We start from the raw sequence: 57,671 nt of genomic DNA on the forward strand, positions 1-57,671 counted from the left end.
GTCTGTTCCCCAACTGACCGCCGCCATCAAAGAACTGCAGGCTAAAGGCTTCGCCGTACCTGATTTCCCGGCCGATCCGCAAACCGACGAAGAAAAATCCGTACTCGAGCGTTACAACCGCATCAAGGGCAGTGCGGTCAATCCGGTATTGCGCGAGGGCAACTCCGACCGCCGCGCACCGAAAGCGGTGAAAAACTTCGCCAAGAAAAATCCGCACAGCATGGGCGCATGGGCAAAAGATTCCAAAACCCACGTCGCTACCATGACTTCCGGCGACTTTTTCCATAACGAACAATCCGTTACCGTACCGGCCGCTACTTCCGTATCCATCGTTTTCACCGACAATGCGGGCAATAAAAAAGAATTGCGCAAGCCGGTAAGCCTGAAAGACGGCGAAATCATCGATGCAACCGTGATGAGCAAAAAAGCCCTGCTCGCCTTCCTGACCGAGCAAGTGCAAGATGCCAAAGCACGCGGCGTATTGTTCTCGCTGCACATGAAAGCAACCATGATGAAGGTGTCCGACCCGATTATCTTCGGTCATGCCGTGAAAGCCTTCTTCGCTCCCGTATTTGAAAAATTCGGTGCCGAACTGGCCGCTGCAGGTGTCAATGTCAACAACGGTTTCGGCAACCTGCTGGCCAATCTGGACAAGCTGCCGTCTGAAACCCGCGCAGCTGTAGAAGCCGAAATCGCCGCCGTTTATGCCGCCAACCCCGACTTGGCTATGGTGGATTCCGACAAAGGCATTACCAACCTGCACGTTCCGAGCGATGTGATTGTTGATGCCTCCATGCCCGCCATGATCCGCAACTCCGGCCAAATGTGGGATAAAAACGGCAAAGCGCAAGACACCAAAGCGGTGATTCCCGACAGCAGCTATGCCGGCGTATATCAAGCCACCATCGATTTCTGCCGCGAAAACGGCGCATTCGACCCGACAACCATGGGCACCGTGCCGAATGTCGGTCTGATGGCACAGGCAGCCGAAGAATACGGTTCGCACGACAAAACTTTTGAAATCGAAGCCGACGGCAAAGTCGAAGTAGTGGATGCAGACGGCAACGTATTGATGGCGCATAATGTTGAAACCGGCGACATCTGGCGTATGTGCCAAACCAAAGACGCTCCGGTTAGAGACTGGGTGCAGTTGGCCGTTAACCGCGCACGCCTGAGCAACACGCCTGCCGTGTTCTGGCTGGATGAAAACCGTCCGCACGATGCCAGCCTGATTGCCAAAGTAGAGCAATACTTGGGCGACCACGATACCGACGGTTTGGACATCCGCATCCTTGCCCCTGTCGAAGCCACCCGCTTCAGCCTGCAACGTCTGAAAAACGGCGAAGACACCATTTCCGTAACCGGCAACGTATTGCGCGACTACCTGACCGACCTGTTCCCGATTTTGGAGCTGGGCACCAGCGCGAAAATGCTGTCCATCGTACCGCTGATGAACGGCGGCGGTATGTTTGAAACCGGTGCGGGCGGTTCTGCACCGAAACACGTCCAACAATTCCTTGAAGAAAACCACCTGCGTTGGGATTCTTTGGGCGAGTTTTTGGCATTGGCGGTATCTTTGGAGCATTTGGCGCAAAAAACCGGCAACACCAAAGCGCAAGTGCTGGCCGATACGCTGGATGCCGCAACCGAACAGCTCCTGCTCAACGGCAAATCGCCGAAACGTAAAGCCGGCGAGTTGGACAACCGCGGCAGCCACTTCTACATCGCGCTCTACTGGGCGCAAGCTCTGGCCGCGCAAGACAAAGATGCCGAATTGAAAGCCAAGTTTGCACCGCTGGCCGAAACGCTGACTGCAAATGAAGCCAAAATCGTTGCGGAACTGGCTGCGGGTCAAAACCAAGCAGTCAATATCGGCGGCTACTACAGCCCTGATGAAGAGCTGGCTTCCAAAGCCATGCGCCCGAGCGCGACTTTAAACGAAGCGTTGGCTGCCTTGGCTGGATAATCGCAAAATACGGTCAGCTTGAGTTTCAGATAACCGGCTTTTCCGTATGCTGAGGCCGTCTGCAAATGAGAAGTTTCATTTGCAGACGGCCTTTTCTGTTGCTCAAACAGGCAGGGCGGGCAGAAAAATGGTACACTCTTTGCCGGTAAAAACGAAAAGTTTGGTTTGGTTATACCGGTTTTGCCGGAGCAGTTTTGCAGACGGCCTGCCGGCGTTTAAACAATAAGGAACAGCATGAATATCCGTATCGGACAAGGTTATGATGTCCATCAGTTGGTTGAAGGGCGTGATTTGATTTTAGGCGGCGTACAGATTCCGTTTGAAAAAGGTTTGCTCGGGCATTCCGATGCCGATGCGCTGCTGCATGCAGTTACCGATGCGCTGCTGGGTGCTGCGGCATTGGGCGATATCGGCAAATTGTTTCCCGATACGGCTGCAGAAAACAAAGATGCCGACAGCCGCGTATTGCTTCGGGAAGCCTATAAAGCAGTACAGGCGGCGGGTTGGAAAGTCATTAATGTGGACAGTACCGTAATCGCGCAGCAGCCGAAACTGCGTCCGTACATTGATGCCATGCGTGCCAATATTGCTGCCGATTTGGGGCTACCGGTTGATTGCGTCAACATCAAAGGCAAAACCAATGAAAAACTGGGCTACTTGGGGCGTATGGAAGCGATTGAAGCGCAGGCTGCCGTGCTGTTGGCCGCAGAATAATACGGTAGTTCCGTCGCCCAGCAGGCATGAGAAGTGCACACAACTTTATCAAGAAATGTTAAGATAATAGTGTTTTTCCTACTTGAAAAGGCAGCAATATGGCAACGCAAGACGAACTCAAACGCATGGCGGCGGAAAAAGCCGTTGAATTAGTGCCGGAAAACGAATACATCGGTATCGGTACGGGTTCTACGGTTAATTTCTTCATTGAGGCTTTGGGCAAAAGCGGCAAAAAGATTAAAGGTGCGGTTTCCACTTCCAAAGAATCCAGCGCGCTGATGGCAAAATACGAAATTCCCGAAGTAGCATTGGGCGATGTAATCAGCTTGGCGGTGTATGTGGACGGCGCAGACGAAGTCAACCATATGCTTCAGATGATTAAAGGCGGAGGCGGCGCATTGCTGAATGAAAAAATCGTTGCGAGCGCCTCTGAAAAATTTATCTGTATTGCTGATGAAAGCAAATATGTTTCGCGTTTGGGGAAATTTCCGTTGCCGGTAGAAGTCGTTCCGCACGCCCGCTCGCTGGTGTCGCGCAAGTTGCTGGCCATGGGCGCACAGCCCGAACTGCGTGTAGGATTTACCACCTTCAATGGTAATCAAATCCTTGATTTGCATAATTTTTATATTGACCGCCCCGTTTCCATGGAAGATGAAATCAACCGGATTACCGGTGTAGTGGAAAATGGTATTTTCGGCCATAAAGCGGCAGATGTATTGATTTTGGCGACTGCCGGCGGCGTAAAAGTATTGAAACCGGGGCAGGAAGCCGTTTAACGCCGCTTATGCCGTCTGCAAAATATCGGTTTTACCGGATTGAGTATTTGCAGACGGCATATGCATGATAAAACACCATCAAAATCTCGGAAATAAGAAGCAATATGTACAAATGGCTTGCCGTTGTGGCGGCGTTGGCGGCTGCACTCGGATACAGCAACGATAAAATACAATGGTTGAAGTTGGGCGGCGAAGTTGTCGAGCGCGTCAGCAGCGGCAAAGGCAACTGGCGCGACATACTGCCTGATTTGGCGGAGCTTGCCGGCATGGGCAATGCGACTTCTTCCGCGCAAAATTCTGCTGTCGAAAGCCGGCGTGCCAAACTGCCCAAAACATACAGCGGGCGCATTACCAGAGTTTCCGACGGCGATACCATACAGGTTACCGATGCCGACGGGCGCAAACATAAAATCCGCATGGCTTATATTGATGCCCCCGAATTGCAGCAGTCTTACGGTACCCGTTCGCGCGATAATCTGAAAACTTTTGCAGAAGGCGCGAAAGTCAAAGTACGCGTGTTCGACATCGACCGTTACCAGCGGGAAGTCGCGCAGGTATCCAAAGGCAGCGTGGATTTGAACCTGATGCAGATTCGGGACGGAGCGGCTTGGCATTATGAAAGCTATGCCAAAAAGCAGCAAAGCAAAACAGCCTATACGGATTACGCAGCTGCACAAAAAACCGCACAAAAGCAGCGTTTAGGTTTGTGGCGCAGCAAAAATCCGCAAGCGCCGTGGGAATACCGCCGAGCGCAAAACGGCGGCGCAAACAAGCAGGAGGGCGGCAAACAATGGTTCGGATTGTGGTAAAGGCCGTCTGCAAAAAGGCGGTGTATCCGGTTTGCTTGTGATGCCACCATCAAAACAAAGGCGGGCAGAATGCCGAAACAGAAAATACTGATTATCCGCCCTGAAGCGCGTGCGGCTGCCGATGTGGCCGTCTGCAAACAGCATGGCTGGGAAGCGGTGCCGCTTGCGCCGATGGAAATCGTGCCGGACGAAGCAGCATTGCAGCAGTTGCCGCAACAGTTTGCACAAGCCGATGTGGTATTTTGGGTCAGCCCGACAGCAGTCGAAACCGCTGCGCCGTATGTGGATTTTGCAGACGGCCTTTCCGTACAGATTACCGTCGGCAAAGCCAGCAAGAAAGCCCTGAAGCAGTATGCAGGCCGGAACGTCCACGCACCTGCAGACGGCAACGACAGCGAGGCGGTTTTGCGCTTGCCGTTATGGGATACGCTGCCGGAAAAAGCGCGGATATTGATAATACGCGGACACGGCGGTCGGAAGTTTCTCGCAGACGAGCTTGCGGCCAAAGGTTTTGCCGTTGATTTTGCCGAAGTATATTGCAGACGGCCTAAAGGATTGAATTGGCAGGACTTTCAAACAGAAAACATCAAGGCGGCATATATTACTTCAAGTGAGCTGGTGCGGATGTTGTTTGCACAAATTCCGGCCGAACACTCCCGATTCTTCAAAACCTTGTTATACTTTACCCATCACCACCGTGTTGCCGAAGCCTTGCGGCAGGCAGGCGCGGAACAGATTTATGTGGCGGCATCGTTGCACGAAGCCTTGTCGGCACCCTTTCCGAACGGAGCAGATATGAGTCAAACCGAACACAATACGCCTGAAAACGAAACGCAAGCTGCCAAAGCCGAATATGCAGGCCAAGCAGCGGAGCAGGAAACAGAGGTCTCTCGCAAAGAGCAGGATAAAGCTGCGGTTGCAAACACAGGCGGAGCAGCAGAGGAAAATACAGGAAAGAGTATGTCGGAATCGAAAAATATACCGCAAACAGCCGCTCCGGTGGTTATCAAAGAATCTTCAGGAAAAGGCTTAGCCGCCGGTGCGCTGGTGCTGGCGCTGCTGGGCTTGGGAGCAAGCGGATTTCTGTTTGTGCAGGGGCAGAATGTTTTGAAAACCCAAGAACTGGCGTTTGCACAAAAAATCGATAAAGCCGCGCTGGGCGAGTCTGAAAATGCTGCGCTGCTGAAAGACAATATCAACCGCCAAACCCTTATCCAAACAGAATTGGAACGTCTGGGCAGCGGTCAGAAAGCCAATGCGGAACAAATCGCCATGAGCCGCAAAGCCTATCAGGAATTGCTTAAAGGACGTGCCGACTGGCTGGTGGACGAGGCTGAAACCATGTTGAATCTGGCTTCGCAGCAATTATTGCTGTCGGGCAACGTGCCGGGGGCAATCAGCGTATTGGAACACATCAACAACCGCTTGAGCCGCTTCGACCAAGCCGGGCTGCTGCCGATCAAGCAGGCGGTCAGCCATGATTTGTCTGCATTGAAAAGCCGCCCGTATGTCGATATTTCCGGTACGGCGCTGCGGATTGACCGCTTGGAGACCGCAGTATCCGGTTTGCCGTTGATTGTGGACGGTACGCTGAAACCGGGTGCGGAAGAAAAAGTGGCAACCGATGCATCGCTGTCTTGGTGGGAGAATGCATGGGAGAAATCGCTGGGCGCGTTGAAAGGCTTGGTTGAAGTCCGCAAGCTGGACAGCAACGATGCCATGTTGCTGGCGCCGGAGCAAATATATTTTGTGCGCGAAAATCTGCGCCTCCGCCTTTTAGATGCGCGTACCGCCTTAATGCAGCGTAACGGGGAAGTGTATCAAAGTGATTTGAACAATGTTGAAGCAGCAGTCAGACAGTATTTCGATAACAAATCTCCGGCAACGCAATCTTGGCTGAAAGAGCTGGCAGAATTGAAAACATTAGATGTGCGTATGGTTTCCGATGATGTGCTGAAGTCCAGTTTGGCGGCAGTACGCGCTTATCAGGACGATGTGCGTACCCAAGTTGCCGGTGTTGCCGTGGAAGAACCTGAGGCTCAAGCGGCCAGCGCGGCTGTCGAACCGGCGCAAGCAGCCGCCAGCGCGCCTGCTGTGATGCCGGAAGCCCCTGCATTGCCGTCCGAACAATCGGCTACTCCTCCGGAAGCATCTGCTTCGGCTCCGGAACAAGAGGGTAAGCAGAAGCCGCAGACTGCTCCGGCAACCAATAAAGCAAAAGGGGAAGCTGCATGAAAACCGTTGTTTGGATTGTGATTCTGTTTGCCGCCGCGGTAGGTCTGGCGTTGGTTTCGGGTATTTATACCGGTAATGTCTATGTGGTGCTCGGGCAAACCATGCTGCGCGTTAATCTGCATGCGTTTATCTTGGGGCTGATTATTGCGGTCGTGGTGCTGTACCTTCTGGTGGGATTGCTGGCCGGCGTGTTGAACGTACCCGGCCGTATGCGCCGTTTCAATACGGCGCGCAAAGGCCGTCAGGCGGCGGTGGCATTGAACAGTGCAGGCTTGTCTTATTTTGAAGGCCGTTTCGAGAAGGCGGAAACAGAAGCTGCCAAAGTGTTGGCAAACAAAGAGGCCGGCGACAACCGTACCTTGGCTTTGATGTTGGGGGCGCACGCTGCCGATCAAATGGATAATTTGGCTTTGCGCGACCGCTATTTGGAAGACATCGAATTGCTGCCGAAAAAGCAGCAGCTTTCACGCTTTTTATTGTTGGCAGAATCTGCTTTGGGCCGCCGTGATTATCCGGTTGCCGAAAACAACTTGCTGGCCGCCGCACAAATTAATCCCAACCTTACCCGCTTGGTGCGTTTGCAACTGCGTTACGCATTTGATAAGGGAAATGCTTTGGAGGTTTTGGATAAATCGGCGAAGCTGGTCAAGGCCGGCGCAATCAATGATTTTGAAGCCGAACAATATCAAGTTTGGGCATACCGCCGTCTGTTGGCAACAGTATCGGATGCTGCCGGTTTGAAAGCCTGTTTGAAGCGCATTCCCGACAGCTTGAAATCGGGAGAGCTGTGTGTAGAGATTGCCGAGAAATACGCACGTTTAGGCTTGTACGGACAAGCGGTAAAATGGGTCAATCAGTATTATCCGCAAACACAACAGCTTGAGCTGCTCGAGCCGTTTATTGCAAGCGTTCGCTATTTGAGCGACAGGGAGCAGCAAAAAGCCATCGATACCGCGGAAGGCTGGCTGAAAACCACGCCTGATAATGCCCAGCTGCTGATGTATCTCGGCCGGCTTGCTTATGATGAAAAATTGTGGGGTAAGGCACAAGGTTATTTGGAAGCCAGCCTTGCCGTCCAACCGAGCTTGACCGCCCACTTATCGCTGGCGCGTGTGTTTGACGAGGCCGGACAGCCGCAGAAAGCCGAGGCGCAGCGTAAGTTGGCGCTGGAAGCGGTAGACGAAGAAGATATGCCTGCCGAGCATAAAGCAGTTTGATTTGTTTGACTTGAAATACATCACGATAAGGCCGTCTGTAAAATGATGATTTGCAGACGGCCTCAACCCTGAAACAGAAAGCCTGAAATGACTTCTTTAAAAAACGATACTTTTTTGCGAGCATTGTTGAAAGAGCCGGTAGATTACACGCCGGTATGGATGATGCGCCAAGCAGGGCGTTATCTGCCTGAATATAAAGCTACCCGCGCACGGGCAGGCAGCTTTTTGGATTTATGTAAAAATACCGAGTTGGCCACCGAAGTAACCATCCAGCCGCTGGAGCGTTTCGATTTGGATGCGGCGATTTTGTTTTCCGATATTTTGACCGTTCCCGATGCAATGGGGCTGGGCTTGTATTTTGCAGAAGGTGAAGGTCCGAAGTTTGAACGTCCGTTGCAACACGAGGCCGACATTGCCAAATTGGCTGTGCCCGATATGGAAAAACTGGAATATGTATTCGATGCGGTAAGATCTATCCGCAAAGCTCTGGATGGGCGCGTACCGCTTATCGGCTTTTCCGGCAGCCCGTTTACGCTTGCCTGCTATATGGTAGAAGGCGGCGGCAGCAAAGAGTTTCGTACCATCAAAACCATGATGTACTCACGTCCGGATTTGTTGCATAAAATTTTAGACGTGAATGCCCGCGCGGTAACGGAATACTTGAATACCCAAATTGATGCCGGTGCACAAGCAGTGCAGATTTTCGATACATGGGGCGGAGTATTGAGCGATGCCGCATTCCAAGAGTTTAGTTTGAAATACATACAGCAGATTATTGCCGGATTGAAACGCGAAAACGAAGGCCGCCGCGTTCCGGTGATTGTGTTTGCCAAAGGCGGCGGTTTATGGCTGGAACATATGGCGGAAATCGGCGCAGATGCCTTGGGCTTGGATTGGACGTGCAATATCGGTGAAGCCCGACGCCGAGTAGGCAGTAAAGTCGCACTGCAAGGCAACTTCGACCCATTTGCCTTATTTGGCACGCCCGAGTCCATTCGTCATGAAGTCGAACGCATTTTGAGCGGTTACGGGTCAGGCAGCGGTCATGTGTTCAATTTGGGACACGGCATCAATCAACACACCAATCCCGAACATGCCAAAATCTTGGTAGACAGCGTACACGAATTGTCGCGCCAATATCACAAATAAAGATAAGGCCGTCTGCAAATGAATGGAAGGAATAACCGGCAAATTTCCCTACATTTATACAGACGGCTTTTTAATGCTTATCCGTTGTAGAGGAGCAAACCATCATGGATTTGAAAGAAACCAGACTTTCCGGCGAACCGATTTATCAGGGTTCGTTTATCACCATCAGCCGTGACCAAGTGCGGCTGCCAAACGGCAATGAAAGCAGCCGTATCGTTATCCGCCATCCGGGTGCAGCGTGCATATTGGCCGTTACCGATAATGACGAGGTCGTCTTGGTACGGCAATGGCGTTATGCCGCCGATCAAGCCATATTGGAATTGCCGGCCGGCAAGCTGGATAAGGGCGAAGACCCTGCCGAGTGTGCATTGCGCGAATTGGCAGAAGAAACCCCTTATACCGCAGACAAAGTAAAACTATTGCATACATTCTATACGGCAGTCGGTTTTTGTGATGAAAAAATGTACCTCTACCAAGCCGAGGGCGTGCGATTGGGCAGTACTTTGAGTAATGATGAAGACGAAATTACCGAAACCGTTTTAATGAGTCGCGAAGCCGTGAAACAAGCATTGCAAAACAACGAAATCCAAGACGGAAAAACCTTGGCAGGTTTGCAATATTGGTTATTGAACAGTTAAAAGTGTTGTATGCTTGATAAAAATACATGATTAAACAGCAAGGTAAAGTTACCGGCTGACGGCAGGACAGCTTTGGGCGGAATGGTTTGAGAGATTTACCGAGCAGCAGGAATGTAGTTTTTATAGTCGAATAAAATAAGAATGAGACAAGGCAGCGAAGCCGCAGACAGTACACATAGTACGGCAAGGCAAAGCAACGCTGTATCATTCTTATTTTAAATGACTATAACACAAAACCATGTTGTTGCTTCAGGTAAAAGCATGACTTCAATCAAATCATCAGACGCATTGCACGATTCGTCCGCCAGATATAAAAAACGCCGCTTGGAAAACAAGTGGCGTTTTGTATAACGTCCGAAACACATCAAGCCAAGTTTGAAACCAATCTGAAAAAGTATCCCGAACCATCTGTTTTCCGGTCGGTTTTATTCAACAAACATCAAAGGCTGTTTTGCCCGAATCAGCCTGTTGATTAAATGAAAAGTATAGTCATTTAAAATAAGAATGATACAGCGTTGCTTTGCCTTGCCGTACTATGTGTACTGTCTGCGGCTTCGCTGCCTTGTCTCATTCTTATTTTATTCGACTATAATGCGGATTTACTGGCATTGGAGCAGGAATATACTGCCCGCCGCCGTGGAGAAACCCGCGAGGATTACGACAAGCGTGTAGCGGAGACGGCGGATAAGTTCGGGCAAGCGGTGGCAAAAACCAACCGCAAATACGATGATTTTACCGGCCGGCTGATGGCTGATGTCCGTTCGGGCAAGGGGGTATGGAGCTGCGATTCGGAATACGAGCAGTTTGCACGCATGGTAACGGCGGGGCAGTTTATGCCGTCTGATACGGCGGCGCAGGGTGTGCCGCAGCGCAACCGTGATGCTTCGGCAGTAGCTCCCGTAGAAACACAGGCTGCCATATTGCAAGGCGCGCCGGTATCAGTGCTTTCCGATACGGATTTGGCGGTTCCTGTTCCAAAGAGCGGCGGTATCAAGGCGGTGGTGGATTGGGCAGCGGACTTGTTCCGGCAATGGGGTAATGCGGCAGTCAATCCGATAATCGGCAGAGTGGAATTGAAACGGCGTTCGGCAAAAGACAGTTTGGCGCACGGCAAGTTTAATCCGGCTAAAAATTTGGCTTTTGCCGGGGTAAAAGATGTGCTTGAAAAAGGTGTGGTGGTTGCGGAAGACAGCAACGAACAGGGCGAAAAGAGTTTTTATATTTCCGCACCGGTTATGATGAACGACAAGCAGAATGTGGTAACGGCATTGGTTCACCGCGACCCCAATACGCAGAGACTCTATTTGCACAGCGTTTCATTAAAAGAAAATCTGCTGAAACCCGAGTATCCGGCACCCTTGGGAAATCTTCCCGCACGCACTCCGGCTCACTGACTTCAGCAGATATTCACAATGTACTACAAACCGCATTGACCTACAAGCGGGGCAACACCACCCCTACCGACCTGCCGACCGACCGTATCGCACCGACCGCCCGCGAGCGGGCAGCGGCGGCAAGCACGCAGACGGGGCGTGTGGTGGCAGGCAAAGCCGACAGCGTGGACGTATCGGGCAGATATGAGCCGGTAGTGTGGGAATTGCGCGAAGCTTCCGATATGGGGGCAACGGTAAGCAAAGCAGAGAACCAATACCGTGACCGTAACCGTGCAGCCAGCGAGCAGCAAATCAACCATATTGCGGCAAACTTGGATTTCCGCAAAATCAGCGAATCGCCGTTTATGGATTTCGGCGCACCGGTATTGGCCAAAGACGGAGAAACCGTTATCGGCGGCAACGGGCGCGTGGCGGCGGTGAAACAGGCGTATGCTCAAGGTACGGCAGAAAACTACCGGCAGCAGCTTGCCGAACATGCGGCGGATTTCGGCTTTACCCCCGAAACCGTGGCAGCATTCGAACAGCCGGTATTGGTACGCCGTCTGCAAAACGATGTGGACATCAAAAAAGCAGCAATTGCTTCCAACGAAGGCGCAGGCTTGGCCATGAGCAGTTTGGAACTGGCCAAAACCGATGCTTCGCGTCTGCCGCCGTTGCAGCTTTTTACGCATAACGAAAGCGGCAGTTTGAACACCCCTGCCAACCGCAGCGCGATTGCCCAATTTGTCGGCAATTTCCCGCAAAACCAACAGGCAGCCTTGCAGGACGCAAACGGTATGCTTTCGCGCGAAGGATTGCGCCGTTTGGAAAACGCCATGCTGTATCAGGCATACGGCGACAGCCCCGCTTTGCAGCGCATGGTGGAAAGCAACGACGTAGAAAGCCGCAATGTGGGCAACGCCTTGGCGCAATCGGCGGGCGTGGTGGCCGATGCGCGCAACGATATGGCTTATGGCGACTTGTACGATTTGGATATTGCGGCCGACTTGGTACAGGCGGCAGATTTGATTGAGTCGTTGCGTTCGCAGGGGCGCAGCGTGCAGGATTATTTGGCACAGCAGGACTTTGCCGATACCGTGGGCGATACGGCGAAAATGTTGCTGGCGTATCTGGACGGCAATATCCGCAGCGCGAAAAAAATCCGCGATTTGATACACGCCTATTACGGCGAAGTCCGCGCATTGGGCAATCCCAAAGAAGGGGATATGTTCGGCGGAAACGATACGGTAACACGACAACAGCTATTGAGAAAGGCTATTCATGAGCAATCGGGAGACTTTGGAACAGAAACGCAACCGGGAAATACGGGAGCGGATGCAGACGGCGAAACAGGCAACGGCCGGGCAGCAGAAGCAGGCTCTGATGAGGCTGATTTACAATCTGGAACACAATCCGCAGATGGCGCAGGCGATGGAAGCGGCGTTGAAACGGTTGGCGGGGCGGTAAGGCCGCAAGAGACGGACGGGGATTATCTTGCCGATGATGAGGCAATGACGGATGCGGAGCAGGAAGAGTTGTACAACTCGGTAATGTTCAGCCGTTCGGCGATGAAAGACACACAGGCGAATATCCGGCGCGGGCGTGAAAGCATGAACCGTGCGATTGTGGAAAAAGCAGATGTGCACCGTGCGATGTACCGCCAAGATTTGGGTTGGGTGGATTTTGTTTGGGGTAGTGAAGGCCGTCTAAAACCAAACAATAAAACAGTCGGTGCGATGGGCTTGGCGCATATTATTGAATCGCGTATGCGTAAAGATGATATGAGCTATAACGATGTTGTGGAAATGTTGACCGAACGTGTGGTGGATACCATTGCGAAAGGGCATGATTCACAAATTACAGAAAGTGGAAAATCCAAGCGGGTATTTGTTGAATATAACGGAAACCGTGCAACGCTGGTTAAGCATACAGGAAGCAACAGTTGGTTGATGAATGCGTTTGAGTTGCGATCAGACGATGATGCGGCGAGGAGTAACGATTCAACCGAACCTACGCACAACAAGCCTACACGTCATCGTCAAGTTGTGGGAGCGTCTGTCGCTGATTCCAATGTACGCGCAAATGATGTTGATGTCAATGAAATCCACACCCGTTTGCGCCGTGCATTGGGCGGCGAACGGGCGGCTTTGGTGCGGGTAGTGGATTCCAAAACCGCTTTTCCCAAGGATTGGGAAGCCATCATAGCGGGCGGTATCGAGGGCAGCTTTAACCGCAAGACGGGCGAACTGTATCTTTTTGCCGACAACCTGACCCCGGAGCGGGCGGTATGGGTGGCTTGGCATGAGCTGGGGCACAGGGGTTTTGCGGTAAAAGGCAGCCGCGAATACCTGAATACGCTGGATTTGCTGGGGCGCAATGAAACGGTGGCGAAGATGGCAGACAGAATCCAACGGTTGCGACGCGATACGAACGATGCGGCGGCAACGGTACGCAGCGTGGCGGTGGAAGAAGCGGTTGTGGAACTGTATGCGGCACAGCAAACAGGCAACTGGGCGGAAATCGAGACGCGCTACGGGGTGGAAATTTCAGACAGCCTGAAACGCCGTGCGGGTAATTGGTTGAAACGGATTGCCGAAACCTTGCGCCGTGTGTGGGCGATGGCAACGGGCAGACGAGAGGTTTCCGATCGCGAGGTGCTGGAAGCCTTGGCGGATATTCATCGGGATAATACGGCCGAATTGGACGGGGATTTGGGCGGAGATGTGCTGTTTTCCAAATACAGCGATGATGCGGATAAAGTGAATCGTGCGTTTGAAATCATGACAGAACCGTTTGGGGACAGGTTTATCGTAAGCAGAGATTCTTCGCGTATCAGCAATTCAGAATATGTTGAGATTTACGATGCGGAAAATGATGAAGGTTTTAAAGTACGCGTTTCCGACCATTCTTTGCCTGCTCATCATCGTAATCCTTATGAAGCGAAGTTTGAAGTATTTCCGCGCGGCGGCAAGGATACCAACAGTCGCGGTGAAGATGCGAAGTGGCATACCGACGGCAGTTGGGTGGAAGCGGTTGAAAAGGCGGCAGAAATGTTCGGATTGGAAATTCCGCCGCATGTGAAAGCGGTTAAAACCCGCATGGAGAGAAAGGCGGAGCAGGGGGAACAAAGCAAACCTGCAAGAAAAGCAGCCAAACGTAATCCGAACGCCAAGCGGATTAAGGAATTGAAGGCGCGTATTGCCCAATACGAGGAGATGATTTCGTGGAATCAGGGCGAATCGGAAGCGGCGGTAAGCAACCGTAAGTATTTTAGCGAACGCATTGCTGAATTTAAGGCTGAAATGGAATCGCTTCAGGATTCGGGCAGTCGGTTCAGCCGTTCGCATGATGCGGATTTTGCACGCAAGGCGGCGGTGTTGCAGGGAGAGCCGGTGGCAGTTATCAGCGAACGGAAAGCTCCACAAGGATTTAAGGCTTTAAGGGAATGGGCTGCAGGCCTGTTTAAACAGGCGGGTGGTGCGGCAGTTAATCCTGAAGTTGGAGAGATTGCATTAAATGAGCGGGCTGTTCGTGACTCCATTGCACACGGAATGAATCCGTTTAAGGCAGAAGCATTTGCTGTTGTTCCGGAAGTGATTGAACAAGGTGTAGTTATCCATCAGGGCAGAAATCCTGATAATGGTGCGGAGTATGTTTATATCAGCGCACCAGTGATGATAGAAGGGAAAGATGATGTGGTTACGCTGCTGGCAAGAAATACGGGCAGCGGCAGACAGATGTATCTGCATAGTGTGGTTACAAAAGAAAGTATCCTGAATGCCAGTGATACCGAGACGGCTGTAATCAGCCGCGAAACGGGGAAGGTCAATTCAGGATACATAGCCAATATACTCCGTAATTATCTGAATTACAAGCCTGAAACGGAAAACAGTCTTTCCGATATGCGTTTTTCCCGTGCTGACTTGATGACGGAAGAGCAGGTGCGGGAGTTTGCCGAAACGGGGGAAATGCCGCCGTCTGATTCGGTGTGGCAGGATATGCAGCAGGCTTATCGCGACGAGCAGGTGCGCGGGCGGTTGAAAGACGGAATCGTCAGCAAGAAAGACAAGCTGCTGGAAGCGGTGGAAGATGCGGCCATTCAATTGAAACGCTGGGCGGACGGTCTGCCTGATTTGGTGGCCGATGCGCCGATGCGCCAGCTTTTGGAACAGGCTTTCCGCCGCGCGCCGAATATGCGTAATGCGAAGAATCAGGAAATTCAGGTGCGTTTTGTAACGCCGCTGAATAAGGAATTGTCGCGTTTGCAGAAAAAGTACAAGGGCAAGAGCTTGGTTGAGCTGAAAAACCTTGTCGGCTATTGGATGAGCGCGAAGTATGCGCCGACAGCCAACAAGCGGCTGATTGAGCGGGCAGAAGCCAAGGTTGAAGAGGCGAAGGCGGCGTTGGCGAAAAAGGAAACGGCGGCGAATAAGGCGGCTTTGACCCGCGCGGAGAAGGAACTGGCGGAATACCGCGCGTCCATCAGCGGTAAGAAGCAGGGCAAGACGGCGGGCGGTTTCTCTAATCCTGTGGCGGCCAAGGTTAAGGCGGATATTGAGCAGCATATCGAGCTTGCGGACTTGGAGGCGGTGGCCGGCCATGTACGGGGTATGCTGGACTTTGCGCTGGACTTGGATTTGGAAAGCGGTATGATTTCCAAGGAGATGTATGATGAATTTAAGGTAAACGTGGATTATGTGCCGTTTACGGGCAATCCTTACGACCCGCTGAACGGCAGCGATGATGAACGCGATGTGTTGTTCGGCGGCGGCAGCGGGATTAATCAGGCGCGCGACAAGCAGATGAAAGGCCGTGTTTCGATGGCGCAAAACGGTATTGATGCGGCGTTCGGCAGGGTGGCGAAATCCACGGCCAACTACGGCTATGCGGATTTCAAGAACAAGCTGAATACGGTGTATGAGCGTGCGCTGCGCCATTATCTTGATATGGGGCTTGATGAGCATGAGGCCAAGAAGCGCGTGGCGGAGGAAATCGGCATTGCGCGCGCGGCGCGTTCGCCGTTTTCGCGCAATACGGACAATGTGATTTTTCATAAGGTAGACGGGCGTGATGTGGAGTTTTCGTTGCGCCCTGCGGTGATGGCGGGGATTGTGAATGCGAACCGCGAAGAAGTGCCGTCTTTTGTAAAACCGGTTCAGGGATTTACGCGGCTGTATGCGCGCGGGGTAACGCAATTTGCGCCGGCTTTTGCGCCGATGAATGCTTTCCGTGATATTTGGGAAAAAACGGAGATGATCCGGGTAATGGAAGGCTGGAACGAACAAGGCGGAAAGGTGGATATGGATAAGGTGGCGCGGCAGGCTTGGGCGAATTTTACGAAGTCTGCACCGACAACGTTTAATGCGGCGTGGAAGGGGGATTTTTCAGGGAAGGACGGCAAGCTGCTGAAGCAGTTTTTGGATTTGGGCGGGGTATCGACTTACGGGACGATGCTGGCGAAGACGGAAACGGATATGCTCAAGCATGTGGCAAGGGAAAGCGGTACGGCTTTGTCTGTGCTGAAAAAGGGTGTGGAAAGGGTTGAGCAGTACAATCAGATGTTTGATTTGATGCCGGGCTTTTCGCTGTTTAAGGCGTTGACCGACAACGGGGTATCGGCGGAGGCGGCGGCGGTATCGCCGTCTGAAATTTCGGCGGCGAAGTATCTGGGGGCGAAGCTGGCGATGACGGTTACGCCGACGGTTTTTCAGCCGAATTATAGTCATTTAAAATAAGAATGCTACAGCGTTGCTTTGCCTTGCCGTACTATGTGTACTGTCTGCGGCTTCGCTGCCTTGTCTCATTCTTATTTTATTCGACTATACCTGCCCATAAAAAGGCCGTCTGCAAAATCGGATTTGCAGACGGCCTTTGGCGGCTTTCTACTATATTATTTCAATAATGCCGGAGCAAAACGCAGTATGGTATCGCGCAGGGCGATCAGTTTGCCGTGGAAGAAATGTGATGAGCCGGCAAGGGTGATAACGGGTAAGTTTTGCGGCTCCGCCCATGACAGGGCTTTGCTGATTTCGACAACTTCGTCTTCAGCACCGTGAATGAGCAGTGTTTTGGCTACATCGGGAACGGCTTGCGGCTCGGGGCGGTTGGTGTAGTGGTGAACGGCAGGTCCCAGCAGCAGCAGCAGGTCGGGCGTGCGTTGTTGTGCGGCGAAGGTGGCAACGTAACCGCCGAATGAAAAACCGGCCAGTGCAAATTCGGGCGAGTCGGGGTGTTGTGCGCGGGCATAGTCGATAACGGCGATGCAGTCGTCTGTTTCGCCTTTGCCGTAATCGTGTGTGCCTTGGCTGTTGCCGACACCGCGCAGATTGGGCAGATAGCAGTGAAAACCCAGTTGGGTTAAGGCTTTGGCTGCGGTTTGAATAACTTTGTTGGTATAGGTGCCGCCTTGCAGGGGATTGGGGTGATTGATGACGGCGACACCGCGTTCCTGACCTTGTGCGGGCAGGTAAATGGTTTCGAGCAGGCCGGCAGGGCCGGAAATGTTGATGATGTCAGGTTTGTTGAGCATGGTTGTTCCGATGGTGTGGTTGGGTTCGGGGTGGTTATTCTGTTTCGCCGTAGGGACGGTTGCGTTTTAATAAAATCCGCACGGCTCCGTCGTTGTTGGCGCGCGGCTCGACATAGGCCAATACGTCGGGGTGTTGCATCAGCCAGCGGCGGGTCATGTTTTTTAAAACGGGTTTGTAACCTGAGGAGCCGAGGCCGCTGCCGTGTACGATTTCTCCGCATACGCCGCGTTTTTTGACAAATTCGATAAATTCGTTCAACACTTGCTGTGCTTCCTCTTGGGTGTAGCCGTGCAAGTCGACATCGGCGACAACGGTGTAATGGCCGTTTTTCAGGCGTTGGATGTCGTTTTTGCCTTGTCCGTTTTTGCTGAAACTGGGCGGCGGTTCGTCCCAGTCGGTTCCGCCGTGGCCGACATAAAAGTAGTCTTCTTCGGCAAGGCTCTGTATTTCTTGCGGACGGGGTTTGATGGGGGAAGTGTCGCGCGGAGCTTGGTAGCGTCGGGTGTCTTTCAGCGGGGTAACTTCTCCTACCGCTTTGGCAAAGTCAATCTCCGCTTCGGCGCGTTTTTTGGCTTCCTGCTCGACAAGGGCGCGTGCTTCGGCTTCTTTTTTTGCTTGTTTGCCCAAGGCTTTCAGGGTTGCTTGGAAATCCGTGGTCATGATGTGTCTTTCTGTGGGCGGTTATTTCCGCAGGCTGATTTGGTCGGACAATCCGACTTCGTGGGGGTTGATGCGGGCGTTGTCTTCCTGCCCCAAACCGATGAGCCGGCGCAGTCGGGTGATGTAGGCGTTTACGTCTAAGCCTCGGCCGTAGCGTTGGGCTTCCCAAATGGTTTCGACCAAAGCGTCCATCATTTCGTGTTCCGCGCGCAGCCGGTCGCCGTTGTAGCGGCCGCACAGGGTTTGGTGGATATGGCGGATTCCGTGCGGCTGGTCGATGGCCGTCTGCTCTTGTAGGGAAAGGTGCAGCGACATATGCAGAAACGGGTTGGTTTCTCCGCTTTCGGGCTGCCAGTTTTTATCCAAATAATGTTCGATGTCGTCAAGATAGTGATGATATTCGGGGTGTGCTTCGATAATCTTCAGGGCTTTTTGTTGCAGGGCATCAAGTTGCAGCGGTTGGAAACGCTGCTGCCAAACTTGCGCGAAAAAGCGGCGGACATCGGAAGTGTTGACATCGTACATGACATATCCGTTGATAATGGGAACAAGGCCGTCTGCAAAATGCGGGATAGGGTTGCGGCGTATGTATTGCGCCGGAAGGCTGTATTCAGACGGTAAAACAGGCCGTCTGCCGACGGTTGAGCGAGGGCGGACGGCCTGTATTTTAACTGTTTTTACCGTAAGACAACAGTAGGCGCGCGGCATGGGATTTTGCAGACGGCCTGATGCTGTTTGAAGTTACTGCTTTTTCAAACTTTTGGCTTTAACGGCAGCGATGGCGCCGTCGATGCCTTTCTGTTTGATCAATTCGTTGAACTGGTTGCGGTAGATGGTAACCAAGCTCGCGCCGTCCACACGGAAATTGTAGATTTTGTAAATCGAACCGGCAGGATAAAGCTGATAGGCAACTTCGTATTTTTTGCCGTTTTTGGTTTGCAGTTCGGAAAATACATCGAGACGTTTGCCGTTTGCCGTCATTTTGTTCGGCAACAGTCTGACTTTGGCATCGGCCGCGCCAATCAGGGCAGAACGGGCATACATCGAAACCACCATATCTTTGAAGGCCGCGATAAAGTCGGTTTTCTGCTTGACCGAAAAATTCCGCCACGGTGCGCCTACCGCCATTGCGGAAATCCGTTCGTAGTCGAGATAACGGTTGGCATAACTTTCGATTTGTTTGATTTTTTGAGCTTCGCTCAGGGAAGTGTTGCGGGCGATTTTCAAAACGGTATCAATATTTTGCTGCATTTGTGTTTGTGCCGGATGCTGGGCGGCAACGGCATAGGGAGCGATCACGGCAAAAGGGGCGGCCAGCAGCAGGGCGGAAGAAAAGCGGTTCATCAGGTTTCCTTATTGATGGAGGGTGTGTACGGCGGCTATTGTAGGATATGTAATAAAGGAAAAGGTTTAATGCGGTGTAAAACCGCGCAATGCCGTCTGAAAAATTGCGAAAAATACTTTACAAGCGTAAAGATGGTTTATATAATTGCGCCTTAATAATTCCCACCGCCCGGGTGGTGAAATTGGTAGACACAGGGGACTCAAAATCCCCCGCCGCAAGGTGTGTCGGTTCGAGTCCGACCCCGGGCACCAAATATTAAAAACCGCATGAAACATGAAATGATTGTTTCATGCGGTTTTTTCCGTTATCCAGATGAAAAAGTACCGTTATGCCGCATATGATTTCCAGCGACCGCGCCGTCATCGAATGGCGCAATGAAAGTACGCAAAAACCGCCCAAGGCCGCGCTTTATCTGCATGAAGCCGGTGCGGAGCGTATTTTAAAATCTGCTTATGAGCAGACGGCAACGGTGTGGACAGGCGATTTTCACAATGCCAAACAGGTGTTGTCCGCATTGAAAAAGCGCGTCCGCAAGCCTTCGGGAAAGAAGAAAACTGCCGATGTGCAGGATATGCAGACGGCCTTTCACAGCCACCGTATACGGCAGGCGCAGCAAAGCAGGGTATTAAATATGCTGGCGGTGGAAATAGGCGCGGGTTTCGTATTGGATATGCCGCGTGCGCCGGATGTTTCGGCGGCTTTGGCCGATGTGTACGGCGAAGCAAATCACGAACCGTTTTTGCTGCCGCTCAACCAACTTTTGGGCTTTATCGGCGCGCATGAATGGCATAAAAAAGGTATTGCGCTGCCGCAGCTTGGCGGTAGGATTCATGTGCCGTTTGGTGTGTTTTCGCCCATACGCGGCGAATATTTGGATTTGCTGGCCGCCGCGCCGCTGCCGCCGTCTGCAACCGGTATTGAAGGGACGGCATTTGACATCGGTACGGGGTCGGGTGTGATTGCTGCGTTGCTGGCCAAGCGCGGTGTGCCGCGTATTGTGGCGACCGATACTAATCCGAGAGCCGTGGCGGCGGCGCGTGCCAATTTCACACGTTTGGGCTGTGCGGACAAGGTTGATTTGCAGACGGCAGATTTGTTTCCCGAAGGTTGCGCGGATTTGATTGTCTGCAATCCGCCGTGGTTGCCGGCGAAACCGACTTCTGATGTGGAAACCGCATTGTACGACCCCGACAGTGCGATGTTGCGGGGATTTCTCAATGGTGTCCGCAGTCATTTGAAGCCGAATGGTGAAGCATGGCTGGTGATTTCGGATTTGGCGGAACACCTGAGTCTGCGCGAATCTGGTTTTCTGGCGCGCTGTTTGCAGACGGCCTTATTGGAAGTGGTTGATGTTTTGCAGACCAAACCGCAACACGCCAAGGCATTTGACGGGAACGATCCTTTGGCATTTGCCCGCAGCAGGGAAACGACTTTTCTGTACCGTTTGAAAGCTGCCGACTGAAGGAAATTTGCGGTTTGAGGCCGTCTGCAAATTAAGGTCTTCTGCAAATGGCTTTAAGCGGCTACAGAGCTACGCGCATTGTTTTCTGATGAATGGGAAAAGTGTGGCAGATATTTTATCGGAAGCTGCCGCGCTTGTTTGGCGGTTGCCAAAACAGGATGTAAACATATCGGAAATCGTCGAAAGCTCAGACGGCATAAGTTCAGACGGCATATTGACGATGATGTTGATAACGCTCTGCCAAGCCGTAGAGGATAATGGCCGTCAACCCCCAAATGTCGTAATGCAGATAAGGCAGCGTGGGCGAAGCAAGGTTGCTGCCGTTGAAATGCAGTATCCGTTCGGCATAATTTTCGGGGTTGAGGACAACGGATAAGGGGATATAAAAAATTTCGGCAACTTCATTGCTGTCGGGCAGCAGCAGGGGCGGTTGCGCGGCGGTGTAAATGGCGGGGACGGGGTGTACCTCGTAGCCGGAGGGTGTGTAGTGAGGCGGCAGCTGCGGAAAAGTCTGCCAAGCGGCTGACGGAATGCCAGTTTCTTCTTCGGTTTCGCGCAATGCGGTTTGGGTAAAGTCTTTGTCGTGTTTTTCACGTCCGCCGCCGGGCAGGGAGATTTGTCCGGTATGGTGGCGGAGCTGTTCGGAGCGGCGGGTCAGCAGCAGTTGCCATTGATTGCCGTCGTGAAGACAGGGCAGCAATACGGCGGCTTTGCGTGCGCGTTCTGGATTGCTGTCGAGCAGCCGGTTTCGCAATGCTTCCAAAGAGGCGGGATATGTGGCGGCGCAGTTGAGAAAGGCGGCAAGTTGCGGCTGGGTCATGCTTTTCATGATGATGCGTCCGGGTGGTGGCAACAACCGAATATTACCTTAGGTTTACGTTTGCCGAAATCCATAAATCTCCGGCTTGTGATAAAGTTGCAGCGATAAAGGCCGTCTGTAAAACGGAAGTTTTGCCGGAAATGGGAACATCATTGCGGCATGCGGATATTACGGACGGTTGTTTGAACGATAAGGAAGAGTTATGTGGTTTGCCTGTTCGCGCCTTAAGGTGCTGGTGGCGGCGGTTGGCATGATGTTTGCGGTGCAAGCATCGGCTGCCGGTGAGAATCTGCCGAAAATCGATACTGAAATTAAAAAAACTTCTGAACGTAAAAGCCGTTTGACTCCCGAACAGGCCGAGGCGGAGCGCAAACGCCGTGCGGAAGTATCCAAACGCTCCAGCCAGTTGTTTACTTTACTGGGCAGCGAAATAGCCTTGCAAAAAGGTAATCCGGCCATGGCATTGGCCACCCATATGGCCATGATTGACCGGACAGGCTCGCCGGAAGTTGCGGAGCGGGCGTTGGAAATGGCGGTTTCGCTCAATGCGTTTGAACAGGCAGAGGCAATTTATCAAAAATGGCGCAAAATCGAGCCGGAACCGGGTGAAGCGCAACGGCGTATGGGTTGGGTGCGCGGCTTGCTGGCAGGAGATGCGGGTCAGACCATGAGCGGCTTGGAAGATGTATTACGCCATGCCAATGAGGAGCAGACCCAACGGATCTTCCTGCTGCTGGCACAGGCTGCCGTGATGCAGCCCGGATTGGCGGAAAAAGCGGTCAAGGAAGTGCACAAGGCAGCGCGCAACTATCCGAATATGCCGGAAGCTGCGATTGCCGATGTTATTTACAGCGCGCAAAACGGCAAAGAGCGTCATGCTGTGGCGGCATTGCAGAAGTTGGCGGCGTTAGACGAGGAAGTCTTGCCGCCGACTTGGCTGACTTTGCGCCTGATGGCACAACGCAATCCCGAAGTGTTAAACCGTTTTTTTGCTGAAACGGATACGCAGAATCTTTCTGTGGTATGGCAGGAGTTGGAAATCAGCAGTTTGGTGGCGCAGGGACAGCAGGATAAGGCATATGGCCGTCTGCAAACGCTGTTGGAGCATAATCCGAATGCGGATTTGTATATTCAGGCGGCATTTTTGGCAGCGGCGCGGGAAGACGGTGGCGCACTCGATAATTATTTGGATAAAGCCTACCGCTTGGGCACGGCGGAGCAGCAAAGCCGTGCGGCGGTAATCGGTGTCATGCGCTACGCCGAATTGAAAGACACCAAGCAGGCGAAAGTATGGATAAACCGAATCAGCGCGCCGGATTATGTATTTGACAAAGCAGTATTGAATGCCTCAGTTGCCGCAGAATCCGGCGATTATCGGACGGCGTTCGCCGAAGCACGCCGCGCCCGAAAACTGCCGTCGAAACAGGGGCGGTTTTTCGGCAGTGAAGAGTTGCAAAGAGTGTATCTGTTTGCCTTGTCGCAGCACGACAAACCGCGCGAAGCCTTGATTGAATTGAATGCGCTTGCCGCCCAAGCGGCCAAAAAACCGGAATCGGCCGGATATTTGCCGGATATTCTGTACCAGCGGGCATTGGTATATGAGCGAATCGGGGAGCATGGCAGAGCCGTTGCGGATTTGCGCCGTTATGTGGAAATTAATCCCAACAGCGCAGCCGGCATGAATGCGCTGGGTTATACTTTGTTGGTGTCTCCGAAACATACACAGCATTTGGAAGAAGCCTTCTCCCTGATTCAGGCCGCCTACCATTTGGAACCCGAATCGGCGGCGATTAACGACAGCATGGGTTGGGCATATTATCGCAAAGGAGATGCCGAGGCGGCGCTGCCATATTTGCAATATGCCTACCGTGAAGAGCCTGATGCCGAAGTTGCCGCCCATTTGGGAGAGGTGTTGTGGCAGACCGGCGCGCGCGAGCAGGCGGAAACAGTTTGGCTGGACGGCTTGCAGCAGCGCGGCAATACCGCATTGTTGAAAAATACCATGCAGCGTTTCGGCGTAAAGATACCGAAGGCAGCCGGAAACAAGCATAAATAATGGTTAAGGCCGTCTGTAAAAGTAAATGTGCAGACGGCCTTCGCGGGCAATTTTATAGTCATTTAAAATAAGAATGCTACAGCGTTGCTTTGCCTTGCCGTACTATGTGTACTGTCTGCGGCTTCGCTGCCTTGTCTCATTCTTATTTTATTCGACTATATTTGCATTGGAGCTTTGCCTGTAAAAGAAAGAAAATCAAGCGGCAATATTTCTGATTTGTTATCATCAGGCCGTCTGCAAATCGAATGGTTTTACAGACGGCATATCCTGTACCGATACGGAATACTTATGAAATTCAAACTACCCATCATGCTGGTAACTTTACTGCTGGCAGCCTGTACGACGACCGGTTTGCCGCAGCAGGGCGGTTGGCCGGCTGCAGATGATGTCGGCAGCTTTACGGCCGCCGGCAGGCTGGCGGTGAAAGTGGAAGAAAAAGGTTCGTATGCCCATTTTGATTGGACCTACCAAAACAAAGTGCAGACGATTAATGTCAATACCCCGCTGGGTACGACAGTCGGACAACTCTGCCAAGACGCGCAGGGTGTGCTGGCGGTGGACGGTAAAGGCAGAATTTATCAGGCGGATACAGCAGAAGAGTTGAGCACGCTGTTGCTCGGCTTTGAGCTGCCGGTTCAGCATCTGTATATTTGGGCAGACGGCAAACGTGTGGCCGGTGCGCCGTATCAGTTATTGGCAGACGGCCGTCTGCAACAGTTCGGCTGGACGATAAACCGCAGCGTTACCGAGGAAAACAAACCGAGGGTATTGCAGTTGGCAAACGACAAATTATCGGTTCGGCTGGTGTTTGACGAAGTGGATATGCAGCCGCCGTATAGTGCACAAAACAGTTGTGCGGCACGCACTTGAGAGACAAAAAATGGATATTCCCCCCTATGCACAAGCCTTTGCAGCGCCGGCAAAGCTGAACTTGGATTTGCGGATTACCGCCCGACGTGCAGACGGCTATCATGAATTGGAAAGTATTTTTTGTCTGATTAATTTGCACGATACCGTTTATTTGTCCGTGCGTGAAGACGGCAGGGTTGTGATACACACCCCCGCACAAGGCGTTGCGCCCGAACAAGATTTGGCATACCGTGCAGCGGTGTTGCTGCAAAAGCATTGCAATGTCGGGAAAGGTGCGGATATCTGGCTGGATAAAAAAATCCCGATGGGCGGAGGCTTGGGGGGCGGCAGTTCCGATGCGGCAACGGTTTTGCTGGTGTTGAACCATTTATGGCAATGCAGTCTGAACCGCCAAGAGCTGATGGATTTGGGCATCACCTTGGGGGCAGATGTACCGTTTTTTATTTTCGGACGCAACGCATTTGCCAAGGGAATCGGGGAAAAACTGACTGCGATAGATGTGCCGAAACAATGGTATGTTGTGGTAAAACCCAATGTTCATGTTGCAACTGCAAAAATTTTTGCACATCCGCTCTTGACACGAAACAGCAAACCAAGCATAATGCCGACTTTCCAAACATTGCAGCCGTTTCAGAATGATATGCAGGCGGTTGTATTTCGGGAGTATCCTGAGGTTTGGCAAGCTTATCTGGAATTGTCGAAATACGGCAAAACATTAATGACCGGCTCTGGGGCCTGTTTGTTTACCGCATTTGATAATCATCAGGAAGCGTACAATTTATACCGGCAAGTTTCTGAAACATACGAAGCATATTGCGTGGAAGGTTTGGATTTCCATCCTTTGCATTGTATGGTTTGAGGGATAGTTGGGGAGTCGTCAAGCGGTTAAGACACTGGATTTTGATTCCAGCATGCGAAGGTTCGAATCCTTCCTCCCCAGCCAAAATCCTACTTGTTGGGGAGTCGTCAAGCGGTTAAGACACTGGATTTTGATTCCAGCATGCGAAGGTTCGAATCCTTCCTCCCCAGCCAACCCTTTTGGGGAGTCGTCAAGCGGTTAAGACACTGGATTTTGATTCCAGCATGCGAAGGTTCGAATCCTTCCTCCCCAGCCAGACAGAGCGTGTAAGTTTCCTTACACGCTCTTTTAATGTTTTAGTGTTGCAAATAGGCTAATCGGTGCGGATTCGCTTGGTTTTACAGAAGTTTCTGAGTATAATATCGGACTTGGCGAAAAGCCGCAGGCAGAAGGAAGCATGATGTTTTCCGAGCAAATTTCAAACAGACAATCAGGTGAAAAAGATATGGCCGCATACGATAGTTTGATGGTGTTTACCGGTAATGCCAATCCCGAATTGGCGCAGCGCGTGGTAAAACATCTGGGTATTTCTCTGGGAAATGCCTCTGTAACGAAATTTTCAGACGGCGAAGTTGCTGTCGAATTGCTGGAAAACGTACGCGGACGCGATGTATTTATCCTTCAGCCGACCTGTGCACCCACTAATGACAATCTGATGGAAATTCTGACGATGGCAGATGCGCTGAAACGTGCTTCTGCGGGTCGTATTACAGCCGCCATTCCTTATTTCGGCTATGCGCGCCAAGACCGCCGTCCGCGTTCCGCCCGCGTACCGATTTCTGCAAAACTGGTGGCCAATATGCTGTATTCGGCCGGTATCGACCGTGTATTGACCGTTGATTTGCACGCCGACCAAATCCAAGGTTTCTTCGATATTCCGGTAGACAATATCTATGCTACGCCTATTTTGCTGAACGACATCAAGCAGCAGCGTATCGAAAACCTGATCGTTGTCAGCCCCGACGTAGGCGGCGTTGTGCGTGCCCGTGCCGTAGCCAAGTCTCTGAATGTGGATTTGGCGATTATCGATAAGCGTCGTCCGAAAGCCAATGTTGCCGAAGTGATGAACATTATCGGCGATATTCAGGGAAGAACCTGTCTGATTGTGGACGATATGATTGATACCGCCAACACCCTTTGCAAAGCAGCTTCCGCACTGAAGCAGCGCGGTGCAGACCGTGTATTGGCGTATGCCTCCCATGCCGTATTCTCAGGAGAAGCAGTCAGCCGTATCGCTTCTTCCGACATCGACCAAGTTGTCGTAACCGATACCATTCCGCTTTCCGAAGCGGCAAAACAATGCGAACGCATCCGCCAAGTGAGCTTGGGCGGATTGCTGGCTGAAACGGTGCGCCGTATCAGCAACGAAGAATCTGTGTCATATCTTTTCAACGAAGATGTGATGACAGGCGGCATGATTCTGCCGTAAACCCCAAGCTGTCTTAAGCTGGTCGCGGCCGATGACGGCGATTTTCTTTAATTTGTTTTATTTACATTAGGACTTTGATTATGTCATACGAAATTCAAGCTACCGTTCGCGAAGAACAAGGCACTGGTGCGAGCCGCCGCCTGCGTCGCGAAGGCCAAATCCCTGCGATTCTTTACGGTGAAGGTCAAGAGCCGGTTGCCATCGCAGTAGACCACAAAACCGTTTACTACGCATTGGAAAAAGAATCTTTCCACACTGCATTGATCAAACTGACCCTGAACGGTGCAACTCAAGACGTTATCGTGCGCGATTTCCAAATGCACCCGTTCCGCCAACAAGTGCAACACATCGACTTCCAATCAGTGAAAGCCGACCAACCGCTGCGTATCCGCGTACCGCTGCACATCGTTAATGCTGAAAACTCTCACGCTGTAAAACTGCAAGGCGGCCGCGTGTCTCTGCTGAACACTTCGGTAGAAGTTTTGGCTCTGCCTGCAAACATTCCGGCATTCTTGGAGCTGGATTGTGCTTCAGTAGTAGCCGGCGACATTCTGCACTTGTCAGACATCAAACTGCCTGAAGGTGTAACCAGCGTTTCTCTGAAACGTAACGAGAATTTGGCTGTTGCTACCGTTACCGGTAAAAAACGCTAATTCCGGTTTATCGGAAAACAAAAACCTGCTTTTTAGCGGGTTTTTGTGTTTTTGCACGTTTTGTAGGAGTTTATTTGTTGTTTCGGTTTGGATTTCAGTTTGTGCGGTTAAGGAGTTTAGAGGGATATATAGTCTTTTAAAATAAGAATGATACTGCGTTGCTTTGCCTTGTCGTCCTATCTGTACTGTCTGCGGCTTCGCTGCCTTGTCTCATTCTCATTTTATTCGACTATATTTGATTTTGTCGGCAAAATCATACCGTTAAGTATCAAAAAGCCGTCTGCAAATCGGTTAAAGGTATTTTCTCATCAATTCGCATTTAACCTTGATTTCCTTATTGAGCGGCAACACGGCATCACATAAAGATTCATATCCGTTCAAGTGATAAAAGGGTACGGAATTGAGCGAAGCATACAGTTTCAGAAAACACAATCCTTGACTGCGCGCCAATTCCTCTGCCCGTTGCAATAAAGCGGTGCCCAGACCTTTATTATGAAAAAGAGGGTGGACATACAGCGCATCTAATTGTGCTTCTTTGAAATCTACTTGGAAAAAGCCCTGAATCGCACCTCTATATTCGATGACCCACAAAGCTTTGGTTGGATCATTGATGGTAGCATAATAGCTTTCGGTATCCAGCAAGGCTTCCCAAGCCTGTAAAACACGCTCGTTGTAGCTGCGGATACAAGCATATTGTACGGCATGCAGATGAGCATTATGAATAAAGCGGCAATCGTTTTCGGCGGCGGGGCGGAGAATAGTCAGCAGGCTCATTGGTGTCGGCAAACAGAAGTTCAGACGGCTTTAGGGAATACAAAGCCGTCTGTGTATGGGCTAATGAAGAATAATTTGGGGAAAAAGCCGGTTTTTCGGGCTTGATGCAAATATGCAGACGGCCTATCCGGTTATTTGGCCGTCTGTAAATTTACAGCTTGCCGTGCAAATCCGCTGATTTGGCAAATGCGCTATCGGCATCGTGTGCAAGGGTAACGAAATGTCCCATTTTGCGGCCTTTGCGGGCGGCTTTTTTGCCGTACAGGTGCAGGAAGGACGCGCCGTCGTTTTGCAGCGGCAGCCAATCCGGTTCACCGCCGTCTTCCTGCCACACGTCGCCCAAAATATTCGCCATGCAACAGGCCGAAAGCAGACGTGTGTCGGCAGGCGGCAGATTGCACATAATACGCACCTGCTGTTGGAACTGGCTGGCGGCACAGGCATCGATGGTGTGGTGGCCGGAATTGTGCGGACGCGGCGCGATTTCGTTGACCACCAATTCGTTGGTGTCGCCGACCACAAACATTTCCACCGCCAACACGCCGACGTAGTCCAACTCATCGGCCAAACGCTGCGCCATCTGCCGCGCCTGTTGCTGGATATCTTGCGGCAGGCGGGCAGGTACGATGGAATAGGCCAGAATGCCGTTTTCATGGATATTTTCGGCCGGGTCGAAAGTCTGCACGCTGCCGCTGTTCAGACGGCATACGATGACCGAAATCTCGCCGCGCAAATCCACCATTTTTTCCAACACGCAATCCACGCCGCCGTGCGCCGCAAACGCCGCTTTGAGTTCTCCCAGCGTTTTCACGCGGATTTGGCCTTTGCCATCGTAGCCCAAAGTGGCGGTTTTTAAAATGCCCGGCAGGTACTCCGTACTCTTATCACTGATGTCTTCAAGTTTGCAGACGGCCTGATACGGTGCGGTTTGCAAACCGGCTTTGCGTATCCACGCTTTTTCCTGAATGCGGTTTTGCGCGATGGCAACACAGTCGCCGCTTGGTGATACGTTGGTATGTCGCGCCAAAAAACGCATCGCATCGGCATTGACGTTTTCAAACTCGGTGGTCACCGCCGCGCATTCGGCCAATTCGTTTAAAGCCGCTTCATCGTCAAACGCCGCGCACAAATGGCGGTCGGCAAATTCCGCCGCCGGCGCATTCGGATCGGGATCGAGCACGGTAACGCGGTAGCCCATGGTTTTCGCGGCTACGGTAAACATACGCCCGAGCTGGCCGCCGCCGAGAATGCCGAGCATGGAAGGAGGGAGAATGGGGGTGTTTTGCATGGTTTTATTTATTTTAAAGTTAAGGCCGTCTGAAAACGGCAGGTGTTTATCAATTTTGTGAATGAGCCGGTTATTGATATCAAATCTGTATGGGTCATTATCGGATTGTAATGAAGAATCCTTGAGGATTCTGTCTGCCTAAAATCTCCGTGTTGCAGATGGGCGCTTACACTTTGTGGAAAGAATAAGAAAAAACAGTTAAGTGATTTCTACTCTTCACCCATAATTTCAGCCCACAAATCCAGACAATTCGGATTGTTTTCTTCAATCAGTCGTAATTTCCAATTTCGTTGCCACTTTTTCAACTGCTTCTCACGGTTGAAAACATTTTCCATTGTGGCGTGCAATTCGTACCAAGCCAGTAAAACCACATTATATTTTTCAGTAAAACTTTTAACCCGGTGGTTTTTATGCTGCTAAGCCCGTTTAACCAAATCAGATGTTACGCCGATGTATAGTCGAATAAAATAAGAATGAGACAAGGCAGCGAAGCCGCAGACAGTACACATAGTACGGCAAGGCAAAGCAACGCTGTATCATTCTTATTTTAAATGACTATAAAATGTACCGTTGCGTTGGCTGGCGAGGGTGTAAGCGGCGGGTTGCATGGTTTTATCGTTTATCAAAAGATGATCGGATATTTGGTATTTTAAAGCATTGGGTTTCTAGATTTCGTGCCGTAGGAAATTACCTATCCAACCCCTCCTGCACCATCTGCGCCGCCCGTATTACCGCACGGGCTTTGTTTTGCGTTTCGTTCCATTCCGACTGCGGATCGGAATCGGCAACTACGCCTGCGCCGCTTTGTACGTAAAGCGTGCCGTTTTTAATCACGGCGGTGCGGATGGCGATGGCCAAGTCCATGTCGTTGTTGAAACTCCATACACCGACTGCACCGCCGTAGATGCCGCGTTTGCTCGGTTCGGCTTCTTCGATGATTTCCATGGCGCGTACTTTGGGTGCGCCGGATAGCGTGCCGGCGGGGAAGGTGGCGGCAAGGATGTCCATATTGGAGACGTTGTTTTTCAGACGGCCTTCGACATTGGAAACGATGTGCATCACATGCGAGTATTTTTCAATCACCATTTTGTCGGTAACTTTGACTTGGCCGGTTTCGCTGATGCGGCCGACATCGTTGCGGCCGAGATCGATCAGCATCACGTGTTCGGCGATTTCTTTGGCATCGGCGAGCAGGTCTTGTTCGTTGGCCAAATCTTCGGCCGGCGTTTTGCCGCGCAGACGGGTGCCGGCGATGGGGCGCACAATCACATTGTCGCGTTCGCGGCGTACGAGGATTTCGGGCGACGAGCCGACAATGTGGAAATCGTCGAAGTCGTAGTAGAACATATACGGCGAAGGGTTGAGCGTGCGCAGGGCGCGGTAGAGTGCCAGCGGACTGTCGGTGTAGGTCATACTCATGCGCTGGCTGGGGACGACCTGCATACAGTCGCCGGCGAAGATGTAGTCTTTGATTTTTTCCACGCAGGCTTTAAACGGCTCTTCGCCGAATTCGCTGGCTGCTTCGGTGTGCGCACTGCCCAGCGAGAGCGGAATGGCACAGTTTTGGCGAAGCTGGGTACGCAGATCTTCGAGGCGCGCACGGGCTTGTTCGTAGCCGTCTGCAAGTGCGGGGTCGGCATAAACAATCAGATAGATTTTGCCGGATAAGTTGTCGATAACCGCTAATTCTTGCGACAGCATCAGGAAAATGTCGGGTGTGCCCAGCGGGTCGGCTTTGGGCGTGCGTTTCAGGCGGTGGGCGAAATGCTCGAAATGGTAGATGGTTTCGTAGCCGAAATAGCCGCACAAGCCGCCGGTAAAGCGGGGAAGGCCGGGGATTTCGGGGGTTTTGAAACGTGCGTGGAAGGCTTCGATAAACGGCAGCGGGTTGCCGTCGTATTGTTCGGTGATTTTGCCGTTGTGGAACACGTCGACATGATTGCCGCAGGCTTTAAGGTAATGGCTGCACGGCAGGCCGATGAAGGAATAGCGGCCGAAGCGTTCGCCGCCGACTACTGATTCGAGCAGATAAGTATAGGGTTTGTTTGCCAGTTTGAGGTAAAGCGACAGCGGGGTGTCGAGGTCGGCAAGCAGCTCTTGAACCAGCGGAATGCGGTTGTAGCCTTGCGCGGCTTGGGTTTGGTATTCTTGTTTGCTGATCATTTTACAGACGGCCTTGTCGGACAAAAAAGTTAGCGGGCAGGGAAATTTGCGGCTTGTTCGCGTTTGAGGCGGCGTGCGCGTTTCCATTTGGCAAGGTAGCCGATGATTACGGGAATGGCGGCAAGTATGCCTTTAAATGTCCAGCCTGCGTACCACGGCGTATCGGTTGGAATATTGCCGGCAGCGGGTATGTCTTTGACGGCGTACCAGTCGAGCAGCGGCCACCAGCAGGCTGCCAGCGCGCCTAAAAACAGCGGCCAAATCATGCGGCTGAGATTGCGCTGCCAAAGTAAAAAGCAGACGGCAGCCCAAGCCAGAGTCAGTCCGGTAATCAGGAAAACGGTTGCAGCGTCTGCGCCGAATGAGGCTGAACCGAAGTAGGTCAGGGCAACCCACAACAATGCCAAAACTAAGACGATAAGTTCTTCGGGGCGTTTGAACATTTTTTCTCCGACGGAAAGGGGCAGACAGCCGTTACTATACCGCAAAATAAAGCGGCTGGGTATGGCAGACGCGTATCTCATGCCGTCTGCAAATGGCGTATAATGCAGGGAATAAATATATTGGCGTTTGAAATGGCTTATTCTCCTTATTCTTTGCTTGAACGCGCTTTATTGTCGGGAAATCCCGATGAAAAAGGCGCGTTGACCGACGAATTGTTTGCAGCCGTACAGGATACGGCTTTGGACACGGCTTCCGCCGCCCCCGCTTTGGATTTCCGTATGGCGGGCAGGCCGTGCAAACCCGAACTGGTTGCGCCTTCTCAGGTTACGCCGCGTAAAATGAATACGGTGGAAGGATATGCGGCCATGCTGCACGCCATCTGCCATATAGAGTTTAACGCCATTAATCTTGCGTTGGATGCGGCTTACCGTTTCAGAAAGCTGCCCGAGGCATTTGTCAAAGATTGGATTGGTGTGGCGAAAGAAGAGGTTTATCATTTCAGACTGATGCGCGAGCGCTTGCGGCATTTCGGTTTTGATTACGGTGATTTTGAGGCACACGGTCATTTGTGGGATATGGCATATAAAACGGCTTTCGATCCGCTGCTCCGCATGGCATTGGTGCCGCGCGTATTGGAGGCGCGGGGGCTTGATGTAACGCCGGCTATCCGTGCCAAAGTCGCTCAGCGAGGCGATACGGAAACTTGCGGGGTGTTGGACATCATTTACCGCGATGAGGTCGGTCATGTCCGTATCGGCAATCATTGGTACCAATACCTTTGCCGGCAGCGCGGTTTGGAGCCGGTTGTATTGTTCCGCAGGCTGATTGCACGCTATGACATGTTTATTTTCCGCGGATACGTCAATATCGAAGCGCGGGAGCGTGCAGGGTTCAGCCGTTTTGAGTTGGAAATGCTGGAAGATTTTGAAAAAAGTTTGAAAACAATGGCCGGTTAGACCGGTAAGGCCGTCTGCAAAATCGGTTTTGCAGACGGCATACTGTATATTGGACGGAGAGGGAATATCATGATTCAAGCCGTATTATTCGATTTGGACGGTACACTGGCAGATACTGCGCTGGATTTGGGCGGCGCGCTCAATGCGCTGCTGCGCCGCCGCGGACTGCCTGAAAAAAGCATAGAGGATTTGAGACCTTATGCCAGCCACGGTGCAAACGGATTATTGGAAGCGGGAGCGGGCATTTCTGTTGCCCACCCCGAACATTCGGAGTGGCGTAAAGAATATTTGGAGGAATACGGACAGCGTTATGCCGATGAAACGGTTTTGTTTGACGGCATTAATGAATTGCTCATCGAAATTGACCAACGCGGTTTGAAGTGGGGCATTATTACCAATAAACCCGCCCGCTTTACCGACAAGCTCGTGCCTAAGCTCGGTTTTGCCGTAGAGCCTGCCGTTGTGGTCAGCGGTGATACCTGCGGGGAAGCCAAACCCAGTGTCAAGCCCATGCACTACGCTTGCGAACAAATCGGTGTCGCGCCGCAAAATTGTCTGTATTTGGGCGATGCAGAGCGCGATATGTTGGCCGCAAAAAATGCGGGAATGCAGGCAGTATTGGTGGATTGGGGCTATATTGCTGCGGAAGACCGTACCGAAGAATGGTTGCAGGACAGCCGTATCGCCGCGCCTTTGGACTTGTTGGCATTGCTGTAGCCGCACCGGAAACGACTGTCTGCACAGAAAGCCGCTTATTGTTTGTACTGTTTTTGGTATGAATGATGAAGCGGCTTGATTTTTTCCAAGCGCGCCTCATCGATTTTTTGGGCAATCAGATGAGGCTGATTTGCTTGCCGGCACATTCCGGCGATGGCACCGGCATCAACTTCATTTGCCGCCGCCAATAATGAGAGCCAATGTTCGCGCTGGGGATAGGGGGCATGTTCGAAATGCAGACGGCCCCGCACATCGGCAATGCAGACGTTCAAGGCCGTCTGAAAACGTTCGCTCCGGCGGAAGGCATCGGTTTTTTTCAACACATCAATAATAGTCGAAGCCTTAAGCTGGCCGACTTGGTGGAAAATAATGTGCCAGCGGCACACCAGTTCCGCCAATTCCGAACAATGCTTGGGCGCGCGCAACCGCTCATTGACTGTGCGGACCGGCACTACGCCGTTTATATCGTGGCCGTGGTGTTTGGGCAGAATGTCCGGCGGAGTCAGTGCCTTGCCCAAATAGTGCAGGAGCGCGGCATAGCGTTCCGGCAGGCTCAAGTCCATATCGGCGGCGCATTGCAGCACCATCAGCGTATGGATGCCGCAATCGATTTCAGGATGGTAATCCGCCCGCTGCGGCACGCCGAACAGCGCGTCCACTTCGGGCAGCAACACCTTCAATGCCCCGCATTCGCGCAACACTTCCATCATGCGGCGCGGCTTGCGTTCCATCAGTCCTTTGGCCAACTCCTGCCACACGCGCTCGGCCACCAGCGCATCCGCCTCACCGTCCGCCACCATGTTTTTCATCAAAACCATGGTTTCCGGCGCAATCTCGAAACCGTAACGCGCGGCAAGGCGGGCAATGCGCAAAATCCGCACCGGATCTTCGGCAAATGCAGGCGAAACATGGCGCAAAATACCGTTTTCCAAATCCTGCCGCCCGCCGAAAGGATCGATAATCAGGCCGTCTGAATCTTGCGCCATCGCATTGATGGTCAGATCGCGGCGTTGCAAATCCTGTTCCAGCGTCACTTCCTTATCGGCGTGAAACGCAAAACCCGCATAGCCTTTGGCTGTTTTGCGTTCGGTACGCGCCAGCGCGTATTCTTCATGCGTTTGCGGATGCAGAAACACGGGAAAATCCTTGCCCACCGGCTGAAACCCGCGAGCCGCCATACTTTCCGCGTTTTCGCCGACTACCACCCAGTCGCGGTCTTTCACTTCCAAACCAAGCAAAGCATCGCGCACCGCGCCGCCGACAAGATAGGTTTTCATAAGTTTCCTTGCTGTATGTGTATCACCGGAGAAATGGTAACCGATACGGGAGTTGCGGACAGTACGGGTAGCGCACAGCAATGCCGCAACAGTTGTCATTTTCCCGACTATGATGGATACGCTATAGTCATTTGATACAAAATAATACAGCGTTGCTTCGCCTTTTTCAAAGAGAGGATTGACCAAACTGCCGAAGCGGCAAGTCTGCCGACCCGTATTGGCTGAACTTTCTGCGGCTGTGCTGCTTTTCCGACTGTTAAAACTCAGATTAATTTTTATATTAAACAAATAATTATCAATATTTTTCTATTTTTTTGTCAGAAATAATCCTAATCAACCGTCTAAATGGCAAACGGTTTGTACAGACAAGCTGTTGTTTTGAACAACTTGAAAAGGAATGTAATCATGAAAAAATCAGTTTTAACTTTGGCCGCTACCGCTATTTTGAGCTTCTCCCTTCCCGCTACCGCCAAAATGCCGATGGCTAAATCAATGGATATGCAGACGGCTGCGATGCACGGTCAAAATATGAAACACAGTATGTCCGGTTTCTCTATGGAAAAAAATGCCATGATGATGGACAAGAACATGACTTCCATGCAAAAAGACAATATGGGCATGGACAAAAACATGACTTCCATGCAGAAAGACAGTATGGGCATGGACAAAAACATGGCTACCATGCAAAAAGACAATATGGGCATGGATAAAAACATGACTTCCATGCAGAAAAACCGTATGAACATGGATAAAGGCATGGATAAGCCGATGAAAAAAACAATGAAAATGAAAAAGTCTGTGCAAAAGCCCATGAGCAAAAATAGTAAAATGAACAGCATGAAAAACGGCTCAATGTAATTACCGCCAACAACGGGCGGTATACATACCGCCCGTTTCAGGAAAATCATTCATGTGTACAGATGCCGTATGGGACAGCAGCAACCTCGAAAAACTCCGCCGGAAAATGCTGCATTTTGCATTTTTACAGCTGAGGAATGAAGAATGGGCAGAGGACGCAGTGCAGGAAGCATTGACCTCTGCCTATACCAAACAACAGCAGTTCCAAGAAGGTGCGCAGTGGCAGACTTGGGTGTGGGCGATTCTCAAAAATAAAATCCTCGATACCCTGCGCCGCAGGCAAGCCGAACTGCAGCATATCAGCCCGAGCGAAGAAGAGCGTATACTCGACGATATATACGATCATGCTTTTAATGATGACGGGCACTGGCAGCCGCAATACCGTCCGCAGGCTTGGCAAATGCCTGATGAAGCGGTGCGGCAAAACGATTTTATGCGGATATTGGATTACTGTTTGGAACATTTGCCTGAACATACCGCCCGTATTTTTATGCTGCGCGAAATCATGGGGCTGGAGGTGAAGGAAATCTGTATGCAGACGGGTATCGGCAGCGACAACTGCTACACCATACTCAGCCGCGCCCGTAACGGGCTGCGCCTCTGTTTGCAGAGAAATTGGTTTGATGACAACACTGGAAAATAAGGAAAACAAATGAAGCCCATCAGATGCAGGCAGGCGGCAAGGCTGATGCAGCTTGAGTGTGACCGCAAATTGAAAGTCGGCGAAAAAACAGCGTTGATGCTGCATTTGGCAGTCTGTGTACATTGCCGCCGTTACCTCCGCCAGCTTGAAATGTTGAACCGCTCTCTCAAAGATTATTCCGCCAGTTTGGAAAACTTTGAGGAATAGGCAGGATGAAGCCGCGCGCGATAAATCGGCGCGTTTTGTGAGATAAAGTGTTTTTGATTTTATTTCACACCGTGCAACTTTATTGCAAATCCTGCCAAACAAAGGCAGGATTTTTTATATTCGCGGAAACATCGCACTCCGATTGCTCGGCTCTTTGATATAGCTACGGTAACATGTGCTCACGTTAAATAAAATACATTACAGGAGCGCGATATGGATTACTACCCAAGCATGGAACGAGATAGCTTGTTTTACAAAGAATTTGCCAACCACTTTGATTATCGCAATAAACCCTGGACAGCCTTTGTTAAAGCTGCCCGCCGAATCTCTCAACGTCTTGATGTAGATATTGAACGAGCAGTTGATTTTTTAAATAGTGACGATGGTGGTCTTTTTGTGATTGAAATGATTGAATTTGCCGAAGCCGGTAAAATAAAGCAAGATATCGAATACCTGACCGATGGGGCAATTGCCACTTTCCGCGCGATGTCGTCTGCTCCTAAAATGTGGACAGATTTGGAACAGCAAGCAAGAGGGTAAGATGCCGCTCTTGCTTGGACAATTTTAATAGTTGCAGATGACCAGCTCACCGCTGGTCTTTTGCGTTTTATCACGGCCTACTGAATAGGCCAGCTCTAAACGTGTCATGCGGAAATCTTTAAATAGCTCCCGAATGTCTGGGTGGTCGTTGATCGAAAGCATAACCTTGCCTTTACTCTCGGCCATCATCTTGGCCAGTAGCTGATACTGCGTCCAATCAAAGGCACGGTCATAACCGGCGGTTTGCCAATATGGTGGGTCAGCGTAGAAAAAGGTGTGTTCGCGGTCGTAGCGTTTGAAACACTTTTCCCAAGGCTCGTTTTCGACAAACACGCCATTGAGCCGTTGCTGCGCGGCTTTTAGGCGGTCGGCGATATCGGCGGCAGTAAAGCCTCGGCCGGTGGTGGCTGTGCCGAAATGTTGGTCGACGGTTTTTCCACCAAATGCGGTGTGTTGCAGATAAAAGAAGCGAGCGGCTCGCTGGATATCGGTCATCACATCGGGCGGTGTAGATTGCAGACGGGCTTCTTCGCGGCTGGTCAATGTCCACTCAAATTGGCGCACAAACTCGTCAAAATGGTGCTGCACCACGCGGTATAGGTTGATGAGCTGACCGTTGATATCGTTGAGCACTTCGCACTTGGCCGGTTGCGGCCGCATGAAGAATAGTGCCGCACCACCGGCGAAGAGCTCAACGTAGCAGGTATGCTCGGGAAACATCGGAATCAGGTGTTTGGCCAAACGGCGTTTACCACCCATCCAGGGAACAATTGGCAGAGGCTTTTGAGTCATGATTACTCCTAATATATAAGTATCGGTACTCAAAGGCACTCAGGATTGAATTATTGGGTTTTAAACTGATTGAGCAATTTGCAGCGCGGACACTTGATTTCAAAGCAGCCACGGCCAACAGCCAACAACTTAAAACAATTTTTGCAACGATGTTTCATTTTTCACAGATTCCTTGTCGTTAGTGATAAAATCACCGCACCTCGCGAGGTACGGTAAAAAAGGCTAACGCAGGTCTAGTCTGCTGAAGCTGGCGCGGAGAACGGTGGTAGGACACCGCCGCGCAGCCGTTTTCTTTAACTAATCGAATCCTGCCACTCTTCAACATACAGATAAATTGAGTAGCTGGTGTCGATTTTGGTTTTGTCAAAATTCGAGCGGATCATCACGCTATTCTCAGTTTTGGCGCATATATTATGGTTCAAAAATAAAACCGCCAACGCCGGATGCTCGACTGAAACATACACCTTAGGGTCTTTATAGGTATTTTGAAAATTTACCTTCGCCCAGGTGTACCCGCCATCTGCCCACATACTTTGAGTCAAATGGATTTTTTCACACTTTCTCAGGCCGAGAAGGTTTCTTAAATCAGCAATTTCGGCAGTAATCTGAGACTGAGATTCAGATAATGCTGTCAATTCAGCTATTTTTTGCTGTAGCTCAGCCAATTCACTGCTTTCTTCAGCTTCAGCTGCCGCTTGCTTTGCCTTTTCCAACTCAACCGAAATATCAGCGATTCGCTGGTCTAACGCTTCAATTTCGCTGCTTTCTTCAGCCGCAGCAAATTGAATCCGTAAAATTTCCAACTGGCTGGTTAGTGACTTAACCGCCGCATCTGCCGCCACCAATTGGGTTAACGCCTCTTCAAGCGCAGCTTTCTGCTTGGCCAATTCAACGGCATGCTCAGAAATACTTGCCTGGTCGCGCTCCAACAACTTCAGACGGCCTTCCAATGAGCCTGCAGACTCAATAGCAGCCTGCGCCACCGACAACTGTTCTGATAACGCCGCAATTTCAGCACTTTCATCGGCCAGTTGCACATCCGACTCCAACTGCTCAATCTTAGCCAATAAACCAGCAATACCCGCCGAATCAGGGGCGGCGGCTTGGCCAGACAAGACAATAATTGCCTGACCGCTCACATCCACATCCACTGTCTCAACAACCGGCGCATCGCTTGAAAGCTGAACCGGTATATCAGTCACGCACGGTTTAACCTGAATCTCGCCTTGCAGATATGTTTTTACGACGCTACCACAAACGGCTCTCAAGTCATATTTAGCTCTTAGCCAGGTCAAATCACGGGTTACTGCCGCAGGGAAAAGCAGTGTAACCGCATTCCCTGCCACAGTAATTTCCGGACGAATCACCGAGCCGTCACCGGTGACAATATCCATCTGAAACGTAGCTTGAGATAAATCAATAGACTCTGAATCAGCGGTCAACAACACTTTAAACAAGTGCGTGTCGCCTTGGTAAAGCAAGAAATTATGGGTTTTAGGTGCCATCTAACTTGCCTTTTTAACAAATTTGTCCAAATCATTGGGGGACAGTCGCCACGGCTCGGAAAAGCCCAAGACATGACCGCACCATTCGGAGCAGAACCACTTGTCCGGCCGATTGCCGAAGCGCAAGACCACACCAAGTGAGCCGAGTACATCGTACGACTTGCCTTGTGTCATCAGCCAAATCATCTGCAACTTGGCAGTTAACACGTCTGTTGCCGGAAGCTCAATTAAATCCCACTTATCCGACGGCAAGCGCATGGTTTTGCTGCGCACACCGCCATCACGCAGGCTTGATGAGTAGCACTCAAACACACCGTCACCCAAGGCCACGGCAATTTCGCAATGTGAATAAATACCGCGCGTTGCTTTGCGGATTACCCAATCAGCAACGCGCATGGCCAACGCCTTAGGGGTGCGGCCTGATTTTCGGCCTTTGTAAAGCGCCAGATAGATTTTGCTCATTCAGACGGCCTCCGGCGCGGTGAACTCGATTTTAATTTTATCGAGCGCAGCAACCGTTTTGGCCGACTCAATCTTGCTTTGCAAGGCTTGGCGCTGGCCTGCAACATGAGCCGACAGGGCGGAATACGCCAAGGCTTTGCGCAAAGCGGCGGCCTTGAGCTTGTCGGGTTCCTCGCCACGGGCGGCGGCGATGCCGTCTAAAACGGGTGTAGGAGCGGCGGGGTCTGCCTCCCATGCTTTGGCCTCGGCGGCCTGCAGCGGCCACGTCTGCACCTCAAAGGCTGGCAGCTTGTCGGTTTCGGCGGCCGCGTCGATATAGGCTTGGGCGGCGGCGTTGAGTGCCGCCAGCCTGCCGGCGCGGGCTTTGGCCAAGGCGACGGCCTTGATTTCGGCGGCCAGCTCTTTGTTTTCCACCCACGCGCCATCCACCCACTCATGCGCGGCGCTCGGGCGTGGGTGCACGGCCAAGTCGTCGGCGATATGGTGGCCGAGATTCAGCGCCGCCAGCAACTGCGCGTGCTGTTCGGCGGTGATTTCTTGCGCATCGGGTGGCAACTGCTCATGGATTTCGTCATCAAAAAATGTTTTTTGGGATTTACTGTAAAAAATCATTTGGTTATCACCTTTTTTTAGTGGCCGATGGCAATAATACTGATTAGGCCGGCCTGGGCGTTTGCGTTCCAGCCGATGGCGGCGGCGGTGGTGTTCTCCTTGTTCCAGGCGGTGGCGTGTATAGGGCTGATGCCCTCCTGCGTGTCGTTTACCATAGCCATTAAAACCGCGTTGGGAAACGCGATCGGCAGCGCGGCCATGCCGTTGTCTGCGCCGTTAACGTTGATGGTAAGCCATTGGATAATCAGGCCGCTGGGCAGTTTTTGGTAACCGTTGCCGCCCGCTGCGGCGGCGCACATCTGCCGAACCCATGCGGTGGTGGCGAGGTTGCCCGAGTTATCGTTAAGCGCCGGCGTGTTTGCCGACGCCAGCCCGTTAACCACAAGATTGCGGCTGGCCGAACCCTGGGCGCCGACGTTTAATGCGTTGATGCGGCCGTTATCGGCGGTAAATCCCAGCAAATCCACGCCGCCCGCACCCGCAGCGCGGTTACGGTAAGCCGTTTTAGCGTTGGTGATGATGCCGCCGATGAGCACGTTGCTGCACGAGGCCGCGACATCCAGCGCAAACACGCCCGCATCAACGGCAGACTGCGCCAGCAAAATGCTGTTGCCATTCACCCGCAGGCCGGCTACATCAAGCGCGCGGATACTGTTTGCGTTGGCGGCGTTGGCCACATTAAAAAAGTGGTTGCCCTCAATCACCACGTCGGCCATCTTTTGCAGATGAATCACGCCACCACGGCAATCGCGCGCAAAATTGGCGGTAATGTAGATTTCGCTCGACGTGCCAACCGAACCATCGTATATATCGTTTTTAGAAGATAAAAACTCATACTCCAGCCGGTTGCCGATGTTGCCGGAAACTTTAACTTTAGAACTATACTCAATATCAATAAACCGGTTGGCCACATCAAAAATATTATCTGCCACGGCGGCATTGTGCACGCCTTGCAGCTTCAGCAGACTTCCCGTTTGCGTGTTGCCAAATACGTTACTTAAGATGCTGATATTTTTAAGCTTCTCCCACGCGCCGGTATAGCCATTGCCCCAAATCTGCGTGAGAATCTGCTCCGCCACAGTATCGCCGAAATGATTACCCGTAATATGGTAATCGCGACCTGCTTCCGACGGATTGTTTGTTGGCTGGAGCCACCAAATATAAATGTTTCGGTGGCAATGCTTAAACGTATTATTAACGATCTTAACGTTATCCCACAAAAACGGGCGCACGCCTGCAAAACCGCAATACTCGATTAAGTTATCCTCAACGATAATATTATTGTGATGTTGTACGTTGCGCGCGGCATAGTGGCCGCCGACGGCACAGCCATAGCCCTGCCCGAACAAGCCTGTATCATCATCAGGATTTTTGCTAAAAACGTTATTGCGCACAACAACGTTTTCACACGGATCGCCTTTCAGACGGCCACCGGTAAATGTACCCGGCACGTTATCATCAATTTGAATCGCCTCGGAAAAACCACGGTCAATATCACTGCCGGGCGCGGTGCCGTAAACCGTTGAAACCTCTTTACTAAATCCCAAAAACTGATTTTTTTCAATGGTTACGTTTCGGCACGCCGATAAATCAATGGCGTGGTTGCGGATACAGTCGACAAACCGCACCCCCGAAACCTCCAGCCCGTCAATATAACCCAACGAAAAGAAATTAACCGATGACCATTGCTCTTTTGCGTTACTGTTAAATTCGCCACCGAAAATTTTAATGTTTCTGCAAGGGTTTTCTTGAGACGAATTATCGTTAATAACCAATCCGTTATATAACATCGCGCCTGACGTGTTGCGTAAATATCTCACGCCGTCAACACTCTCAAACTCGAGATTATCGCCAATACGGATCAAGCCGTTAAGATAGTAATCCCCGGGTATATCACTCAATACTTTTGGGATTTTTGCCTCATAGACAAATTTAAACAACGCATTGATTTTATTCAAGGTTGTCGGCGCATTTTGTTTTCCAGCCAATACGCCAAAATCCGAAAATCGACAAACGCCATCCAGCAGACGCCGCCAACGCACACCATTGGCTGACACGATAATCGTGCCGCCGTTATCGGCGCTTGTTGTGTCAGATTGGTCGGCAACAAACATTCCGCCGCCAATGCCAGGGGTGTTGACGTAGTAGCCATTTACGTTAACGTAGCCAGTGCTTCCTGGATATTCTCTTAATTCATCAATACTACCTACACTTACGCTGGCTGCCGCGATTGCCTCTAATACACCCTTGGGCGTTGCAGCATTCGATTCATCGCTTTCGGATAATTCACTCACCAATTGGACAAAGCCAATATTTTCCAGCGTACCTTTTTTATTTGATAATTCATCAACTTTTTCTAAAGTTTTTTCGTGGGCTTTTCTCAGCCACTGAGTCCGCTGGCCAAGCTGTTTAGCTTGACGGTTAGCAACACCGTCCGAACCACCCGTGACAGGGTCGGTCATCTCAATTTGATATAAATCATCCACCCACTCAGGTGTCACTTTATCTTCTTGAATCGTTGCCATTTATGCCATCCCAAAATTGTAATCGCCGTCAAAATTGACTTTGCCGTTGTAATACAGCGGCGTATCTTGATAATCCAAACGCACCAATACACAGCGGGCAGGTGCGAAGGCCGGTAGGGTTTCCCGCAACAGGCTCGCTTCCGTATTGGTAATCGGTCGGTTGAAAATAATTGAGTAATGCGCCCACAAACGGTGGTCGCCATACATATAAATACCTTTGTGATTAATACTGCCGTCGTAGATTTGGCCACCCAATCCCTCAATCAGCTTGATTTCGCCAAAACCTAAACGGCGGCAGATTTCACGCACCGCCCAGGGTGTGCCTTTTCGGCGGTGTAAAAACACGGCATCTTTAATCAGCTTGCGCCGTGTTTTATTGTCTTTGGCCAGCCAGTAGCCGTCCGAACCAACCATACTGCGGCTCTCCGCCAGCAGCTCAAGGTGGTTGTTATCCACTTGTTCGAGTAAACGAGGCATGAGCTTGGTTAAGGCAAGCTTGCGATAGCCAAGACTGAGATTGGCCAAGCGTGTAAAGCGCGGGTCTTGGGCGATAATCAAGGCGTATTTGAGCTTAGCCATCTTGTTGCTCCATATCGACCGATACGCTAAACGATACGCACCGCGCCCATTGGTTAGGGGCAATCACGATGACATCGCTGTCGCGTAACTCGCCGCGCTCATTGGATAAAATAACGTTGTACACGCCACTAACCTTTAAGGCCGTCTGAATATCCAATGGCACCACATCTTTGCCTAGCTTGGCATAGCGGGCAGTTTCGTAGTCTGACCAAGCTGCGCTGGCAGCGGCTAAAACTGATTTAGAATCAGCACCTTTGAACAATACCAAGCGGGCATCGATTTTGTATTCCACCACTTCGGGCGCGCGTACAATCACAGTGTCACAGAGCGGCCGCACCGTCTCATCGCTCAATGCCACCGATACCTTGTCAATCAATTCTTGGCGGGGCAGACCGTCCGTTGCCAGCAGCGTAACGGCCACCGTGCCACCAATCGGATTACCGGCAGAATCAACATCGTTGCCGACATGGACACCGGCAATGGCCTGCGAAACACGGCGGGCATAATACTCATAGGCTTTTTTCGGACCACCTACTGAAAACGCCTCAAAAGCCAGCAAAATCCGCTCGCGATAAGCATCGTCGCTCTCAATGATGACGCCGCCGGAGGGGACAGTAATATTGCTGACCTTAACGTCGATATCAGCATGCAGCGGTTTTGTCAGCGTGTTAATTTGGCCGATTGCCCAGCCGTTTCCGGCCGTGCCGGTTGTAGTGCATTGCGCCGGTAAATCAACCGTATTTCGGCTAGACGATAAAGTTGCTGATGTGGTTGTTTCAAAAATCAACTCGCCCACAATGACTTGAGTGCCGGTCGGAATAAACACCGGCTCCATGGCCAAGTTGGCCTCACAAGAAAATCGCAAGGTGGTTAAGGCAGGTTGAGCCTCTAAGCGCGGTGTATTGACATCATCGCCACACAAATCCAACATCAAGCCGGTTGCAAAGCGGACGTGCTGCTGGCGATACGCCTCATTCACTTGCTGCCGAGTCAATGATTCTCGGTAGGCGTATACGTTAATTAGCAAACGCTCAATATGCGCCGGTTGCAGTGCCTTGCCGCTGTCTTGTTCATACTTGGCAATAATCTCGGCCAAGATGGTCGACAAATCATCAGCCACGACCTTGACGTCTTCACGCTTTAAAGTGCTTAAATCCATGCTGCATGCTCCAAATTCAGCGTTGTGCCGTAGATTTCACCGGATACGTCATCTGCCACGCGCCAGCGCACGGTCATGGTGATGTGCGGGGCATTGCCGCTAAACGTCACTTCATCCACCACTGCCCGCGTTTCCCAGGTCTGAATGGCCAAAACCACTTCGCGCACGATATTTGGCACAAATACGTCTTCCGGCGTGTCAATGTAGTCAAAATGATTGCTGCCGAAATCGGGGCGGGTCACATCTGAGCCTTTGCGGGTGGACAAGATGTTGTGGATACACAAGTCGATATCGTCCACGCCCTGCGCCAGGCCGCTGCCACCGGGGGCAAGCTGCCAGTGCTTGGAAATGGGCGTATCGAATTGCATAAAAAAATCCCTGTATCGTTTTGATACAGGGATTCTGCCTGAAGCCGCATAAAGCTGATTTTAATGCGTTTTAAAACCTTATTTCGGCGGCGATGTTGTGCCACCCGAGTCGCCGGTGTGCGTGTGACCAGGTAAGCTGATGCCTTGGGATTTAATATCGCCAGTAGCCTCAATTGCGCCATCAATTTTGGCCGCCGCACCACTACCACCTTGACCAGACATGCCGGCGGTATAAGTAAACAGACCTTCAACCGTCAAGGTTTTTTTCACCACGGCATCGGCATCAATTGTCACCACGCCGTCGGTTTTGACCAGTATATCTCCCGTTTTGCGGTCGTGTTCAATAATCGTACCGTTTTTAAAGCGGCGTACCCATTTGTCTTTGCTGCTGGCCGGTGGCTTATCGGCTGCGCTGTAAATAGCGCCAATCACGCAGCCGTTTTCGCCACGGGCGTCCAGCAGGCAGACAACTTGCTCGCCCTCGTCGGGCAGGCTGTAAAACTGATTGCCACCGGCGGCCGGTGTAGCCATAGGCAGCCAGTCGGTTTCCATGTCTTCTAGGGCAGGGATTTTGACGCGCAGATTGTGACCGGCTTCATCCACCGCCGATACCACGCCGAATTGCAGGGTCGCCCCAAAATCATGCGTTTGCTGCATCCTGCTGCTCCTCATCATCGATATACTCAATCATCTTAATTTCCAGTTCGGTGGTGTAGCCGCTGCTGCGGCGATACTCATGCCGCGCCTGTTTCACCAGATACTTACCGGAAAACTTACCCATGTCTTTCAGGCGCACGGTTTGACCGGCCACCAGCAGCGCATTACCAAACAATGTGATGTTTCCGGCGCATTGGTCGTCTTGCGCATCAGCCAAAGCCGCATCGGCGCGGGCATTGAGCTGCGTTTGGCTTTCGCCTTTATTCGGCACGATTTTCAAGGTGTCGCCGGTGTGGCCACGTTTGGATTTCGGGCGCAGAGACTTGGTTTTACGCGTAGCCGACACCGTTTTCTTGGTTTTCGGGTCGTAGCCGCGCATTTCTACTTGGGTCGGTACACCTTTAATCAAATCGCGCAGGCGGATTCGGGTCATGTCTTCAGGACTCAATATCACCACCGCTTCACGCTCTTTCAGCCTGACGTTGTCGGCGAATACCAGCTTATTCCCGACAACCTTAAAGGTGTGGCCATACTCTTTGGCCAAACGGCTCAAAAACTCAATATCGCGCTCCTGATACTGGGTCACACGCTTGATTTTGATGTCTTTCACTTGCCCAGCGGGCTGCAATTTCAGATGGCCTGCCACTTGGCGCACAATCTCGGCCAGCGTGGTATTTTCATACGCACGGCCTTTTAAAGTGCGGCTGGCCTTGGTAATGCCCGCCGACAACGCCTTCAGGCTCACCGTTGATGGTGGGTGGTTGTATTCAATTTCCGCAATCTCAAAGCTGCCCAAATCTACCAAGCCGGTAAATTGGTCGCCCAAGCTCAATGCCAGCGCATCGCCTTGCTCCGGATACCAGCCACGCAGCCAGCGACCGTCCACATCTTCAAATTCGACCTGCAGCTCATCAGATTGCCCCTCGAGGTAATCTGTGTAAACAAATGAAATCAGATAGGGGGCAATGTCGCCTGTAATATCCTTGTTTTCGTAGCTCAATGTGAAATCCGGCTTGGTTACCGGATGAGTGCCACCCGTACCGCCTTGAGCGGCCAAGCCGGACAAGAAACCTTTAATATCCATTTCAACCCTTTCAGCGCATCCAAGGCGGCAAATCGGCCTGACTGTTTTTCGGCTTGCTTTCTAGCACCGGCACAAACACCGTCAAGCCGCTGACAAACTCTTCGGCCAACGGTAAATGTGGATTGGCCGCAATCAGGCCGTCAATCAGCAAAGCGTTGCCGTAGTGTTTATGGGCAATCAAATCCCAGCGGTCACCATCTTTGGTCGTATAGCGTAAAACCGCGCTCATCCATCACTCCTTGTCGCCAGCCAACCGGTCAACTTTTCAACGGCCGATGCACCATTAGCCACCGCTTCGGAGGCCGTAGTAATTGAGTCTCCAGCCGCATCCAACCAGCCGCCGATAGTTCCGCTCTCGTAACCTGCACGCATGCTTGCCACCGTACTGCCGAGCGCATTTCCGGCTGCACCAAGCTGCGTGGCCATTTCAGCCGCGCCGGATAAATCACCCAACAAAGCCGTTACTTCCGGTAAACCATTGAGCTTGCCCAATACATCACCGCCCACGCCGAGCGCATCGCCGATTAAATTCAGCGCACCGGCGGAATCATTGCGCAACTCTTTAGCCGCCGCGATGATGCCTTGCATTTGCTCTATGCCGTTTTCTGCCGCACGATAGACTTTCACACCGGTTTCAACCGCCTGCATCACATCTGCCGCTTGCGCCTGTACCGATTCGGGCAACAGTGAGAGCAATGGGTTTTGCTTGCCGCTGATAATCGCCGGAGTCGGCAGCGGATTATTCGGGTCACCGACAAATTCCGTCAGTTCGATATCCAGCTCACGCGCGGCCGTGCGGCCTTTACTGTCCTGAATCAAGGTGCGCTCGGTCAGGCTCTCAATGACAAACCAGCCGACAAAGCGGCCTGAGCCATAAACCAGCGACACCGCCTGCTGCGCTTCCAAAGCTGCCAGCAAACCCTTATAAGCCGTGTCGGGATTGCCCAACATCCAATGCAGTTTTAAGCCAAAGCGCAGTGTGGTTAGGTCGTTTTCCATCGCCTGTAAGCGCGGGCGGCCTTTTAATACCTCGTGCTTGGCAAACTTGGCCGAGTGCTGCGCTTCCAAGCTGGCAAAGCTTTGCAAGGTTTCAAACCTCACATCCCCCAACATTGCATACATCAGAAAGCCCTCCGCTCACGGTCGGCCATCATGCGGTGAAACAACGTTTCAAATTCGCGCAAGCCCATTTGCAAGGCCGTCTGAATTTGAGCAGGGTCTCCGCCCGGCGCGTTGATGGTCGGGTTGAAATGAATGGTCACGCCACCGGCAGCCGCAGCCTGTCGCGCTTGCTCGAAATCGGCGCGGCTGCCGGATACCCGCGCGGCCACATCGGCACGCAGCTGGCCGATACGGCTTCCGAAACTGTCTTTCAGACGGCCTGCCCATGCACCGACCGTACCGATTGGCCGGTTGGCCGTGCGACGGATACCAATATCCAAACCTTGGGTAATAAAGCCACCAAAACGTCTGAACTCACGACTCGGCGAATGAATATCCATCACCGCTTGGAATTTGGCCTTAATCGAATTACCGATAGAGGCAATCGTGTTATATACCGCTGCGGCTGCTGATTTAATGCCGTTAATCAAACCCTGAATCAACATACGGCCAAAGCCGGTAAAGGTTGACGGCAAGGTGACACCAAACCAGCTCATCACACTGGCAAATGCCTGATAAAACAAACCGAGTGGCGAAAAATTGAGAATAGTGGCCGCAATATTACCGATGCCGCTGCTGAAGAAAGCCGTGATTTGCGCCCAAAGTCCGCTGAAAAATATCACCAAGCTTTGCCACAACGCTTTTGCACCGGCCACCACTGATGCCCAGTTGTTGTAGAGCATGTAAGCGGCAACGGCCAACAGGCCAAGGGCAAGGAAAATCGGATTGGCCATTAAGAAGGCACCCAATTTCAAAAAATGCCGAACCGAGCATGGGCAGAAAACGGATAACAGATATAATGCCCCGCCCAAAAAACGACATGGTTTTACGAACTGCTCCCAATAAGGAAATCATTGGAGAAACGGCCTTGGCTGCAGCTATCCAACCCATCGAGAACACGCCCATTACGGCAGTAAACGCAGAAAAACCGATAATCAACCCGGCAATCACGCCGCCAATCAACAACAAGCCATCGACGACTTCCGGATTCTTAGCCGCAAAATCGGCTAAATTTTGGGTAAGATTTCCTATAAATGCGGAAACCTTATTAATCACGGGTAGCAGTCGGTCTCCGACTACCGTTTTCAGCTCAGCAAAGCCGTTTTTCATCAGCGTTAGGCCGTTTTCAGTAGTGGCCGAACGTGCAGCAAATTCTTTCTCCATGCTGCCCATAAATTCAGGCTTGCCGCCTTTACCGGCTTTTTTCAGCTCATCAATGGACTTCTTATAGGTATCCAAGCCACCAACCAACGCAGCCACATCGTCGGCATATTCCAAGCCGAACAAATCGACCAATGCGCCCATCTGGTTTTCTTTTGGCAGCTTTTCAATCTGTCTCAGAAAATCCATCAGAGCCTGCTCGCCGTTTTCGGCAATCGCTTTTTTCAGGGCTTTGGCATCTGTACCCATACCCTCCAAAACCGCCTGAAATTTCTTTCCCTGCTTGTCGGCCGTCATCAGCTTGGTCAGCATACCGTTGATGGCCGTACCCGCTACTTCCGGTGTTTTGCCCAAGCTGATAAAGGCGTTGGATAAAAAGGCGTGCCACGCATTCCCGACACACGCACCAAAGGACAAGACGGCAGAAAACGCCACGGCGACGCGGCGATTGCCTTGGTGTTGGCGCATTACGCGAGTCGAGAGCTGAATGCCGGGCCAGTACGCGTGGCCAGCCGAAAAATCAAACGCCCGCAGCAGACTGACAAACTGATTTACCCGTTATTGTGGCTGGTAGGTGTTTTTATCCGCGTTACAAGCCTAAAAAAACAGCGCAGATGGTATTACTGTGGCTGCGTTCTATTCCAATAATTTGGCATTCCGTTTTCAATTTGATGTATGAACCTTAAGGCCGTCTGAAAATGAAAAAACCGCATTTCAAACTCAAAACCCAACACGGCAGCGTAACCTTCAAACCCGAGGATTTAAGCGGCCACATCGCCGTATCGCGTCAGTTTTTAAACGGCTTCGGCGGTTGGCTGCCGAATCCCGACCCGATTTTGCGCAAGATGGGCAAACAAATCTCTGTTTACCGCGAATTGTTGCGCGATGAGCTGGTCGGCAGCTTCGTGCGCCGCCGTAAAGCCGCCGTTGCCCGCCTGGATTGGAAATTAAGTGGCGATGAAGTCGATGAGCGGGTATTGGATTTTGTCGAAAATTGGCTGGTTGCGGATGTTGATGTGTATAAATTTTGCAAAGACATCATGAATGCCGCTTTTTTCGGTTATCAACCGATTGAAATTATCTGGCAGAAAGGCAGTCAATGGCTGCCGTCTGAAATCGTAGCCAAGCCGCAAGAGTGGTTTGCCTTTAATGATGACCGAGAATTGATTTTCATCGAAAACGGCTTGAGCCAAGAGCCGCTGCCGCCTTATAAATTCCTTTGCCCACGTCATGAAGACGACTATCTTAATCCCTACGGTTTGGGTGATTTGGGCTTGGTCTTTTGGCTGGTTACGTTCAAGCGCGGCGGCCTGAAATTCTGGGTGAGTTTCACCGAAAAATACGGTGCACCATGGTTGATTGGCAAAGAGCCGCGCTCCAACACCCACAGCGACACCGAAAAGCTGCTTGATGCGCTAGAAGCCTTAATCAGCAATTCGGTCGGCACGATTCCGAACGATTCGAGTGTCGAAATTCACGAAGCCAGCGGCAAATCATCATCGGTAGATGCTTTCGACAAGCTGCTGAAAGAGTGTAAATCCGGCATCAACATCGCCTTGCTTGGCCAAGACCAAACCACCGACAAAGAAACCAACCATGCCAGTGCCAGCGCAGGCTTGGAAATCGCCGATGATATCCGCGACAGCGACCGCCGTATTGTCGAAGCGGCGTTTAATGAGCTGATTGAATGGGTGGTATCGCTGAATTTCGGCGATGTGGTTTGCCCAAAATTCGAACTGTTTGAAAATGAAGAATCAGGTACAAAAGAGCGTGCCGAGCGCGACAATATGCTGTTCGGTGCGGGTGTGAAATTCACCCCGCAATATTGGAAACGCACTTATGGTTTGGAAGACGGCGATATCGTTGAAGAAGATGCCATCACCCCGACCGCTGCTGATTTTGCCGAAGGTTGGGATGGTGCAGAAACCGATGCGGGCTTGATTTTAGACACGCTCGCGCCGAATACAGCCGAGCTGAACCAGCAAGGCCGCAACCTGACTGCCTTATTGGTGCAGGATTTGCAGCGCGGCGAAACCGAAGACAATATTCTCGACCGCTTGGCCGAGCAGTTCCCGAATATGGATGACACCGCCTTGCAAAACGAACTGGCGCGTGTGATTTTCCTGTCCGGTTTGGTCGGACGCATTGAAGCGGCGCAGGAGATGAGCTGATGACTCCGGAAGACATCAAGGCAATTTTCGGCCTGGAGCCGGAAGCAGCGGTCGAATACCTGAAGCAAAAAGGCGTGGCCGTTTCGTGGGATTGGCAAGACATGCTCGACGACGCGCACGCCACCGCGTTCACCGTGGCCAAAACCGCAGGTATGGACGTGGCCAATGATATTTATCGCGCCGTTGTCAACGCCGCCGAGACCGGCCAAACGCTGGAACAGTTCCAAAAAACACTCACGCCGGTATTACAAAGCAAGGGCTGGTGGGGACGCACCCAAGCAACCAATCCGGACACCGGCGAAGCCCAAACCGTACAGCTCGGCAGCCCGCATCGTCTGAAAACCATCTACCTGACCAACATGCAATCGGCCTACATGGCCGGACGCTATGCCGAAATGATGGATTCTGTGGATACCCATCCGTATTGGCAGTACGTTGCCATCAACGACAGCCGCACCCGCGACAGCCACCGCCGCATGCACGGTCGCGTCTATGCCGCCACCGACCCGGTCTGGAATACCATGTATCCGCCACTCGATTTCCGCTGCCGCTGCCGCGTGCGCCCCTTGTCCCGAGCAGCAGGCGAAAGCCGCGCCTTGCCCAGCCCGACCCTCGAAACCCAAACAGTCGACATCAGCAGCAACGAATACACAGGCGAAGCCCGCTATGCTCAACGCACCGGCTTGCGTATCGACGGCAAATTTGTCGCACCGAGCGCAGGTTTCAATGCCAACCAAGGTCAAACCATGCTCTCACGCATGGCTTCGGTTGCCATTCAAAAAGCCCACGCCGTCCACCCCGACATCGCCCGAATCGCGCTGAAAATCATGATGGGCAATGCCAAATTCAAAGCAGCTTTATCTGCCGCCGATTTAGCATGGGTGCAAAAAGTCTTGAAAGGCTGACCATGATTGAAATCAACCTAGACTCAAAATCAGTAGACCGCAGCTTGAGCCAGCTGTTAACCAACCTAGGCAACTCACGCAAAATGATGAGAGGCGTGGCCACAGAAATGATTTCACTCACCGAAGAAAACTTTGAGAATGAGAGTTTCGGCGGTGACAAATGGCCACAAAGCAAACGCGCGGCGCAAGGCGGCAAAACCCTGCAACTGACCGGCCAACTTGCCGCCAGCATTTCCACCCAAGTCGGCAACGACTTCGCACGAATCGGCAGCAACAAACCCTATGCCGCTATCCACCATCTCGGCGGCCAAGCCGGACGCGGCAGAAAAGTCACTATTCCGGCCAGACCATACCTCCCCATCAACGGCAGCGGCCAACTCCAAAACGGAGCCGACAAACGCATCATCGATATCGCGCTCGAATCACTCAAAGCAGGTCTCTAAAAAAGCAAAAACGGGCAAAATCTGCCCGTTTATTTTCATTACACCCTGTGCAACGCTATTTCACAAATCCAATCCCACCAAAACCCATTTCAGCCCGCTTCATCCCATTTATCTCACAGAGTCTATATATTTATCTCAATGGGTTTCAGCAGGATATTGCGAAATAAAAACAACCTTGTGTCAGGTGAGTCAGGTTCAAAGAAAATAGTCGGCAAAATCCCGTATTATCCGCACTGCCTGCGGCTTACTGCCTTGTCTCATTCCGAATGGAACCGACGACATATGATATGGCAAAAGAGCCAACGCCGCAGTTGCAATGTTTTCGATTATAGCCGGAATCTTGTTCGGATTCCGGCTATGTTTTTTTGAAATATTCCGTCTGGCTCATTTTTTCTCCAAGGCTTCAAACGCGGCTTTCATGGTCGGGTTTTTCTTCACCAGTTTTTTCACCGTCAAATCCGCGGCTTTGTTATTGGCCAGCCGCAGGTTGTTTTCGGAAGAGAGCAGGGCTTCTTTGGTTTTTTGCAGATGGGTGATGGTTTTGTCGATTTCCTCGATGGCCGTCTGAAACTTGCGGCTGGCGAGGTCGTAGTTGCGGGCGAAGCCTTCTTTGAAAGCGTTCAGGTCTTCTTCAAAATTCGTGATGTCGATATTCTGCGCGCGCATTTGGGCGGCTTCCTGCTTGTATTTCAGCGAGTTGAGCGCGGCATTGCGCAACAGTGAAATCAGCGGAATGAAAAATTGCGGCCGCACGACATACATTTTCGGGTAGGCGTAGGAAACATCGACGATGCCGGTGTTGTACAGCTCGCTGTCAGCTTCCAAAAGCGAGACGAGAACGGCATATTCGCATTTTTTCTCGTTGCGGTCTTTGTCCAACTCTTTGAAAAAATGTTCGTTTTTCTTTTTCGTGGCAGTGTTGTCGTTTTCGTTTTTCATCTCAAACATTATTGAGATGACCTCGTTGCCTTGCCCGTCTGACTCCCGGTAGATGTAATCGCCTTTGCTGCCGCTTTTGGCATCGTTGTCTTTGCCAAACTGTGCCTGCGGGAAGGCGGTAGTGCGGATGCGGTTGAATTCGGTTTCGCAATGGACTTCCAGGCTTTCGCCTATCATTTTGGTGGATTGGCGGGCTTTGAAATCTTTGTAAAAGGCAATGGTTTCGTCTTTTTGTTTCAATTCGCCTTCGTATTTTTCGCGCAGGTTTTGTTTTTCCAATTCGCGTTCTTTGGCTTCCAGCGCGAGGCGGGCGGTCAAATCGCTCAATTGGCGGTCTTTGTCGGCCACGGCTTGGGTGATTTCCAGCTTTTTCTCCATTTCTTTGGCGGCGGCGAGGCTTTGGGCTTGGGCTTTCAATTCGGCGATAAGTTTGTCTTGCTCGGCAATTTTCGCTTTCAGACGGCCTTCCGCTTCACCGACTGCCAGACGGCTGTCTTTTTCGTGTTCGTTGATTTTGTTGGCAAGTTCGGCAATTTCACGGTTTTTCTCTGCCAATTCCCGCTCCAAATGCTGCTGTGCCTGAGCTTCGGCCAAACGCATTTCGCCCTGAAACCGGCTCTGCGCCTGCTGCAAACGCTCGTGGATTTCGTTTTGGAATTCTCGTGTGCGGACTTGGTTGAGGATGTCGGCATAGCTGGCTTCGTTGATGGTGAAGGCGGTGTGGCAATGGGGGCATTTGATTTCGTGCATGATGTTTTCCGCAAAACAGAGTAGGGTGATTTTAGCAGAAAGGCCGTCTGAAAAATATTTTCAGACGGCCTCGATAGCGGATTGGCTTACAGCGGCCATTTCAAATCGGGATTGCTTTCGATGACTGCCTTGAATTGGTTTTGAATGCGCTCGATGGCTTCCTGATTGTCGGCTTCAAAACGCAGCACCAAAATCGGCGTGGTATTGGAGGCGCGCATCAGACCGAATCCGTCGGCAAATTCTACGCGCAGGCCGTCGATGGTGATGATTTCGGTTGCGCCGTCGAATTTGGCTTTGGCTGCCAATTCTCCGATGACTTGGTGGCCGTTGCTGCCTTCGGGCAGGTCGATGTTCAATTCGGGGGTAGAAATGCTCTGCGGCAGGTTTTCCAACACTTCGGAAGGGTTGTCGTAAGCCGATAAGATTTCCAACAAGCGCGCACCGGCATAGAGGCCGTCGTCAAAACCGAACCAGCGTTCTTTGAAGAAAATGTGGCCGCTCATTTCGCCGGCAACGAGTGCGCCGGTTTTTTTCATGGTAGATTTGATGAAGCTGTGGCCGGTTTTTTCCATAATCGGTTCGCCGCCGTGTTGTGTGATCCACGGGGCGAGCAGACGGGTAGATTTGACATCGAAAATCACTTTGGCCTGCGGGTTGCGGCTTAATACGTCTTGTGCAAACAGCATCAGCTGGCGGTCGGGGTAGATGATGCTGCCGTTTTTGGTGACCACGCCCAGACGGTCGGCATCGCCGTCAAACGCCAAGCCGATTTCGGCACCACCTTTTTGCAGCTCGGCAATCAGGTCTTGCAGGTTTTTCGGTTTGGACGGGTCGGGGTGGTGGTTGGGGAAGGTTCCGTCCACTTCGCAGAAGAGTTCGGTTACTTCGTTGCCCAAGCCGCGGTAGAGTTTGCCTGCAAACGCGCCGCCTACTCCGTTGCCTGCATCGATGGCGACTTTCATCGGGCGTTTGAGTTTGATGTGGCCGGTGATGTGGTTGTGGTATTCGCCGGAAATGTCTTTTTCGGTAACGCTGCCTTTGCCGGCGGCAGTAACGAATCGGTCTGCTTCAATCAGGGCAAGCAGTTCCTGAACGGCCTCTCCTGCCAGCGTGTCGCCGCCGAGCATCATTTTGAAACCGTTGTAATCCGGCGGATTGTGGCTGCCGGTAATCATCACGCCGCTGCCGCCGCATTCGTTGATGGCGGCGAAATAGAGCATGGGCGTGGCAACCATGCCAACGTTGAGCACATCCATGCCGCTGTCGGTAAAGCCGCGTTGGATGTGTTCCATCAGCTCGGAGCCGCTCAAGCGTCCGTCGCGGCCGAGGGCGATTTTAACTATGCCTTGTGCGGCGGCTTTGGCGGCGATGGCTTTGCCGATTAAGTAGGCGGCTTCGTTGGTCAGGGTTTTACCAACGATACCGCGGATGTCGTAGGCTTTGAAGATGTCTTTGGCGATGGCCGACATGGTTATTCCTTTGGAAACGGTCATGTGATTCGATAAGGGCATTGTAACATAGCGTTTATGCCGTCTGCACATTGCGTATCGGCTGATTTGCAGACGGCATTAGCTGCAAAAAAGCTTGTCAGCCCGCATCAAAAGTGTTGCATTGGTTGATGTCTCCGCCTTCCAAACCGCGTTTGAGCCATTTCATGCGGTCGGCGGAAGAACCGTGGGTGAAACTGTCGGGAACGGCGTAACCCTGAGCCTGCTGCTGGAGGCGGTCGTCGCCTACGGAAGCGGCGGCATTCATGGCTTTTTCAATGTCTCCTGCTTCAAAAATCTGCTGGTTGACGGCGTAATGCCCCCAGATACCGGCAAAACAATCCGCCTGCAGTTCGAGTTTGACAGACAAAGCATTGGCTTGGGTTTTGCCGACACTTTGTTGTGCCTGATGAACCTGAGGCAAAATACCGAGCAGGTTTTGAACGTGGTGGCCGACTTCGTGGGCAATAACATAAGCAAAAGCCGCATCGCCTGCCGCACCTAATTTGGTACGCATGTCTTCGTAAAACGACAAGTCCAGATAAACTTTTTTATCGCCCGGGCAATAGAAAGGCCCCATCGCAGCTTGCCCCATACCGCAGGCGGTTTGCGTGCCGCCGGTATAGAGTACCAACGTGGTCGGAGTGTAGCTTTGGCCGTGTTTGCCGAAATAGTCTTTCCATGCGGCTTCGGTATCGGCCAAGACCACATGGGATAATTCTTCCAGTTGGCTTTCAAGTTGTGGGTTGAGGGAAGATTGTTGGGCACTTGTCGGACCGAGGGAGGGTGTGCCGACCACTCCGCTCAAGTCCACACCGTAATATGCGCCGACCAGTAAAACAATGATACCGATGATTCCGGGCGTTTTCCTACCGCCGCCACCGCTTCCCCTACGGTCTTCAACATTGCGGCTTCGGGTACGTCCTTGCCATTTCATAATGCGTTCCTTTAACAGTATATTCGGATAAACAGGTAAAAGCCGTCTGAAAAAACAGTTTGCAGACGGCCTGCGGCAATTTTGCCGGAATTATTGTGTAGCCAGCCACTCCGTCAGCGCGTTTTGCAGACGGCTTAAGCCTTCGTTCATATCTTCGTCGTCAAGCAGCAGGCTGGGGGCGAAGCGGACGACATTACTGCCGGCGACCAATACCATCAGACCGTGTTTCAAAGCGGCGGCAGTGATTTCTCCGGCACGGCCTTGGTAGGCATCGCTCAAAACGCAGCCTAAGAGCAGACCCATGCCGCGTACTTCTTTAAATACGCCGGTTTCGCTGCCGATTTGCGCCAAAGCCTCGCGCAATTTGTTGCCTTGGCGGGTAACGTGTGCCAGCGTTTCGGGCGCGTTGATGATGTCGAAGGCACGGCTGCCGACGGCGCAGGCCAAGGGGTTGCCGCCGAAGGTCGAGCCGTGCGTGCCCGGGCCGAAGGTTGGCGCGATTTTGTCGGTGGTAATCATGGCTCCGATGGGGAAACCGCAGCCCAA

General features: G+C 51.8%; 54 protein-coding genes, 4 tRNA genes and 2 pseudogenes (2 of these 60 cut by a window edge). 30 read left to right on the forward strand and 30 right to left on the reverse strand.

Annotated features, from left to right (window positions below; all coding sequences use genetic code 11):
• From EL111_RS04910 to EL111_RS10500, 11 genes and pseudogenes are all read left to right on the forward strand, one after another.
• Positions 1–1,966: the 3' portion of an NADP-dependent isocitrate dehydrogenase gene (locus EL111_RS04910; RefSeq protein WP_123794755.1), read on the forward strand. It extends 266 nt beyond the left edge of the window; the window shows 1,966 of its 2,232 coding nt (coding positions 267–2,232); its start codon lies beyond the left edge, outside the window; it ends in the stop codon at positions 1,964–1,966.
• Between the two features lie 234 nt (positions 1,967–2,200).
• A complete protein-coding gene (gene ispF / locus EL111_RS04915; protein WP_123794753.1) occupies positions 2,201–2,680 on the forward strand; it encodes a 2-C-methyl-D-erythritol 2,4-cyclodiphosphate synthase in 480 nt (159 codons plus the stop codon).
• A gap of 98 nt (positions 2,681–2,778) precedes the next feature.
• Positions 2,779–3,456 carry a ribose-5-phosphate isomerase RpiA gene (gene rpiA, locus EL111_RS04920; protein WP_123794751.1) on the forward strand — a complete coding sequence of 226 codons (678 nt, stop codon included), beginning with the start codon at positions 2,779–2,781 and terminating at the stop codon, positions 3,454–3,456.
• A 104-nt stretch (positions 3,457–3,560) separates the two neighbouring features.
• Positions 3,561–4,265: a thermonuclease family protein gene (locus tag EL111_RS04925; RefSeq protein WP_162842952.1), complete on the forward strand. Its 705-nt coding sequence runs from the start codon at positions 3,561–3,563 to the stop codon at positions 4,263–4,265.
• 69 nt (positions 4,266–4,334) lie between these two features.
• Positions 4,335–5,036, forward strand: a pseudogene (locus EL111_RS10705) (uroporphyrinogen-III synthase); the annotation flags it as partial.
• A gap of 24 nt (positions 5,037–5,060) precedes the next feature.
• Positions 5,061–6,500, forward strand: coding sequence for a uroporphyrinogen-III C-methyltransferase (locus EL111_RS10710; RefSeq protein ID WP_415065801.1), 1,440 nt, complete (start codon positions 5,061–5,063; stop codon positions 6,498–6,500).
• Positions 6,497–7,717, forward strand: a complete 1,221-nt coding sequence (locus tag EL111_RS04935) for a heme biosynthesis HemY N-terminal domain-containing protein (RefSeq protein ID WP_123794745.1) — start codon at positions 6,497–6,499, stop codon at positions 7,715–7,717. Before EL111_RS10710 ends, EL111_RS04935 begins: the two co-directional genes overlap by 4 nt.
• A gap of 87 nt (positions 7,718–7,804) precedes the next feature.
• Positions 7,805–8,866, forward strand: coding sequence for a uroporphyrinogen decarboxylase (gene hemE / locus EL111_RS04940; RefSeq protein ID WP_123794743.1), 1,062 nt, complete (start codon positions 7,805–7,807; stop codon positions 8,864–8,866).
• A 104-nt stretch (positions 8,867–8,970) separates the two neighbouring features.
• Positions 8,971–9,504, forward strand: a complete 534-nt coding sequence (locus EL111_RS04945; RefSeq protein ID WP_123794741.1) for an NUDIX hydrolase — start codon at positions 8,971–8,973, stop codon at positions 9,502–9,504.
• 608 nt (positions 9,505–10,112) lie between these two features.
• A complete protein-coding gene (locus tag EL111_RS04950) occupies positions 10,113–10,898 on the forward strand; it encodes an LPD3 domain-containing protein (RefSeq protein WP_123794739.1) in 786 nt (261 codons plus the stop codon).
• A gap of 35 nt (positions 10,899–10,933) precedes the next feature.
• Positions 10,934–16,612, forward strand: coding sequence for an LPD3 domain-containing protein (locus EL111_RS10500; RefSeq protein ID WP_164715652.1), 5,679 nt, complete (start codon positions 10,934–10,936; stop codon positions 16,610–16,612).
• A gap of 155 nt (positions 16,613–16,767) precedes the next feature.
• Here EL111_RS10500 and EL111_RS04960 read toward each other — a convergent pair whose 3' ends face one another.
• The 4 genes from EL111_RS04960 to EL111_RS04975 form a co-directional block, all read right to left on the reverse strand.
• Positions 16,768–17,406, reverse strand: coding sequence for an alpha/beta hydrolase (locus tag EL111_RS04960; protein WP_123796389.1), 639 nt, complete (start codon positions 17,404–17,406; stop codon positions 16,768–16,770).
• A gap of 34 nt (positions 17,407–17,440) precedes the next feature.
• Positions 17,441–18,067: a Smr/MutS family protein gene (locus tag EL111_RS04965; protein WP_123796388.1), complete on the reverse strand. Its 627-nt coding sequence runs from the start codon at positions 18,065–18,067 to the stop codon at positions 17,441–17,443.
• 21 nt (positions 18,068–18,088) lie between these two features.
• Positions 18,089–18,592 carry a DUF1841 family protein gene (locus EL111_RS04970; RefSeq protein WP_123796387.1) on the reverse strand — a complete coding sequence of 168 codons (504 nt, stop codon included), beginning with the start codon at positions 18,590–18,592 and terminating at the stop codon, positions 18,089–18,091.
• A 216-nt stretch (positions 18,593–18,808) separates the two neighbouring features.
• On the reverse strand, positions 18,809–19,411 hold the full coding sequence (locus tag EL111_RS04975; RefSeq protein ID WP_123796386.1) for an MlaC/ttg2D family ABC transporter substrate-binding protein: 603 nt from the start codon (positions 19,409–19,411) through the stop codon (positions 18,809–18,811).
• Positions 19,412–19,578: 167 nt separating this feature from the next.
• Here EL111_RS04975 and EL111_RS04980 point away from each other — a divergent pair.
• Both EL111_RS04980 and EL111_RS04985 read left to right on the forward strand, forming a co-directional pair.
• A tRNA-Leu gene (locus EL111_RS04980) sits at positions 19,579–19,663 on the forward strand.
• 77 nt (positions 19,664–19,740) lie between these two features.
• Positions 19,741–20,874: a methyltransferase gene (locus EL111_RS04985; RefSeq protein WP_123796385.1), complete on the forward strand. Its 1,134-nt coding sequence runs from the start codon at positions 19,741–19,743 to the stop codon at positions 20,872–20,874.
• Positions 20,875–21,076: 202 nt separating this feature from the next.
• Here EL111_RS04985 and EL111_RS04990 read toward each other — a convergent pair whose 3' ends face one another.
• Positions 21,077–21,703, reverse strand: a complete 627-nt coding sequence (locus tag EL111_RS04990; protein WP_231998423.1) for an NUDIX hydrolase — start codon at positions 21,701–21,703, stop codon at positions 21,077–21,079.
• 193 nt (positions 21,704–21,896) lie between these two features.
• Between EL111_RS04990 and EL111_RS04995 the strand changes: the two genes are divergently transcribed.
• From EL111_RS04995 to EL111_RS05030, 8 genes are all read left to right on the forward strand, one after another.
• Positions 21,897–23,750 (forward strand): tetratricopeptide repeat protein, encoded by a 1,854-nt coding sequence (locus EL111_RS04995; RefSeq protein WP_123796384.1) that lies wholly within the window; start codon positions 21,897–21,899, stop codon positions 23,748–23,750.
• A 288-nt stretch (positions 23,751–24,038) separates the two neighbouring features.
• On the forward strand, positions 24,039–24,620 hold the full coding sequence (gene lolB, locus EL111_RS05000; protein ID WP_123796383.1) for a lipoprotein insertase outer membrane protein LolB: 582 nt from the start codon (positions 24,039–24,041) through the stop codon (positions 24,618–24,620).
• A gap of 10 nt (positions 24,621–24,630) precedes the next feature.
• A complete protein-coding gene (gene ispE / locus EL111_RS05005) occupies positions 24,631–25,479 on the forward strand; it encodes a 4-(cytidine 5'-diphospho)-2-C-methyl-D-erythritol kinase (protein ID WP_123796382.1) in 849 nt (282 codons plus the stop codon).
• An 8-nt stretch (positions 25,480–25,487) separates the two neighbouring features.
• A tRNA-Gln gene (locus EL111_RS05010) sits at positions 25,488–25,563 on the forward strand.
• Positions 25,564–25,576: 13 nt separating this feature from the next.
• Positions 25,577–25,652, forward strand: a tRNA-Gln gene (locus tag EL111_RS05015).
• Positions 25,653–25,659: 7 nt separating this feature from the next.
• Positions 25,660–25,735: transfer RNA gene (locus tag EL111_RS05020), tRNA-Gln, on the forward strand.
• 189 nt (positions 25,736–25,924) lie between these two features.
• Complete coding sequence (locus EL111_RS05025) at positions 25,925–26,908, forward strand: ribose-phosphate pyrophosphokinase (RefSeq protein WP_123796381.1); 984 nt, start codon at positions 25,925–25,927, stop codon at positions 26,906–26,908.
• A gap of 80 nt (positions 26,909–26,988) precedes the next feature.
• A complete protein-coding gene (locus EL111_RS05030; RefSeq protein ID WP_123796380.1) occupies positions 26,989–27,561 on the forward strand; it encodes a 50S ribosomal protein L25/general stress protein Ctc in 573 nt (190 codons plus the stop codon).
• 291 nt (positions 27,562–27,852) lie between these two features.
• Here the strand turns inward: EL111_RS05030 and EL111_RS05035 are convergent, their stop codons facing one another.
• The 5 genes and pseudogenes from EL111_RS05035 to EL111_RS05055 form a co-directional block, all read right to left on the reverse strand.
• Positions 27,853–28,335: a GNAT family N-acetyltransferase gene (locus EL111_RS05035; RefSeq protein ID WP_123796379.1), complete on the reverse strand. Its 483-nt coding sequence runs from the start codon at positions 28,333–28,335 to the stop codon at positions 27,853–27,855.
• A gap of 151 nt (positions 28,336–28,486) precedes the next feature.
• Positions 28,487–29,623, reverse strand: a complete 1,137-nt coding sequence (locus EL111_RS05040) for a 5-(carboxyamino)imidazole ribonucleotide synthase (protein ID WP_123796378.1) — start codon at positions 29,621–29,623, stop codon at positions 28,487–28,489.
• Positions 29,624–29,832: 209 nt separating this feature from the next.
• A pseudogene (locus EL111_RS10825) lies at positions 29,833–30,132 on the reverse strand (GIY-YIG nuclease family protein).
• A 178-nt stretch (positions 30,133–30,310) separates the two neighbouring features.
• The gene (trpE, locus tag EL111_RS05050) at positions 30,311–31,786 is read right to left on the reverse strand and encodes an anthranilate synthase component I (protein ID WP_123796377.1); all 1,476 of its coding nucleotides are present in this window, start codon (positions 31,784–31,786) and stop codon (positions 30,311–30,313) included.
• Positions 31,787–31,815: 29 nt separating this feature from the next.
• Entirely contained in the window at positions 31,816–32,229 is a 414-nt protein-coding gene (locus EL111_RS05055; RefSeq protein WP_123796376.1) for a hypothetical protein, read from the reverse strand.
• 132 nt (positions 32,230–32,361) lie between these two features.
• Between EL111_RS05055 and EL111_RS05060 the strand changes: the two genes are divergently transcribed.
• Positions 32,362–33,186 (forward strand): ferritin-like domain-containing protein, encoded by an 825-nt coding sequence (locus EL111_RS05060; RefSeq protein ID WP_123796375.1) that lies wholly within the window; start codon positions 32,362–32,364, stop codon positions 33,184–33,186.
• Between the two features lie 69 nt (positions 33,187–33,255).
• Positions 33,256–33,903, forward strand: coding sequence for an HAD family hydrolase (locus tag EL111_RS05065; protein ID WP_123796374.1), 648 nt, complete (start codon positions 33,256–33,258; stop codon positions 33,901–33,903).
• A gap of 35 nt (positions 33,904–33,938) precedes the next feature.
• On the opposite strand, the gene EL111_RS05070 is transcribed toward EL111_RS05065, so the two are convergent.
• Positions 33,939–35,180, reverse strand: coding sequence for a multifunctional CCA addition/repair protein (locus EL111_RS05070; RefSeq protein ID WP_123796373.1), 1,242 nt, complete (start codon positions 35,178–35,180; stop codon positions 33,939–33,941).
• A 405-nt stretch (positions 35,181–35,585) separates the two neighbouring features.
• Between EL111_RS05070 and EL111_RS05075 the strand changes: the two genes are divergently transcribed.
• The 4 genes from EL111_RS05075 to EL111_RS05090 all read left to right on the forward strand — a co-directional run bounded on the left by EL111_RS05075 (position 35,586) and on the right by EL111_RS05090 (position 37,428).
• Positions 35,586–36,038 (forward strand): hypothetical protein, encoded by a 453-nt coding sequence (locus EL111_RS05075; RefSeq protein WP_123796372.1) that lies wholly within the window; start codon positions 35,586–35,588, stop codon positions 36,036–36,038.
• 52 nt (positions 36,039–36,090) lie between these two features.
• Entirely contained in the window at positions 36,091–36,681 is a 591-nt protein-coding gene (locus tag EL111_RS05080) for a sigma-70 family RNA polymerase sigma factor (RefSeq protein ID WP_123796371.1), read from the forward strand.
• Between the two features lie 9 nt (positions 36,682–36,690).
• Positions 36,691–36,888 carry an anti-sigma factor family protein gene (locus tag EL111_RS05085; protein ID WP_123796370.1) on the forward strand — a complete coding sequence of 66 codons (198 nt, stop codon included), beginning with the start codon at positions 36,691–36,693 and terminating at the stop codon, positions 36,886–36,888.
• 213 nt (positions 36,889–37,101) lie between these two features.
• Entirely contained in the window at positions 37,102–37,428 is a 327-nt protein-coding gene (locus EL111_RS05090) for a hypothetical protein (protein WP_123796442.1), read from the forward strand.
• 24 nt (positions 37,429–37,452) lie between these two features.
• On the opposite strand, the gene EL111_RS05095 is transcribed toward EL111_RS05090, so the two are convergent.
• From EL111_RS05095 to EL111_RS05160, 15 genes are all read right to left on the reverse strand, one after another.
• Positions 37,453–38,220, reverse strand: coding sequence for a DNA adenine methylase (locus EL111_RS05095; RefSeq protein ID WP_162843018.1), 768 nt, complete (start codon positions 38,218–38,220; stop codon positions 37,453–37,455).
• A 50-nt stretch (positions 38,221–38,270) separates the two neighbouring features.
• Positions 38,271–38,378 carry a Com family DNA-binding transcriptional regulator gene (locus tag EL111_RS05100; protein ID WP_123796416.1) on the reverse strand — a complete coding sequence of 36 codons (108 nt, stop codon included), beginning with the start codon at positions 38,376–38,378 and terminating at the stop codon, positions 38,271–38,273.
• A gap of 135 nt (positions 38,379–38,513) precedes the next feature.
• Positions 38,514–39,725: a hypothetical protein gene (locus tag EL111_RS05105; protein ID WP_123796417.1), complete on the reverse strand. Its 1,212-nt coding sequence runs from the start codon at positions 39,723–39,725 to the stop codon at positions 38,514–38,516.
• Positions 39,726–40,187: a hypothetical protein gene (locus EL111_RS05110; RefSeq protein WP_123796418.1), complete on the reverse strand. Its 462-nt coding sequence runs from the start codon at positions 40,185–40,187 to the stop codon at positions 39,726–39,728. It abuts the gene before it with no gap.
• Complete coding sequence (locus tag EL111_RS05115) at positions 40,188–40,799, reverse strand: HI_1402-related protein (protein ID WP_123796419.1); 612 nt, start codon at positions 40,797–40,799, stop codon at positions 40,188–40,190. It abuts the gene before it with no gap.
• 17 nt (positions 40,800–40,816) lie between these two features.
• Complete coding sequence (locus tag EL111_RS05120; protein ID WP_123796420.1) at positions 40,817–43,324, reverse strand: putative phage tail protein; 2,508 nt, start codon at positions 43,322–43,324, stop codon at positions 40,817–40,819.
• On the reverse strand, positions 43,325–43,903 hold the full coding sequence (locus EL111_RS05125) for a phage tail protein (RefSeq protein WP_126325836.1): 579 nt from the start codon (positions 43,901–43,903) through the stop codon (positions 43,325–43,327).
• Positions 43,896–45,062 (reverse strand): baseplate assembly protein, encoded by a 1,167-nt coding sequence (locus tag EL111_RS05130; protein ID WP_123796425.1) that lies wholly within the window; start codon positions 45,060–45,062, stop codon positions 43,896–43,898. The genes EL111_RS05125 and EL111_RS05130 overlap by 8 nt, the downstream gene beginning before the upstream one ends.
• Complete coding sequence (locus EL111_RS05135) at positions 45,053–45,430, reverse strand: GPW/gp25 family protein (RefSeq protein ID WP_123796424.1); 378 nt, start codon at positions 45,428–45,430, stop codon at positions 45,053–45,055. Before EL111_RS05135 ends, EL111_RS05130 begins: the two co-directional genes overlap by 10 nt.
• A 78-nt stretch (positions 45,431–45,508) precedes the next feature.
• Positions 45,509–46,087 (reverse strand): phage baseplate assembly protein V, encoded by a 579-nt coding sequence (locus tag EL111_RS05140; RefSeq protein ID WP_123796423.1) that lies wholly within the window; start codon positions 46,085–46,087, stop codon positions 45,509–45,511.
• Positions 46,071–47,171, reverse strand: coding sequence for a phage late control D family protein (locus EL111_RS05145; RefSeq protein WP_123796422.1), 1,101 nt, complete (start codon positions 47,169–47,171; stop codon positions 46,071–46,073). Before EL111_RS05145 ends, EL111_RS05140 begins: the two co-directional genes overlap by 17 nt.
• A 10-nt stretch (positions 47,172–47,181) precedes the next feature.
• Positions 47,182–47,400 carry a tail protein X gene (locus EL111_RS05150; RefSeq protein ID WP_123796421.1) on the reverse strand — a complete coding sequence of 73 codons (219 nt, stop codon included), beginning with the start codon at positions 47,398–47,400 and terminating at the stop codon, positions 47,182–47,184.
• Positions 47,397–48,293, reverse strand: a complete 897-nt coding sequence (locus EL111_RS05155) for a phage tail protein (protein WP_126325837.1) — start codon at positions 48,291–48,293, stop codon at positions 47,397–47,399. Before EL111_RS05155 ends, EL111_RS05150 begins: the two co-directional genes overlap by 4 nt.
• Positions 48,293–48,958, reverse strand: a complete 666-nt coding sequence (locus tag EL111_RS10505; RefSeq protein WP_164715653.1) for a phage tail protein — start codon at positions 48,956–48,958, stop codon at positions 48,293–48,295. The genes EL111_RS05155 and EL111_RS10505 overlap by 1 nt, the downstream gene beginning before the upstream one ends.
• Complete coding sequence (locus EL111_RS05160) at positions 48,894–49,961, reverse strand: phage tail tape measure protein (RefSeq protein ID WP_126325838.1); 1,068 nt, start codon at positions 49,959–49,961, stop codon at positions 48,894–48,896. Before EL111_RS05160 ends, EL111_RS10505 begins: the two co-directional genes overlap by 65 nt.
• A 230-nt stretch (positions 49,962–50,191) precedes the next feature.
• On the opposite strand from EL111_RS05160, the gene EL111_RS05165 reads away from it, so the two are divergent.
• From EL111_RS05165 to EL111_RS05175, 3 genes are read left to right on the forward strand one after another with little or no spacing between them, the layout of a single operon-like run.
• Positions 50,192–51,664 (forward strand): DUF935 domain-containing protein, encoded by a 1,473-nt coding sequence (locus tag EL111_RS05165; RefSeq protein WP_126325839.1) that lies wholly within the window; start codon positions 50,192–50,194, stop codon positions 51,662–51,664.
• Positions 51,664–52,569, forward strand: coding sequence for a phage head morphogenesis protein (locus EL111_RS05170; protein ID WP_123796437.1), 906 nt, complete (start codon positions 51,664–51,666; stop codon positions 52,567–52,569). The genes EL111_RS05165 and EL111_RS05170 overlap by 1 nt, the downstream gene beginning before the upstream one ends.
• 2 nt (positions 52,570–52,571) lie before the next feature.
• Positions 52,572–53,012: a phage virion morphogenesis protein gene (locus tag EL111_RS05175; protein ID WP_123796436.1), complete on the forward strand. Its 441-nt coding sequence runs from the start codon at positions 52,572–52,574 to the stop codon at positions 53,010–53,012.
• Positions 53,013–53,396: 384 nt separating this feature from the next.
• Here EL111_RS05175 and EL111_RS05180 read toward each other — a convergent pair whose 3' ends face one another.
• The 4 genes from EL111_RS05180 to EL111_RS05195 form a co-directional block, all read right to left on the reverse strand.
• A complete protein-coding gene (locus EL111_RS05180; protein WP_123796304.1) occupies positions 53,397–54,701 on the reverse strand; it encodes a DUF2130 domain-containing protein in 1,305 nt (434 codons plus the stop codon).
• An 86-nt stretch (positions 54,702–54,787) separates the two neighbouring features.
• Positions 54,788–56,170, reverse strand: coding sequence for a phosphomannomutase/phosphoglucomutase (locus EL111_RS05185; RefSeq protein WP_123796305.1), 1,383 nt, complete (start codon positions 56,168–56,170; stop codon positions 54,788–54,790).
• Between the two features lie 118 nt (positions 56,171–56,288).
• Positions 56,289–57,125, reverse strand: a complete 837-nt coding sequence (gene ypfJ, locus EL111_RS05190) for a KPN_02809 family neutral zinc metallopeptidase (RefSeq protein WP_123796306.1) — start codon at positions 57,123–57,125, stop codon at positions 56,289–56,291.
• A gap of 90 nt (positions 57,126–57,215) precedes the next feature.
• Positions 57,216–57,671: the end of an acetylornithine/succinyldiaminopimelate transaminase gene (locus EL111_RS05195; protein ID WP_123796307.1), read on the reverse strand. 732 nt of this gene lie beyond the right edge of the window; only the last 456 of its 1,188 coding nucleotides appear in the window; its start codon lies off the right edge, out of view — the gene reads right to left on this strand; the stop codon is at positions 57,216–57,218.

Source organism: Neisseria animalis (assembly GCF_900636515.1).
GTDB classification, from domain to species: domain Bacteria; phylum Pseudomonadota; class Gammaproteobacteria; order Burkholderiales; family Neisseriaceae; genus Neisseria; species Neisseria animalis.

Bases quoted from the DNA above. Each gene is read 5' to 3' on its own strand.
- hemE (WP_123794743.1), top strand. From the start codon at position 7,805: ATGACTTCTTTAAAAAACGATACTTTTTTGCGAGCATTGTTGAAAGAG.
- EL111_RS04935 (WP_123794745.1), top strand. From the start codon at position 6,497: ATGAAAACCGTTGTTTGGATTGTGATTCTGTTTGCCGCCGCGGTAGGT.
- lolB (WP_123796383.1), top strand. From the start codon at position 24,039: ATGAAATTCAAACTACCCATCATGCTGGTAACTTTACTGCTGGCAGCC.
- ispE (WP_123796382.1), top strand. From the start codon at position 24,631: ATGGATATTCCCCCCTATGCACAAGCCTTTGCAGCGCCGGCAAAGCTG.
- EL111_RS05130 (WP_123796425.1), bottom strand. From the start codon at position 45,062: ATGGATTTAAGCACTTTAAAGCGTGAAGACGTCAAGGTCGTGGCTGAT.
- EL111_RS05180 (WP_123796304.1), bottom strand. From the start codon at position 54,701: ATGCACGAAATCAAATGCCCCCATTGCCACACCGCCTTCACCATCAAC.
- EL111_RS05030 (WP_123796380.1), top strand. From the start codon at position 26,989: ATGTCATACGAAATTCAAGCTACCGTTCGCGAAGAACAAGGCACTGGT.
- EL111_RS05065 (WP_123796374.1), top strand. From the start codon at position 33,256: ATGATTCAAGCCGTATTATTCGATTTGGACGGTACACTGGCAGATACT.
- EL111_RS04945 (WP_123794741.1), top strand. From the start codon at position 8,971: ATGGATTTGAAAGAAACCAGACTTTCCGGCGAACCGATTTATCAGGGT.
- EL111_RS05055 (WP_123796376.1), bottom strand. From the start codon at position 32,229: ATGTTCAAACGCCCCGAAGAACTTATCGTCTTAGTTTTGGCATTGTTG.
- EL111_RS04970 (WP_123796387.1), bottom strand. From the start codon at position 18,592: ATGTACGATGTCAACACTTCCGATGTCCGCCGCTTTTTCGCGCAAGTT.
- EL111_RS05095 (WP_162843018.1), bottom strand. From the start codon at position 38,220: ATGACTCAAAAGCCTCTGCCAATTGTTCCCTGGATGGGTGGTAAACGC.
- EL111_RS05025 (WP_123796381.1), top strand. From the start codon at position 25,925: ATGGCCGCATACGATAGTTTGATGGTGTTTACCGGTAATGCCAATCCC.
- EL111_RS05150 (WP_123796421.1), bottom strand. From the start codon at position 47,400: ATGAGCGCGGTTTTACGCTATACGACCAAAGATGGTGACCGCTGGGAT.
- EL111_RS04995 (WP_123796384.1), top strand. From the start codon at position 21,897: ATGTGGTTTGCCTGTTCGCGCCTTAAGGTGCTGGTGGCGGCGGTTGGC.
- EL111_RS04960 (WP_123796389.1), bottom strand. From the start codon at position 17,406: ATGCTCAACAAACCTGACATCATCAACATTTCCGGCCCTGCCGGCCTG.
- EL111_RS05145 (WP_123796422.1), bottom strand. From the start codon at position 47,171: ATGGATATTAAAGGTTTCTTGTCCGGCTTGGCCGCTCAAGGCGGTACG.
- EL111_RS05100 (WP_123796416.1), bottom strand. From the start codon at position 38,378: ATGAAACATCGTTGCAAAAATTGTTTTAAGTTGTTGGCTGTTGGCCGT.
- EL111_RS04925 (WP_162842952.1), top strand. From the start codon at position 3,561: ATGTACAAATGGCTTGCCGTTGTGGCGGCGTTGGCGGCTGCACTCGGA.
- EL111_RS05110 (WP_123796418.1), bottom strand. From the start codon at position 40,187: ATGAGCAAAATCTATCTGGCGCTTTACAAAGGCCGAAAATCAGGCCGC.
- EL111_RS04985 (WP_123796385.1), top strand. From the start codon at position 19,741: ATGCCGCATATGATTTCCAGCGACCGCGCCGTCATCGAATGGCGCAAT.
- ispF (WP_123794753.1), top strand. From the start codon at position 2,201: ATGAATATCCGTATCGGACAAGGTTATGATGTCCATCAGTTGGTTGAA.
- EL111_RS05105 (WP_123796417.1), bottom strand. From the start codon at position 39,725: ATGGCACCTAAAACCCATAATTTCTTGCTTTACCAAGGCGACACGCAC.
- EL111_RS05075 (WP_123796372.1), top strand. From the start codon at position 35,586: ATGAAAAAATCAGTTTTAACTTTGGCCGCTACCGCTATTTTGAGCTTC.
- EL111_RS10710 (WP_415065801.1), top strand. From the start codon at position 5,061: ATGAGTCAAACCGAACACAATACGCCTGAAAACGAAACGCAAGCTGCC.
- ypfJ (WP_123796306.1), bottom strand. From the start codon at position 57,125: ATGAAATGGCAAGGACGTACCCGAAGCCGCAATGTTGAAGACCGTAGG.
- EL111_RS05165 (WP_126325839.1), top strand. From the start codon at position 50,192: ATGAAAAAACCGCATTTCAAACTCAAAACCCAACACGGCAGCGTAACC.
- EL111_RS04975 (WP_123796386.1), bottom strand. From the start codon at position 19,411: ATGAACCGCTTTTCTTCCGCCCTGCTGCTGGCCGCCCCTTTTGCCGTG.
- EL111_RS05125 (WP_126325836.1), bottom strand. From the start codon at position 43,903: ATGGCTAAGCTCAAATACGCCTTGATTATCGCCCAAGACCCGCGCTTT.
- EL111_RS05135 (WP_123796424.1), bottom strand. From the start codon at position 45,430: ATGCAATTCGATACGCCCATTTCCAAGCACTGGCAGCTTGCCCCCGGT.
- EL111_RS05080 (WP_123796371.1), top strand. From the start codon at position 36,091: ATGTGTACAGATGCCGTATGGGACAGCAGCAACCTCGAAAAACTCCGC.
- EL111_RS05115 (WP_123796419.1), bottom strand. From the start codon at position 40,799: ATGATTTTTTACAGTAAATCCCAAAAAACATTTTTTGATGACGAAATC.
- EL111_RS05040 (WP_123796378.1), bottom strand. From the start codon at position 29,623: ATGCAAAACACCCCCATTCTCCCTCCTTCCATGCTCGGCATTCTCGGC.
- EL111_RS05155 (WP_126325837.1), bottom strand. From the start codon at position 48,293: ATGTATGCAATGTTGGGGGATGTGAGGTTTGAAACCTTGCAAAGCTTT.
- trpE (WP_123796377.1), bottom strand. From the start codon at position 31,786: ATGATCAGCAAACAAGAATACCAAACCCAAGCCGCGCAAGGCTACAAC.
- EL111_RS05160 (WP_126325838.1), bottom strand. From the start codon at position 49,961: ATGCGCCAACACCAAGGCAATCGCCGCGTCGCCGTGGCGTTTTCTGCC.
- EL111_RS05060 (WP_123796375.1), top strand. From the start codon at position 32,362: ATGGCTTATTCTCCTTATTCTTTGCTTGAACGCGCTTTATTGTCGGGA.
- EL111_RS05035 (WP_123796379.1), bottom strand. From the start codon at position 28,335: ATGAGCCTGCTGACTATTCTCCGCCCCGCCGCCGAAAACGATTGCCGC.
- rpiA (WP_123794751.1), top strand. From the start codon at position 2,779: ATGGCAACGCAAGACGAACTCAAACGCATGGCGGCGGAAAAAGCCGTT.
- EL111_RS05085 (WP_123796370.1), top strand. From the start codon at position 36,691: ATGAAGCCCATCAGATGCAGGCAGGCGGCAAGGCTGATGCAGCTTGAG.
- EL111_RS05185 (WP_123796305.1), bottom strand. From the start codon at position 56,170: ATGTCGGCCATCGCCAAAGACATCTTCAAAGCCTACGACATCCGCGGT.
- EL111_RS05090 (WP_123796442.1), top strand. From the start codon at position 37,102: ATGGATTACTACCCAAGCATGGAACGAGATAGCTTGTTTTACAAAGAA.
- EL111_RS05170 (WP_123796437.1), top strand. From the start codon at position 51,664: ATGACTCCGGAAGACATCAAGGCAATTTTCGGCCTGGAGCCGGAAGCA.
- EL111_RS05120 (WP_123796420.1), bottom strand. From the start codon at position 43,324: ATGGCAACGATTCAAGAAGATAAAGTGACACCTGAGTGGGTGGATGAT.
- EL111_RS05140 (WP_123796423.1), bottom strand. From the start codon at position 46,087: ATGCAGCAAACGCATGATTTTGGGGCGACCCTGCAATTCGGCGTGGTA.
- EL111_RS05175 (WP_123796436.1), top strand. From the start codon at position 52,572: ATGATTGAAATCAACCTAGACTCAAAATCAGTAGACCGCAGCTTGAGC.
- EL111_RS04965 (WP_123796388.1), bottom strand. From the start codon at position 18,067: ATGACCACGGATTTCCAAGCAACCCTGAAAGCCTTGGGCAAACAAGCA.
- EL111_RS05070 (WP_123796373.1), bottom strand. From the start codon at position 35,180: ATGAAAACCTATCTTGTCGGCGGCGCGGTGCGCGATGCTTTGCTTGGT.
- EL111_RS04990 (WP_231998423.1), bottom strand. From the start codon at position 21,703: ATGAAAAGCATGACCCAGCCGCAACTTGCCGCCTTTCTCAACTGCGCC.